The sequence below is a fragment of the Micromonospora sp. NPDC049102 genome, from assembly GCF_043197485.1.
Taxonomy (GTDB): Bacteria; Actinomycetota; Actinomycetes; order Mycobacteriales; family Micromonosporaceae; genus Micromonospora.
Window position 1 is genome coordinate 1 of the sequence record NZ_JBICTE010000044.1, and the last position, 53,629, is coordinate 53,629.

45 protein-coding genes and 1 pseudogene are annotated in these 53,629 nt (G+C 69.5%); 20 read left to right on the plus strand and 26 right to left on the minus strand.

Annotation, left to right across the window (positions count from 1 at the left end):
* Window positions 1–185: 185 nt before the first annotated feature.
* Both ACGFH9_RS28720 and ACGFH9_RS28725 read right to left on the minus strand, forming a co-directional pair.
* Window positions 186–1,526 (minus strand): hypothetical protein, encoded by a 1,341-nt coding sequence (locus ACGFH9_RS28720; protein ID WP_393225310.1) that lies wholly within the window; start codon window positions 1,524–1,526, stop codon window positions 186–188.
* Between the two features lie 24 nt (window positions 1,527–1,550).
* On the minus strand, window positions 1,551–1,961 hold the full coding sequence (locus tag ACGFH9_RS28725) for a hypothetical protein (protein WP_393225313.1): 411 nt from the start codon (window positions 1,959–1,961) through the stop codon (window positions 1,551–1,553).
* 240 nt (window positions 1,962–2,201) lie between these two features.
* Between ACGFH9_RS28725 and ACGFH9_RS28730 the strand changes: the two genes are divergently transcribed.
* The 4 genes from ACGFH9_RS28730 to ACGFH9_RS28745 all read left to right on the plus strand — a co-directional run bounded on the left by ACGFH9_RS28730 (window position 2,202) and on the right by ACGFH9_RS28745 (window position 4,947).
* Window positions 2,202–2,831 (plus strand): ATP-binding cassette domain-containing protein, encoded by a 630-nt coding sequence (locus ACGFH9_RS28730; RefSeq protein ID WP_393225316.1) that lies wholly within the window; start codon window positions 2,202–2,204, stop codon window positions 2,829–2,831.
* Window position 2,832: 1 nt separating this feature from the next.
* Window positions 2,833–3,681, plus strand: coding sequence for an ABC transporter permease (locus ACGFH9_RS28735; RefSeq protein ID WP_393225319.1), 849 nt, complete (start codon window positions 2,833–2,835; stop codon window positions 3,679–3,681).
* Between the two features lie 34 nt (window positions 3,682–3,715).
* The gene (locus ACGFH9_RS28740; protein WP_393225425.1) at window positions 3,716–4,408 is read left to right on the plus strand and encodes a thioesterase II family protein; all 693 of its coding nucleotides are present in this window, start codon (window positions 3,716–3,718) and stop codon (window positions 4,406–4,408) included.
* A 137-nt stretch (window positions 4,409–4,545) separates the two neighbouring features.
* Entirely contained in the window at window positions 4,546–4,947 is a 402-nt protein-coding gene (locus ACGFH9_RS28745) for a DDE-type integrase/transposase/recombinase (RefSeq protein ID WP_393225322.1), read from the plus strand.
* A 113-nt stretch (window positions 4,948–5,060) separates the two neighbouring features.
* Here ACGFH9_RS28745 and ACGFH9_RS28750 read toward each other — a convergent pair whose 3' ends face one another.
* Both ACGFH9_RS28750 and ACGFH9_RS28755 read right to left on the minus strand, forming a co-directional pair.
* Window positions 5,061–5,276 carry a hypothetical protein gene (locus ACGFH9_RS28750; RefSeq protein ID WP_393225324.1) on the minus strand — a complete coding sequence of 72 codons (216 nt, stop codon included), beginning with the start codon at window positions 5,274–5,276 and terminating at the stop codon, window positions 5,061–5,063.
* Window positions 5,277–5,512: 236 nt separating this feature from the next.
* Window positions 5,513–5,668, minus strand: a complete 156-nt coding sequence (locus tag ACGFH9_RS28755; RefSeq protein ID WP_393225327.1) for a hypothetical protein — start codon at window positions 5,666–5,668, stop codon at window positions 5,513–5,515.
* Window positions 5,669–5,696: 28 nt separating this feature from the next.
* Between ACGFH9_RS28755 and ACGFH9_RS28760 the strand changes: the two genes are divergently transcribed.
* Window positions 5,697–6,863, plus strand: coding sequence for an acyl-CoA dehydrogenase family protein (locus tag ACGFH9_RS28760; protein WP_393225330.1), 1,167 nt, complete (start codon window positions 5,697–5,699; stop codon window positions 6,861–6,863).
* Window positions 6,864–6,911: 48 nt separating this feature from the next.
* Here the strand turns inward: ACGFH9_RS28760 and ACGFH9_RS28765 are convergent, their stop codons facing one another.
* Window positions 6,912–7,463: a M1 family aminopeptidase gene (locus tag ACGFH9_RS28765; RefSeq protein ID WP_393225333.1), complete on the minus strand. Its 552-nt coding sequence runs from the start codon at window positions 7,461–7,463 to the stop codon at window positions 6,912–6,914.
* A gap of 103 nt (window positions 7,464–7,566) precedes the next feature.
* Between ACGFH9_RS28765 and ACGFH9_RS28770 the strand changes: the two genes are divergently transcribed.
* Complete coding sequence (locus tag ACGFH9_RS28770; RefSeq protein WP_393225336.1) at window positions 7,567–7,914, plus strand: hypothetical protein; 348 nt, start codon at window positions 7,567–7,569, stop codon at window positions 7,912–7,914.
* 15 nt (window positions 7,915–7,929) lie between these two features.
* Here ACGFH9_RS28770 and ACGFH9_RS28775 read toward each other — a convergent pair.
* A protein-coding gene (locus ACGFH9_RS28775) for an IS5 family transposase (protein ID WP_393225427.1) occupies window positions 7,930–8,798 on the minus strand; the annotation gives its coding sequence in 2 pieces (ribosomal slippage) (window positions 7,930–8,456 and window positions 8,456–8,798; 870 coding nt in all).
* A 575-nt stretch (window positions 8,799–9,373) separates the two neighbouring features.
* Here ACGFH9_RS28775 and ACGFH9_RS28780 point away from each other — a divergent pair.
* Window positions 9,374–11,248, plus strand: coding sequence for a S8 family serine peptidase (locus tag ACGFH9_RS28780; RefSeq protein ID WP_393225337.1), 1,875 nt, complete (start codon window positions 9,374–9,376; stop codon window positions 11,246–11,248).
* A gap of 62 nt (window positions 11,249–11,310) precedes the next feature.
* On the opposite strand, the gene ACGFH9_RS28785 is transcribed toward ACGFH9_RS28780, so the two are convergent.
* The 12 genes from ACGFH9_RS28785 to ACGFH9_RS28840 form a co-directional block, all read right to left on the minus strand.
* On the minus strand, window positions 11,311–12,618 hold the full coding sequence (locus ACGFH9_RS28785; protein WP_393225341.1) for a sulfate adenylyltransferase subunit 1: 1,308 nt from the start codon (window positions 12,616–12,618) through the stop codon (window positions 11,311–11,313).
* A complete protein-coding gene (gene cysD, locus ACGFH9_RS28790; protein ID WP_393225344.1) occupies window positions 12,618–13,544 on the minus strand; it encodes a sulfate adenylyltransferase subunit CysD in 927 nt (308 codons plus the stop codon). Before cysD ends, ACGFH9_RS28785 begins: the two co-directional genes overlap by 1 nt.
* A 7-nt stretch (window positions 13,545–13,551) precedes the next feature.
* On the minus strand, window positions 13,552–14,415 hold the full coding sequence (locus ACGFH9_RS28795; protein WP_393225347.1) for a 3'(2'),5'-bisphosphate nucleotidase CysQ: 864 nt from the start codon (window positions 14,413–14,415) through the stop codon (window positions 13,552–13,554).
* Between the two features lie 37 nt (window positions 14,416–14,452).
* Window positions 14,453–15,283 (minus strand): ABC transporter permease, encoded by an 831-nt coding sequence (locus ACGFH9_RS28800; RefSeq protein WP_393225350.1) that lies wholly within the window; start codon window positions 15,281–15,283, stop codon window positions 14,453–14,455.
* Window positions 15,280–16,407, minus strand: coding sequence for an ABC transporter ATP-binding protein (locus ACGFH9_RS28805; RefSeq protein WP_393225353.1), 1,128 nt, complete (start codon window positions 16,405–16,407; stop codon window positions 15,280–15,282). The genes ACGFH9_RS28800 and ACGFH9_RS28805 overlap by 4 nt, the downstream gene beginning before the upstream one ends.
* A gap of 47 nt (window positions 16,408–16,454) precedes the next feature.
* Complete coding sequence (locus ACGFH9_RS28810; RefSeq protein ID WP_393225356.1) at window positions 16,455–17,453, minus strand: alpha/beta hydrolase family esterase; 999 nt, start codon at window positions 17,451–17,453, stop codon at window positions 16,455–16,457.
* Between the two features lie 147 nt (window positions 17,454–17,600).
* Window positions 17,601–19,421, minus strand: a complete 1,821-nt coding sequence (locus ACGFH9_RS28815) for a hypothetical protein (protein WP_393225358.1) — start codon at window positions 19,419–19,421, stop codon at window positions 17,601–17,603.
* A gap of 55 nt (window positions 19,422–19,476) precedes the next feature.
* The gene (locus ACGFH9_RS28820) at window positions 19,477–20,439 is read right to left on the minus strand and encodes a sulfotransferase domain-containing protein (RefSeq protein ID WP_393225361.1); all 963 of its coding nucleotides are present in this window, start codon (window positions 20,437–20,439) and stop codon (window positions 19,477–19,479) included.
* A 26-nt stretch (window positions 20,440–20,465) separates the two neighbouring features.
* Window positions 20,466–21,305, minus strand: coding sequence for an alpha/beta fold hydrolase (locus ACGFH9_RS28825; RefSeq protein WP_393225429.1), 840 nt, complete (start codon window positions 21,303–21,305; stop codon window positions 20,466–20,468).
* 2 nt (window positions 21,306–21,307) lie between these two features.
* Complete coding sequence (locus tag ACGFH9_RS28830) at window positions 21,308–21,619, minus strand: acyl carrier protein (RefSeq protein ID WP_393225364.1); 312 nt, start codon at window positions 21,617–21,619, stop codon at window positions 21,308–21,310.
* Between the two features lie 38 nt (window positions 21,620–21,657).
* Entirely contained in the window at window positions 21,658–26,391 is a 4,734-nt protein-coding gene (locus ACGFH9_RS28835; protein WP_393225367.1) for a beta-ketoacyl synthase N-terminal-like domain-containing protein, read from the minus strand.
* 73 nt (window positions 26,392–26,464) lie between these two features.
* Window positions 26,465–33,820 (minus strand): SDR family NAD(P)-dependent oxidoreductase, encoded by a 7,356-nt coding sequence (locus tag ACGFH9_RS28840; protein WP_393225370.1) that lies wholly within the window; start codon window positions 33,818–33,820, stop codon window positions 26,465–26,467.
* 839 nt (window positions 33,821–34,659) lie between these two features.
* On the opposite strand from ACGFH9_RS28840, the gene ACGFH9_RS28845 reads away from it, so the two are divergent.
* From ACGFH9_RS28845 to ACGFH9_RS28855, 3 genes and pseudogenes are all read left to right on the plus strand, one after another.
* On the plus strand, window positions 34,660–35,571 hold the full coding sequence (locus tag ACGFH9_RS28845; protein ID WP_393225373.1) for a sulfite exporter TauE/SafE family protein: 912 nt from the start codon (window positions 34,660–34,662) through the stop codon (window positions 35,569–35,571).
* Window positions 35,572–35,596: 25 nt separating this feature from the next.
* Window positions 35,597–35,713 (plus strand): annotated as a pseudogene (locus ACGFH9_RS28850) (sporulation protein); the annotation flags it as partial.
* Window positions 35,714–35,786: 73 nt separating this feature from the next.
* Window positions 35,787–35,981 carry a hypothetical protein gene (locus ACGFH9_RS28855; protein ID WP_393225376.1) on the plus strand — a complete coding sequence of 65 codons (195 nt, stop codon included), beginning with the start codon at window positions 35,787–35,789 and terminating at the stop codon, window positions 35,979–35,981.
* Between the two features lie 149 nt (window positions 35,982–36,130).
* On the opposite strand, the gene ACGFH9_RS28860 is transcribed toward ACGFH9_RS28855, so the two are convergent.
* Window positions 36,131–36,340: a cupin domain-containing protein gene (locus ACGFH9_RS28860; RefSeq protein WP_393225378.1), complete on the minus strand. Its 210-nt coding sequence runs from the start codon at window positions 36,338–36,340 to the stop codon at window positions 36,131–36,133.
* On the opposite strand from ACGFH9_RS28860, the gene ACGFH9_RS28865 reads away from it, so the two are divergent.
* A complete protein-coding gene (locus ACGFH9_RS28865) occupies window positions 36,326–36,694 on the plus strand; it encodes a hypothetical protein (protein WP_393225381.1) in 369 nt (122 codons plus the stop codon). The genes ACGFH9_RS28860 and ACGFH9_RS28865 overlap by 15 nt on opposite strands.
* A gap of 42 nt (window positions 36,695–36,736) precedes the next feature.
* Here the strand turns inward: ACGFH9_RS28865 and ACGFH9_RS28870 are convergent, their stop codons facing one another.
* Window positions 36,737–37,798: an NAD(+)/NADH kinase gene (locus ACGFH9_RS28870; protein ID WP_393225384.1), complete on the minus strand. Its 1,062-nt coding sequence runs from the start codon at window positions 37,796–37,798 to the stop codon at window positions 36,737–36,739.
* A 40-nt stretch (window positions 37,799–37,838) separates the two neighbouring features.
* Here ACGFH9_RS28870 and ACGFH9_RS28875 point away from each other — a divergent pair, with 40 nt between their 5' ends.
* Genes ACGFH9_RS28875 through ACGFH9_RS28885 form a run of 3 tightly spaced genes read left to right on the plus strand, consistent with a single transcriptional unit; the run spans window position 37,839 to window position 38,686 of the window.
* Window positions 37,839–38,018: a hypothetical protein gene (locus ACGFH9_RS28875; protein ID WP_393225386.1), complete on the plus strand. Its 180-nt coding sequence runs from the start codon at window positions 37,839–37,841 to the stop codon at window positions 38,016–38,018.
* Window positions 38,019–38,033: 15 nt separating this feature from the next.
* A complete protein-coding gene (locus tag ACGFH9_RS28880) occupies window positions 38,034–38,456 on the plus strand; it encodes a hypothetical protein (protein WP_393225389.1) in 423 nt (140 codons plus the stop codon).
* On the plus strand, window positions 38,429–38,686 hold the full coding sequence (locus ACGFH9_RS28885) for a hypothetical protein (RefSeq protein ID WP_393225392.1): 258 nt from the start codon (window positions 38,429–38,431) through the stop codon (window positions 38,684–38,686). The genes ACGFH9_RS28880 and ACGFH9_RS28885 overlap by 28 nt, the downstream gene beginning before the upstream one ends.
* Before the next feature lie 129 nt (window positions 38,687–38,815).
* Here ACGFH9_RS28885 and zwf read toward each other — a convergent pair whose 3' ends face one another.
* The 5 genes from zwf to ACGFH9_RS28910 all read right to left on the minus strand — a co-directional run bounded on the left by zwf (window position 38,816) and on the right by ACGFH9_RS28910 (window position 46,912).
* Entirely contained in the window at window positions 38,816–40,309 is a 1,494-nt protein-coding gene (zwf, locus tag ACGFH9_RS28890) for a glucose-6-phosphate dehydrogenase (RefSeq protein ID WP_393225394.1), read from the minus strand.
* A gap of 211 nt (window positions 40,310–40,520) precedes the next feature.
* Window positions 40,521–41,858, minus strand: a complete 1,338-nt coding sequence (locus ACGFH9_RS28895) for a M1 family metallopeptidase (protein WP_393225396.1) — start codon at window positions 41,856–41,858, stop codon at window positions 40,521–40,523.
* Entirely contained in the window at window positions 41,855–45,766 is a 3,912-nt protein-coding gene (locus ACGFH9_RS28900) for a Pls/PosA family non-ribosomal peptide synthetase (RefSeq protein ID WP_393225399.1), read from the minus strand. The genes ACGFH9_RS28895 and ACGFH9_RS28900 overlap by 4 nt, the downstream gene beginning before the upstream one ends.
* A gap of 156 nt (window positions 45,767–45,922) precedes the next feature.
* Window positions 45,923–46,180 carry a three-helix bundle dimerization domain-containing protein gene (locus tag ACGFH9_RS28905; RefSeq protein WP_393225402.1) on the minus strand — a complete coding sequence of 86 codons (258 nt, stop codon included), beginning with the start codon at window positions 46,178–46,180 and terminating at the stop codon, window positions 45,923–45,925.
* Between the two features lie 144 nt (window positions 46,181–46,324).
* Window positions 46,325–46,912 (minus strand): GDSL-type esterase/lipase family protein, encoded by a 588-nt coding sequence (locus ACGFH9_RS28910; protein WP_393225431.1) that lies wholly within the window; start codon window positions 46,910–46,912, stop codon window positions 46,325–46,327.
* Window positions 46,913–47,017: 105 nt separating this feature from the next.
* Between ACGFH9_RS28910 and ACGFH9_RS28915 the strand changes: the two genes are divergently transcribed.
* The 4 genes from ACGFH9_RS28915 (at window position 47,018) to ACGFH9_RS28930 (ending at window position 52,009) form a co-directional block, all read left to right on the plus strand.
* Window positions 47,018–47,152: a hypothetical protein gene (locus ACGFH9_RS28915; RefSeq protein WP_393225405.1), complete on the plus strand. Its 135-nt coding sequence runs from the start codon at window positions 47,018–47,020 to the stop codon at window positions 47,150–47,152.
* 63 nt (window positions 47,153–47,215) lie between these two features.
* A complete protein-coding gene (locus ACGFH9_RS28920) occupies window positions 47,216–50,137 on the plus strand; it encodes a lantibiotic dehydratase (protein ID WP_393225408.1) in 2,922 nt (973 codons plus the stop codon).
* Window positions 50,134–51,372: a lanthionine synthetase C family protein gene (locus ACGFH9_RS28925; protein ID WP_393225411.1), complete on the plus strand. Its 1,239-nt coding sequence runs from the start codon at window positions 50,134–50,136 to the stop codon at window positions 51,370–51,372. The genes ACGFH9_RS28920 and ACGFH9_RS28925 overlap by 4 nt, the downstream gene beginning before the upstream one ends.
* Window positions 51,373–51,571: 199 nt before the next feature.
* Complete coding sequence (locus tag ACGFH9_RS28930; protein ID WP_393225414.1) at window positions 51,572–52,009, plus strand: nuclear transport factor 2 family protein; 438 nt, start codon at window positions 51,572–51,574, stop codon at window positions 52,007–52,009.
* Window positions 52,010–52,220: 211 nt separating this feature from the next.
* On the opposite strand, the gene ACGFH9_RS28935 is transcribed toward ACGFH9_RS28930, so the two are convergent.
* Window positions 52,221–52,697 (minus strand): hypothetical protein, encoded by a 477-nt coding sequence (locus ACGFH9_RS28935; protein WP_393225417.1) that lies wholly within the window; start codon window positions 52,695–52,697, stop codon window positions 52,221–52,223.
* Window positions 52,698–52,780: 83 nt separating this feature from the next.
* Between ACGFH9_RS28935 and ACGFH9_RS28940 the strand changes: the two genes are divergently transcribed.
* A complete protein-coding gene (locus tag ACGFH9_RS28940) occupies window positions 52,781–52,924 on the plus strand; it encodes a hypothetical protein (protein ID WP_393225419.1) in 144 nt (47 codons plus the stop codon).
* Window positions 52,921–53,445, plus strand: a complete 525-nt coding sequence (locus ACGFH9_RS28945; protein WP_393225422.1) for a response regulator transcription factor — start codon at window positions 52,921–52,923, stop codon at window positions 53,443–53,445. Before ACGFH9_RS28940 ends, ACGFH9_RS28945 begins: the two co-directional genes overlap by 4 nt.
* Window positions 53,446–53,629: the final 184 nt, after the last annotated feature.

The following is a 53,629-nucleotide window of genomic DNA, read 5'->3' on the forward strand; positions in this document are numbered from 1 at the left end:
TGCTCCGCCGTCTCACCCGAGGCGAACCCGCCACCCGCCAACAACGCCGCACCTTCAACACACCCGACTGACAGCAATGTGAAACGCGCTCTTAGAGTCGGCGCGTAAGTCACGCAGTGAATCTTTCACGCTTTCCTCACCGACTGCAGCAGTGGCAAGTTCGGCCCAAGAATTCGGTCGCATTCTCAAATTGCTCTCCACGTGTTTGCAGTTGAATCGACGTCGGTCCGGTTCTCCGGATTCTGCTCCTGCAAGGCGGGAAGCGGTGTCGACGACGCGATGCCGTTTCGAAGGACACGGCGTCGCCAGTCGGACGCGTCCAGAGGCAGCAATGAGTGACGCATGCGTCTGGCAGCATCGATTTGGGCGGGCACTCGGTCAGCGTCGATGCCGCTCCGTTCAGCGATTAACGCAATACGTTCTTTGCCGAAGTTGACGGGTGCCGCAGTTCGATATTCTTTCTCGCTTGCCTCCAGCCAGTTCAACGTGTCCTCCCGGATGCCGTCGGCGAGCGCCCGAAGAGCTTTCCCGGCATCTGCGCCGAGACTTCTGCTGCGCCAATACTGAAGGACACGAGCGCTGTGCCCGATCATTCCCGTCATGGCACCGCCGCTGGTAAGAAAATGGCCGTTGCCGAAGGAATCACCGGCGACCACCCCGTTGGCTGCCACCTGCGCGTCGTCGCCGACCCGTTCAATCAGGCTGAAGAGCTTTGGCCCGTACGTCATCTGGACTTTGCGCAGTTCCGCCACCGGCACGTCCAGCACGTCTGCTGCCTGGCCGATGTAAAAATCAAAGAGCAGGCGCTGGTACGCGCCAAAATACTCCGCCGAGTCACGCCGGGTGCCTTGCGGAACCAGGCCCTGGGCAATGGGATCGAAATCCAGGAAGTCGGGCACTTGAACCAGCACCCAGCCGATCGCGGGGTCATTCTCGTGGCCGACGGCGATTTGTCGTAGCCAGTACTCTCGGTTGTCATCGTCGAAGCAGGAAGATATCCGGCGGCGGAGGCGTCCGTCGACCAAGACCTCGACGAGCCCGGCGACGAAATCTGCCTGCCCGACCACGGGGCCTCGGCCGTCGCCGTGGTCGATGGAGACATCATGCTGTTCGAAACCTAGGCGCTGGGCATCATCGCTGCTGAAGCCTTCAGCGACCATGAGTAGTTCCGGAATGCCGAGATCGATGACCGGAGCGCCGGGCGTCGGCAGCCGGACGAACCGGGTCATGAGATCGACTTCTTGAAGCTCCTGGATCCGTACCTGAATTCGGCCGTCGGGACATCGCTGCAGGCCACCGCCGTCGGAAAAAGTGCGGTGGTGGGTGAACAAGCGGACGCGGGGGCGCGCGACCCCCGCCGCCAGATCCATCTCCTCGACGGCCTCGAGATAGCGCCGTAGCAGACGCAGGATCGAGGCCGCCCCGGCTTGGAACGTGGACGGGCCGTCCAAGACCTGCTGCATGTCGGTGCGGATCGCCTCGGGGTCGGGACGGTCCGGGACGCACGGAGGGTCCAGATGGGTCACCGTTCGTTGCGGGATTCCATCGCGTCAGCGATCGTCGATGAATTCGATGTGATCGATTCTTCCGACCAGGTGCAGGGCGTTGTTGTACTTGGTGATGACTTCATCCGGCACAACGTGGCCGGACTGTGTGGCTGGCCCGTAGAAGCGTTCCGCAAGGGAGAATCTGCTGCCGTCCGAGTGACGCGGCACCCCGTAATCGCCGTACTGGTCCAGCATCATACGGTCGATGAGGCCCAGTTGATGGAACAGGTCGACGCGAATGTTCCAATGCACGCCGACAAACGGATCACCGCGTTCTTCGACCCCGACGGCACGTCGGCCCGTCGCCACCGTCCACAACATAGCCATCATGTTCGTGCCGCCGAGGCCGAGCGCAAGGAAGTCGGGATCCGCAACACCCGGTAGCCGTCCATCGGCTCCCATATTCTGCTTCAAGTCTAAATCCTTCACTATCGGGCGGGCTGAAAGCGGGCGACTTGGGAACAGTGACAGCCGATCGTCACGACCAGCAGAACCAGCCCGAAGGCTGTTGACTCGGCGGCGGGCGCGAAGGCCCGGGGAACTAAATGTGTAGTCGATTGCCAAAGGTGCCATGAATATAGTGGGAGACTCTGAAGAAATACTTGACTCGCCTACAATTAGGCACTCGCTGCGATGGAGGACTCAATCATCTAGTTGGCCGTCACCCGTGCCCGGGCAAACCGGAACCGGCTCGCCGGAACGTATTCCGGCGGCATGCGATGCCGGCTCGACCTGGCCGCCGCTCTCGTCATGCGGCCACCGGTGATCTTCCTCGACGAGCCGACCACCGGCCTCGATCCGTACAACCGCATGGCGCTGTGGGAGCTGGTCGATGCGCTCGTCGAGCAGGGCACCACCATCCTGCTCACCACCCAGTATCTGGAGGAGGCGGACCGCTTGGCCGACGACATCGTCGTGGTGGACCACGGGAGGGTCATCGCCCACGGTTCCAGTGACGAGCTCAAAGCGCGGACCGGCGGCAGCCGAATCGAGATCGTGGCGCGCGATGCGGATCGGCTCACCGCCACGGTCGCGGTGGCCACTGGCTTCGCCGTCGGCAAGGTGGTCGCCGACCGGCACTCCCGCCGGATCGCTGTGCCGATCGATGGTGGCGCAGAGGTGCTGGCCGCGATGATCCACGAGCTGGATCGTCGCGGCCTCCTTCCCGATGACATCGGCCTGCGCCGGCCAACCCTCGACGATGTCTTCCTGTCGTTGACCGGGCTCACCGGCACAAGCGCCGATGATCCGGCGCTTCAACCCGTGGGTCGGAAGGGTGGCTGAGATGACGACGGATCGGGTGACCCTCGTCTGGACGACGCCGCGGTCGCGTCCGCGGCTCGTAAGGCTGCTGCGCGATTCGTGGACGGTGGCCAAACGCAATCTGCGGCGTACGGCCCGCACGCCGGAGAGCTTCGTGCTCGTGCTGGTGCAGGCCGTGATGCTCGTGTTGCTGTTCTCCTATTTGCTGGGCGGTGCGGTCACCGTCGCAGGCACAGGGTCGAACGGGTACCGGGAGTTCATCATGTCCGGCATCTTCACCCAGGCGGTGACCTTCGGCGTGGCCGGCGCGTCCACCGGGGTCGCCCAGGACCTGACGAAGGGAGTCATGGACCGCTTCCGAGCATTGCCCATGGCCCGTCCGGCGGTGCTGGTGGGCCGGACGCTGGCTGACGCGGTCCAGACGGCAGCCACCATGCTGGTACTGGTGCTTCTGGCCGCGCTCGTGGGTTGGCGAATCCACAACGGTTCGTTGCCCGCGTTGGGCGCCTTCGCGCTGCTGCTGCTGTTCGGCTACGCGTTCTCGTGCGTCGGCGTCTGGGTCGGTCTCACCGTCCGCACGACGGAAGCGGCCAGCTCGGCGGGCCTGATCTGGCTGTTCCCCATGACGTTCCTGTCCAATGCGTTCGTTCCCATCACCACGATGCCCAGTTGGCTGCAGCCAGTCGCGTACTGGAACCCGCTCAGCGCCGTCGTCCAGGCATGTCGGCGCATGTTCGCGAACCCCGGCGCCGATCCCTCCGAAGTCTGGCCCATGCAACATCCGGTCATGCTCTCGGTCGCCTGGTCGCTGGTGATCCTCGCGGTGTTCTCCTGGCTGTCGGTGCGTAAGTTCCGGCGCTCCGGCGGGTGAGTGGGCACGGTCCGTCTCGCCGGCCCTGCGGCTGATCTGTTTTTCGTACGCCGGCGGCGCGGCGTCGCTGTTCCGGCCCTGGCCCGCCTCCTTGACCGCTGACATCGAATTGGTGGCCGTTCAGTACCCGGGTCGAGAAGATCGTCGGCACGAAGACCTCATCACTGACTTCGAGGTTCTGATCGACCATCTGAATACGGCACTCGGCCCGGTATTCGATCGCCCCTATGCATTCTTCGGCCACAGCATGGGTGCCTTGGTCACGTACGAGTTGGCGAGCCGGATGGAACAGCGGGGTGAAGCCGGCCCGGTGCACCTGTTCGTGAGCGCCGCGATCGCCCCGGGCACCGGTCCGATGCCGACGGCTGCTCCGGCTGAGGAGTTGGCCGAGCACATCGACCGCTATTTCGGGGGCCTGCCACCGCAGGTCCGAGCGGACGAGGCCTGGGTGCGGCAGCTCACCCAGGTCCTCGCCGCGGACTTCGCCGCGTGCCGGTCGTTTCGTCTGGGCCCGGGGGCGCCACACCGGCTGGCCGCCCCGATCACCGGATTCGTCGGCGACCAGGATCTGGCGGTGTCGGCCGACCAGATGGTTGGCTGGTCGGCGCGGACCGACTCGGGCTTCGTCCTGCACCACGAGCGGGGTCCGCACCTGTTCATCCGCGAGGGTTGGGCGCCGGTGGTCGACATGATCAGCGCGACGCTGAGCCTGCATCTGCTCGGGTGAGCAGCAGGTCATCCGCCTCGGCCTGCAACACGTCCAGGTCCCGCGCCACCAGGCTGCCGGTCGGGAAGATCACGGGGCAGGCATGCCTGCCCCACCGTGCTACCGGCCGCATCGCCCTATGCCACGGCTTCACCGCAGTGCGGCCGAACCAGCTGTGGGTCGCTGACCTGACCTACGTGCGCACCAGCGTGGGCTGGGTATACGCCGCGTTCGTCCTCGACGTGTACTCCCGCATGATCGTCGACCGGCAGGTGTCCACGTCGCTCTACACGGATCTGGCGCTCGACGCGCTGAAGATGGCGATCTGGCGCCGTCAGAAGCAGGGCGCTGACCTGGGCGGACTCGTGCATCACTCGGACGGGGGTCCGGTTGGTTCATCAAGTAGATACAACGACACCGGAGCGGCAACCGGATCCGAACGTACCGGCAACCGGCCGCCGCCACCCCGAGTGGCCCGATACCCGGCGAGATCCCGGTCCGTCATCACCCACCCGCGAGTCAGCCGTCGGCGTCGACCACGACAAGCGCGTGGACGTTGACCGTCCGCCCGTGCTCGCGGACCTTCATCGTCACCGAGTCGTTCGATCGAACGGGTAACGGATGCCCGGGCGGCCACGGGAACTGGCAGCCCGGGCATCGCCGGGAGAGTGTGTTACTTGGCTAGGTCGACCAGGGCATTGGCCGTGCGGAAGTACGGGTTGCGGCCGAGGTCACCGATCGTGACGATGCCGAGCGCCTCTCTGAGCAACTTGGCACCACCGTCGCTGACTCCCGCAAGGGCGGACACCGGGGCGTCGACCAACTCGGCGAGGGTCTTGTCCTGATATGCCTTGTCGACCAGCTTGGTGAGATCGGCGGTAACGGGCATGAATACTCCTTTTCCACGTAGCCTGGATTCCGGCTACCTCGGGCGAATCGGGTTGAATTAGATCATCACCCGGGCGATGGAGTCCACAAAGGACAGGCCGTCATTCTTCGTCCTCGCCGCCCTCGTCGTCGCCGGACGAGTCGAAGATCTCGTCGGTGCCGCCGGCGAAGCCGAGCGTCGGACCGCCGACCAAGCCCACAGCCATGCCGCCAGAGGCGGTAAGCCGGCTGCTGCGGTCAGGCCGGGACGCGAGCCGTGACCTTCGGTGCGAAGAGCGCCGCCGGTGGATCCATGAGGTGGGTGACACGAAGGAACGCGGTGGCCAGCACCGGGTCTTCGGTGGCGGCCGTGCGCAGTCGGGCCAGGTAGGCCCCACGCTCCCGGTCGAGCATGGACCGGTCACGGTCTAAGCTGGTGGCCGTGTCTGTCGATACCGCGCCCTCTCTGCTGAAATCCGTGGCGGCGCTGGCGCCGCAGATCCGCACCGACGCCGCCGCCATCGAGGAGGCCGGACGGCTGCCAGACGCGCTTCTCGGCCACTTGGCCGAGCTGGGTGTCTTTCGGCTCGCGGCGCCCCGGGCGGCCGGCGGGTTGGAGGCCGATCCATTGACCCTCTACACCCTGGTTCATGACCTCGCGCGGGCCGACGGGTCGGTCGGCTGGTGTGCGATGATCGCCGCTGCTACCAGTGTGACGCTGGGCTACCTTGATGAGCGAGTGGCCGCCGAGCTGCTTGCCGCCCCCGAATTCCTGATCGCCGGTGTGGCCGCACCGCTGGGCGGCGCCAGGCCGACCGATGGTGGCTTTCGACTGACCGGCCGCTGGCCGTTCGCCAGCGCCAACCGGCACGCCAGCGCGCTGGTGCTGGGCGCCGTGTTGATCGAGAGCTCTGCTCCGGTCACCGACCAGCATGGACGGCCCGTTGTGCGGCACTTCGTCGTGCCGACCGCTGAACTGGTCGCGCACAACACCTGGCAGGTCGCCGGGTTGCGCGCGACCGGTAGCGACGACGTGGAGGCGGTGGACGTGTTCGTCCCGGCCAGCCGATCGTTCTCACTGTTCGGGCAGGTACCGCCCCGCCCGGGGGCGCTCTACGCCTTCCCGGTCTTCGGCTATCTGTCAATCGGGGTGGGTGCCGCCGCGCTGGGCATCGGCCGGGCCGCCGTTGACGAAATCGTCCGGCTGGCCCGGGAGAAGCAGGTGCCCGGCGGGGGCGGAACGATCGCGGGCAAGCCTGCCGTCCGGGCCGCCGTCGCCGAGGCGGAAGCGCTGCTCGGCGGCGGCGAGGAACTGCTGCGCGCGACGGTGGCCGAGTGCTGGCGGACGGCGCTCGGCAGTGACCCGATCACGGTGGAGCAACGCGCTCGGCTTCGACTGGCGGTCACGAACGCGGCCAACTCCGCCGCGGCTGCCGTGGACCTTGCCTACCGCAGCGGCGGTGGCACCTCGGTGTACGCGAGCAGCCCGTTGCAGCGGCACTTCCGTGACATACACGTCGCCACGCAGCACGCGATGGTCGGCTCGGACGTGGTGGAACTGGCCGGCGGCGTCCTGCTCGGAGAGAAGGTGGACCCGACGCGGCTGTGACCCCCTTGGCGAATCATGCAGGAATTAACGCCGGGCGGTGAACCCAGTTCAGGAACGAGGACGACGTCGAACCTCTCGACCGCCCGGAGCCCGTACGCACCGTGACGTAGGAACTCGCGACCTCACCGAATGGTGGTGAACGCCTCGACGGCGCTCTGGCCAATGGTCCAGACGATCAAGCACTCGGCCTGCGGCCAGCCTCGTGCCTTCGGAAGGAGCTGAACCGTCTCCGGTCTCCTGGTCGGAACGTGTCAGGGCTCGCGGGGCGAAGCGCTGGGCATGCAGCTGGAACTGCTCGATCGTCACCGTTGCGTGTGCGTGCTCGGCGACCCAGGCTCGCAGGAGCGCGATGATCGATTCGTCGCCGACGCTTTTGCGCAGGGTGTGCACGGTGAGCGCGCCACGCTTGTAGACCAGTGGGTCGAGCATCCGGTCGACGCCGGGGTCGGCGACGACGACGTTGCGCGGGCGGGCCGCGACCCACGTGTACCACTTTGCGACGAGGGGCGTCTGTCGACAGGTCACCGCAGACACCGACCACAGCCACTCGGCGTACGTGGCGAAACCTTCGTTGAGCCAGATATGCCGCCAGTCCTCCACGTGAGGCTGCTGGAAGGCCCCAACTCTACCCATCGCCTAGGCCGTGTCCTGCCGATCTTGAATCGGGCTGGTCAGGTGACGTCACATCGAGGGATCATGAGGCGTGACCGATGCTGGTGCGGTGCTGAGGATCGCGGATTTGCGCCGAGCGTGCTCGATGCTGTTGGACGCGGCGGAGAGCCGGTTCGGTCCTCAGATGCAGCTGTCACAGCTCGGCGTTGACTACTACTGGAACGTCGATCTTCGTGCGGCATTCGCGATGGTTCCGCGGCCGGAGCTGGAGATCGACTGCGGGCAGAGCAGCGACGATCTCGCAGAGCTGTCCAGCCTTCTTCAGCGAGATCCGAAGGACGTCATATCGCTGTGGCACGACATTCCGCACGTGAGCGGGCTCTGTCGGCTGCTGGCGTACCTCGACCTGCCTGACTCTGGCGAGGATCGCGGCAACTAGGGCCTCTCCTGTCAATCATGGAAGCCAGATGATGGCAGCGATGAGGACGAGGCTGGCCTGGTAGAGGGACGCTCGTTTGGCGTAGCGGGTGGCCAGGTCACGCCATTGCTTGAGCCGGTTGAAGCAGCGTTCCACGACGTTGCGTTTGCGGTAGACCTGCTTGTCGAAGGCTGGTGGTCGTCCGCCGGCGCTGCCTTTGGCGGCGCGGCGGGCGGCTTGGTCGCTGCGTTCGGGGATGACATGCCGGATGCCTCGCTGCCGCAGAGCTCGGCGGGTCGAGTCATGCGCGTAGCCCTTGTCGGCGATCAGCACATCGGGTCGCTTGCGGGGCCGTCCGGGTCCGGGCTCGTTGACCCGGATCGCATCGAGCAACGCCAGGAGCTGGGGGTTGTCGCCGGCCTGGCCGGGCGTGAGCAGGATCGACAACGGCCGGCCACGACCGTCAACGGCGAGGTGGATCGTCGTGCTCAACCCACCTCGGGACCGGCCGATGGCCTCGCCATCTTGCGCACCAGGCGTCGCCGGACTTGATGGGGAGCCCCTTTTTTGCGGGCGCCAGCGGAATGCTGGTGCGCCCGCACGATCGACGAGTCGATGCTGATCGTCCACTGCACGGGTGTGCCGTCGTCATGGACCTGCGCCGCGGCGAGGATCCGATCCCAGGTGCCATCCGCGGTCCACCGCCGCAGCCGTTCGTGGCAGGTTTTCCACGGTCCGAAGCGTTCCGGCAGGTCACGCCACGGCGCACCCGTGCGCAGCTTCCACAGGATCCCATTGATGACCTGACGGTGATCGCGCCACCGTCCCCGCGCACCGCCAGGCTCCGGTAGCAGCGGCGCGATCACCGCCCATGCCTCGTCAGTCAGTTCACCACGACGTACCACCGGCACATCGTCAACGCGGCCGTCCTGCACGGCATGTCCCAGCGCGCCCGGGATGGCACCACGGCGGTGGAGTTCACCGATGCGGCGGAACTGGCCATGGCCTCCTGGCCGGCGCACTGACCGCCGCGGGCTGCTGGCGAGCCAGACCCGCATGGTGTGGGCCCGGGTGTGCAGGCGTGCGGCGGGGAGGTCGCACCACGACTGGCCCGGTCCCGCTCGCATCGGCGGTTGCGGGTTGTCGTGGACGTCCGGAGCCACGGACGATGCCCTCGTGGAAGTGGTCAGGCGCGGCGGGCAGGAGGAATAGCCTGTCCTGGTCGCCGGCCTCTTTCTGGTGAAGTGCAGAGGTCGCCACGCATGGGCTGCCGACGAATCGACGGCGCGTCTCGGAATGACCACCAAGCCCGTGATCTGGAATGAATTGCCACACTTTGATCTTCATCTCGTGAGCGATATAGAGGACCTGGGATCTGTCTTCTGCCGCCATCATTGAGTAATCTCTTCTCTATCGGCCATCATCGATTCACCGTCGTGGACGGGCGGACGAACGTGTGCCGAATCGGAGGGAGGGGAGAATGATTCTCCCGAGAAGATCAATTGTGCTGGGCGCCGTCGTGATGCTGGCAATCACAGCCGCCACGCCGGCCATGGCGGCCGAACCGGAAGGTGCCATCCGTAATGCCGGCGGTGCCACGGCGGTCACCGACAGCTACATCGTGGTGTTCAAGGAGAGCGCGGTGAGCCGGGCGCAGGTCGGTGTCACGGCCAGCAGGCTGGCTGGTCAGCACGGCGGTGCGGTCGGTCGGACCTACTCCACGGCACTGCGCGGCTTCGAGATCACCGCCGGCGCCAAGGCGGCGGCCAGGATCGCCGCGCACCCCGATGTCGCGTACGTCGAGCAGAACCACACGGTCCGCATCTCCGGGACACAGCCGAACCCCCCGTCCTGGGGCCTGGACCGCGTCGACCAGCGCAACCTACCGCTCGACAGCTCGTACACCTATCCGAACACCGCGACCAACGTGCACGCGTACATCGTCGACACCGGCATCAACTTCTCCCACAACGACTTCGGCGGCCGAGCCGCCTCCGGCTACGACGCTGTCGACGGCGGGTCGGCGGACGACTGCAACGGGCACGGCACGCACGTCGCCGGCACCGTCGGTGGCTCGACGTACGGCCTGGCCAAGGGCGTCCAGTTGGTCGGCGTGCGGGTGCTGAACTGCTCGGGCAGTGGCACCAATGCCGGTGTGATCGGCGGCATCGACTGGGTCACCGCGAACGCGATCAAGCCGGCCGTGGCGAACATGAGCCTCGGTGGCAGCGCCAACAGCTCGCTCGACACGGCCATCAACAACTCGATCAGCTCCGGCGTCACGTACGCGGTCGCGGCCGGCAATGGCAACGCCCTCGGCGTCCGGCAGAACGCCTGCAACTACTCCCCGGCGCGGGTGGCCTCCGCGATCACCGTTGGCGCGACGCAGAACAACGACGCGGCCGCGAGCTTCTCCAACTTCGGCACCTGCGTCGACATCCTGGCACCGGGCGTCGACATCACCTCGGCCTGGTACAACAGCAACACCGCGACCAACACCATCAGCGGCACCTCGATGGCCTCGCCGCACGTCGCCGGCGCGGCGGCGCTGGCGCTGTCGGCGAACCCGTCCTGGACCCCGCAGCAGGTGCGGGACTACCTGGTCAACAACTCCACCCCGAACGTGGTGACCAACGTCGGCACCGGCACCCCGAACCAGTTGCTCTACGTGGGCAGCGGTGGCACTCCACCGGCCGACGACTTCTCCGTCGGGGTGTCACCGACGGCCGGTTCGACCGCGCCAGGCGGCTCGGTCAGCGCCACCGTGAGTACCACGACCACCAGCGGCTCGGCGCAGTCGGTGAGCCTGTCGGCGAGCGGGCTGCCGAGTGGCGCCACCGCCTCGTTCAGCCCAGCCACGGTGACCTCGGGCGGCGCGTCAACGCTCACCATCGCCACCTCGGCGAGCACCCCTGCCGGCACCTACGGCGTCAGTGTCACCGGTACCGGCACCGCGGGTACGCGCAGCGCCACGTACTCGTTGACGGTGACCGGCTCGGGTGGCGGCGGCTGCTCGGGCGCCAACGGCACCGATGTGGCGATACCCGACAGCAACACGGCGGTGACCAGCGGCATCGTCATCACCGGCTGTAGCCGTAACGCCTCCTCGGCGTCCACAGTGGCGGTCGATATCGTGCACACCTTCCGTGGCGACCTGATCATCGATCTGGTGGCACCGGACGGTACGGCCTACCGGCTGAAGAACCAGAGCTTCCTCGACGGTGCCGACAACGTCAACGCCACCTATACCGCGAATCTCTCCACGGAGCCGGCGAACGGCACCTGGCTGCTCCGGGTGCGAGACGTCTTTTCCGGTGACACCGGCTATATCAACAGCTGGACCCTAACTGTCTGAGACGTGACGACGGGCCCTTTCCGCTCCGATTTTCCGATAGCGGAAAGGGCCCTTGCCGTAGGTCAATTGGTCTCGACGATCATTCCGGCAGCGATGGTGCGGTTGGTGGTTTCGTCGATCAGGATGAAACCACCGGTGGTGCGGTTGCGCCGGTATTCGTCGACGAGGAGCGGGACGGTCGTACGTATGCGGACGCGGCCGATTTCGTTGAGTCCGAGTTCGGTGGCGGCCTTGTCACGATGCAGCGAGTTCACATCGAGTCGGTAGTGCAGTTCGCGGATCACGGCCCGGGCGGTACGGGTGGTGTGCTTGACGGCGTACGTCGCACCGGGACGCAGCGGGGTGGCCTCGTCCATCCAGCAGATCATCGCCTCGATGTCCTGCGCGACCGCCGGGCCGTTGTTCGGCCGGCAGATCAGGTCGCCCCGGGACACGTCCATCTCGTCGGTCAACCGGACCGTGACCGACATCGGCGGATACGCCTCGGCGACCGGCCCGTCCGCGGTCTCGATCCCCGCGATCTGGGAGGTGAGCCCGCAGGGGAGAACCAGAACGTCGTCTCCCGGCTTCAGCACACCTGAGGCGACCTGGCCGGCGTAACCCCGGTAGTCGGTGATCGTGGTGGACTGCGGGCGGATCACATATTGCACCGGGAACCGGACGTCGACCAGGTTCCGGTCGGAGGCGATGTGCACCTGCTCCAGGTGGTGCAGCAGTGACGGGCCCTCGTACCACGGGGTGTGCTCCGAGCGGGTCGCGATGTTGTCGCCGTGCAGCGCCGAGACCGGGACGACGGCGAGGTCCGGCACTTCCAACTTCGCCGCGAACGCGGTGAACTCGTCCGAGATCCGCTCGAACGCCTGCTGCGACCAGTCCACCAGGTCCATCTTGTTCACACACAACACCACGTGCGGCACCCGCAGCAGCGAACACAGGAAGGCGTGCCGGCGGGACTGCTCCACCAGACCCTTGCGGGCGTCGACCAGGATCAACGCCAGGTCGGCGGTGGAGGCGCCGGTGACCATGTTCCGGGTGTACTGGATGTGCCCCGGGGTGTCGGCGACGATGAACTTCCGCAGGGGTGTGGCGAAATACCGGTACGCCACATCGATCGTGATGCCCTGCTCCCGCTCCGCCCGCAGGCCATCGGTCAGCAACGCCAGATTCGTGTACTCGTCGCCCTTGGCCGCGCTGGCCGCCTCCACGGCTGCCAACTGGTCCGCGAACAACGACTTGGTGTCGTAGAGCAACCGACCGATCAGCGTCGACTTGCCGTCGTCGACGCTGCCCGCCGTCGAGAACCGCAACAGGTCCATCGCCCGCCCCTCGGACGCTGCGCCCTCGACCACCGAGACCCCGGTCGTGCCCATCAGAAGTAGCCTTCCCGTTTGCGGTCTTCCATCGCGGTCTCACTCACCCGGTCGTCACCCCGGGTCGCCCCCCGCTCGGTGATCCGGGTCGCCGCGACCTCCTCGATCACCAGGTCCACCGTGTCCGCCTCGGAGAGCACCGCCGCCGTGCAGGAGGCGTCGCCGACGGTCCGGTACCGCACCCGCGCCTTGAACGGCTCCTCCGAGCCTCGGGGCGCGACGAACTCGTTCACCGCATAGAGCATTCCGTCGCGTTCGATCACCGTACGTTCGTGCGCGTAGTAGATCGACGGCAACGCCAGCCGTTCCTGGGCGATGTAGTGCCAGACGTCCAGCTCGGTCCAGTTCGACAACGGGAACACCCGGATCGACTCGCCCGGATGATGCCGACCGTTGTACAACGACCACAGCTCCGGCCGTTGGTTCTTCGGATCCCACTGACCGAAGTCGTCCCGGAAGCTGAACATCCGCTCCTTGGCCCGGGCCTTCTCCTCGTCCCGCCGCGCCCCGCCGAACAACGCGTCGAACCGGTACTTCTCCACCGCCGCCAACAACACCGGGGTCTGGATCCGGTTCCGCGTCCCGTCGGCGGATTCGCGGACCAGACCTGCCTCCAACGCCTCGGGTACGCTCGCCACCACCAACTGCAGGCCGAGTTCGGCGACCCGCTGGTCCCGGTAGTCCAACACCTCGTCGAAGTTGTGCCCGGTGTCGACGTGCATCACCGGGAACGGGATACGGGCTGGCGCGAATGCCTTCTGGGCCAACCGGAGCATCACGATCGAATCCTTGCCGCCGGAGAAGAGCAGGACCGGGCGCTCCATCTCGGCCACCACCTCGCGCATGACGAAGATGCTCTCTGCCTCGATCGCGTCCAGGTGCGACACCCGGTACGCCGCCGCGGGCGTCGTGTCGTTTGTCGTCATCGCGGTATCAACCCGCTGCCGTGGCCGGTGCCGGCACGAGGGTCAGGTGTCGCCGCAGCGCGGCGATGAGTGGAGCGGCCAACTCCGGCCGGCAGACCACCAGGTCCGGCAGCCGAGGATCAGCCTCGTTGTAGCTCAACGCGGAACCATCGATGCGGGAAGCGTGCAGTCCCGTGGCCGTCGCCACCGCCACCGGCGCCGCCGAATCCCACTCGTACTGTCCACCAGCGTGCACGTACGCGTCGACCTCACCGGTGATCACCGCGGCGATCTTCGCCCCGGCCGACCCCATCGGCACCAACTCGGCACCGACCTCGTTCGCCAACTCCGTCAGGAACGCCGGCGGCCGGCTCCGACTCGCCGCCAACCGGATCGTCCGGCCGCTGGGCGTCGGCGGCCGGGGTGGGGGTGTCTCGGTGCCGAGGGTACGGAGCTGGGCCGGCAGGGCGATGGCACCCGCCACGAGGCGGTGCTCCGTCGGTGCGTTCCGTTGCCAGAGTGCGACATGCACCGCCCAGTCCGTCCGGCCCGGCTCGGAGAACTCGCGGGTCCCATCCAACGGGTCGACGATCCACACCCGGTCGGCGCCCAGCCGCTCCGGCGATGGGCCGGCCGTACCCGTTGTCCAGGCCTGCCGGGCGCTGTCGTCCTCCTCGGAGAGCACGGCGTCGGCGCTTCGGTGCCGTGCCAGTTCAAGGCGCAGCAGCTGGTGCGACGCCCGATCACCCGCGCGCTTCAACGCCGCCGGGCCGTGGTGACCGTGCTCCGCGCGGACGCGCAGCAGCAGCCGGCCGGCCCGACCGGCCAACCAGGCGGCGAACGCGCCATCCGACGCGGGAGCTGTTGACCTGGGGGGTTCCAACACGTTCATCGACGAGCACCTCCGATAGACGCGGTGACCGTGCCGTTCACTGGACGGCACGCCGACTGAAACTTCGGACGCTGGTAACCGTGACCATTGCGGCCACCCCGGTCAGGACCAGCAGACAGACCCAGGACGGCAGGTGCGCTACGTCGGGCAACATGGCCCCGCGCACACCCTCGGAGACGTAGGTCATCGGGTTGAGGGCGGTGACGGTTTGGAACCACGGCATCGAGGAGAGCCGCAACCACGGGTAGTGGATGCAACCGGTCCAGATGATTGGGGTCACGACCAGCGAGAACGTGATGTTGATCCGTTGGATGGGCAGGATCATCGCCAGGGTCATGCCGATGCCGCCGCCGATCCATCCGCCGAGCAGGATCGTCAGGAGGACCATCGGCAACCCTCCGGGCTGCCACGGAGCCGAGCCGACCATCAGTGCGCCCAGTGGGTAGATGAGGGCTGCGGCGACGAGCCCGCGCAGCATCGCGACCACGAGCTTGCCGACCGCTACCAGGTTCGTCGACAGCGGGGCGAGCAACCGGTCTTCGATCTCCCGGGTGAAGCCGAACTCCTTGACCAGTGGCAGCGCGACGCTCTGCAGCGCGGTGGTGAGCGCGGCGAGCGCGACGATGCCGGGCAGGAACAGGTCGGCGAAGTTCCCGGCGACGATGCCCTGCCCGCCGAGGACCTTGACGAAGACGAAGAGCATGAACAGCGGGGTGAGTCCGACCTGGACCAGGATGACCCAGAGTTCCTTGGCGGTGACCAGCAGGTCCCGGTGCAGAATGGCCAGGAAGACCCGGGCGGCGCTGGGTCTCGCTGGCGTGGCCGTGGTGCTCGTTGCGACAACTGGCGGGGTGTCGAGGTCGGTCACCGTGGGTCCCTTCCGGTCAGTCCGATGAAGACGTCCTCGAGGCTCGGCTCGGCGATGTGTACGTCGGTGAGGGTCGCCGACCGCGTGGTCAGAACGGTGAGCGCCGGCCCGAGCACGGTGGCGGGGTCGGTGGCGAGATGCAGCCGGATCCGGAGGCGCTCGCGCCCGCCCGGGTCGGGGGCGAGCGTGGCGACCGCCCTTTCCCTGGCCAGCGCTGCCAGTGCGGCGGGCGTGCCCGCGCCGAACCCGGAGCCGCCACCGAGGCCGAAACGGAGTCTGGCGGCCCCGGCGCCGGGTGGCGGCGCGGCGGCGAGCCGTTCACCCTTGCGGACGCCGGCGACCGCGGAAAGCGCGGCCAGTAGTTCGTCCGGTGCGTCGAGCGCGGTCGGGGTGACCGTCAGGTCGAGTATCGACCGTCCGGCGAGCCCTCTGACCAGGTTGCCCGGCGTGTCCAGGGTGAGCAGCCGACCGCGGTCGACGATGCCGACGCGGTCGACCAGGGCGGCGGCCGCGTTCATCTGGTGGGTGGTCAGTACGACTGTCACACCGCGCCCACGCATCTCGCGGATCCGGCTCCAGATCAGCCTGCGGGACTGCGGGTCCAGGCCGTTGGTGGGCTCGTCGAGGAAGAGCACCGCCGGTTCGTGGATCAGCGCACGCGCGATCATCAGCCGTTGCACCATGCCGCCCGAGTACGCCTCGATCCGCTTGTCGGCACCATCCGTCAGGCCGAAACGGTCCAGCAGCGCGTCGGCCCGGGCGTTCCGGACGGCGCGGCCGACGCCGTGGTACGCCGCGTGGTACAGGAGGTTCTGTCGTGGCGTCAGCGACCGGTCCAGGTTGTTGTGCTGGGGTACGACGGCCAACTGGGCGCGGGCCGCGACCGGGTCGCCGACCACGTCGACCCCGCCGACCAGCGCTCGGCCCGAGGACGCCCGCAGCCGGGTGGTGAGGATGCCGATGGTGGTCGACTTGCCGGCACCGTTCGGTCCCAGCAGCCCGAAGATCTCGCCGGAGGCCACTGCGAAGGACAGCCCGTCCACGGCTGCGGTCGTGCTCCCGGCATAGCGCTTGACGAGGTCGGTGACCTCGACCGCGGGCGGGCTGGCACCACTGCTGGGCATCTGCTGCTCCCTGTCCTGAACTGTCGGGTGGATGGGCGCCGGTCGGGTCAGCCGCCGGTTCGGGGGTGTGCTTCGAAGAAGCGCCAGATGGTCTCGGTCGCGTCCAGCGCGGTCGCGGGTGGATCCAGGTCGAGGAGGCGTTGCGCCTCCGGCCTGGGGCCGGTGGCGCCGGGCCACTGATGGCCGGCGTCGTCGATGGTGGCCAACTCGACCGCCCGTCCTTCGGGACAGGTGGCGACCGAGGTCCTGACCGGGCCCGAGGCGGTCGTCGCCGGCGCCCCGCAGCCGTCGGTGGTACGCCACCGGGCGAGCAGGTCGGGGATGGGCGGACCGTCGATCTTGACCGGATTGCGTCCTGTCCCGTCGTTGTCCCGTTTGCCCGGACCACCGTTCAACGGCACTGTCTGGTCCGCCATCCCGTGAACGTGGATCACGGAGATCGGTGCCGGGGACGAGCACGGGCCGAGTTGGGTCGCCGCCACCGGCCCGATCGCGGCGAAAAGCGTCGTGTCGCACGCCAGGCGGTATGCGAGCATCCCGCCGTTGGAGATCCCGGTGGCGTAGATCCGGGTGCGGTCGACCGGAAGTTGGTCGGCCACCGTGGCCACCAGTTTCTGGATGAAGGCCACGTCGTTCACGCCGTCGCGGGCCGGCGGGCCGCAGCACTCCGGGCTCACCGCCCAGGAGCGGCTCAACCCGTCCGGGTACGCGACGACAAAGCCCTTCCGGTCGGCCTGGGCGTTCCAGCCGTAGGAGCTTTCCGCCTGGCTGCCGGTGCCGAGCGCGCCGTGCAGCATGACCACGAGCGGCGCCGGGGTCGACTGGGCGAGGTTGGTCGGCCGGTAGAGGCGGAAGCCGCGTTCCTGCCCGTCTGCCACGAGAGTGTGCGCCGAGGAGCCGGTGGGCACGCCGGGCACGGTCGACACCGGTCCGGTCTCGTGCTGCTCCGGGTCGTCCCGGAACAGCCCGCAGCCGGCCGACAGGGTGAGCACTCCGACGAGCGACAGGGCCGTGAGCAGGTGTCGCCGCCGACGGCACGGTCCCACGAGCTGTGTCCGAGATATACCAATTGTCATCATAATCGCACCCTGACATATCAATGTTCAGGTTTTGTAAGGACCTGCGCAGATTTGTGTTTGGCGGGATGGCTCCGCCCTTTCCCGCGACGTGTCGCCTGAGCGGAGCCCGACCGGCTAACAGTGCTGCACGCTGAGCTGGATCAGTTCCCAGCCGCCCTCGGGAACGTCATCGTCGGGGTCCGTCCGCAAATTCATCGGATTGGCCATGCCCAGGTAGAGGGTCGACCCGTCGGCGATCATGTTGCGGATCCCGTAGTTCAGGTAATTGCCGAGCCCGCTGTTGTCCACCACCGTTGCCGGTCTGCTGGTCGAGTCGAAGACGAACAGGTCGCCGCCGTAGACCGGTGCTGGCGGGGGGTCGTCGGCCAACCCAGCGGCCGCGCCGAACTCGGCCGCGGCGGGGCCGGTGACACCCAACAGCCGGGCGGTGTCCTGGCCCAGGTCCTTGGAGATATAGCTCCAGTCCATGGTGCCCACGTACAGCTTCCCGCCCGCCACCGCCATCTTCCAGGTGTAGTTGTTGTAGGGGTTACCCATGCCCGACGGGCCGTACATCGGGGTGTAACCGGTCGAGACGGCGGCCCAGAGGCCCCGGCCGCCGTTGCCCGCCGGGTCGTAGGCGGGCAACTGGGGCGCGCCGTACAACAGGTCCACCCGCTGGTGCCGGTCGCCGAAGCTCTTACCTCGGAAGATGCTGATGGCCCGCTGCGTGCTGCGCACGGTGGCGCGCAGCGCGGCCTCGTCCGCCGGTGGATAGGTCGCGATGTGCACAGTGGTCGCCTTCATGGGCACGTGCATCGTGCCCCAGTAGAGATAGCCGTTGAAGGAGGCGAGCCCACCCAGGGCATAGGTGCGGGCCACCACCGGGTCGGGCTCGTACCCGTCGACCGACCAGACCTGGGTCCAGTTGTCGGCGTCGGCCGGCGTGAGGCCGCGTTCCCCCTGCGACAGCTTCGGGCTCATCCACACCCCGGCGACCCCGGACAGCGGCTCGTCGGTTGTGCCGGGCACACCGGCTGCCAGGGCGTCGTCACCGGAACCCGTCCAGGTCGTCACGAAGATCCGCCCGTCGTGCACGGTGAGATCCGCCGCCTGGGCCGGTAGGTTCGCGACCTCGACGAAACTGAACGGGTTGCTCCGGGAGCCGGTCCAGCGCAGCACGTGTCCCCGGTTGCCGCCGTTCGCGCCCACTCCTACGCCCGCGTAGAGCGCGCCGTCGGCCACCACGAAGTGGCGGATGTTGCCGTACGCCGGCAGGTTGACCGAGCCGAGGAAGGCGCCGGTGCCCGTGTCGAAGGCGAACAGGTTGATGCTCTCGCCCAGAGCGGGTCCGCCCAGGAACGCCACCCCCTGATGGGTGCCGGCGGCCCGGATCCCGGCGGTCGTGCTCAGCCGGTTGGCGTCGGTGGTGGAGGCGTTCTTCACCGCGTCGGTCTTCTCCGTCAACCGCCGCGACCGTTTGTCGTACGTGTACAGCCGAGGCGGGCGATGGTCGCCAAGGGTGGCGGGCAGGGTCGGGTTGCGTTTCGCGATCTGGCTCTCGCCGTACTCGCACACCCAGTCGTCGTTCAGGTTCGGTGTCGTGTTGCGCAGGTTGCGCCCGCTGGTCATGCAGTTGACGTTCGCTCCGGTGCCGAACCACAGGCTCTGCGCGGTCTGGGTCATGCCCCACAGATAGGACTGGTTCACCTTCGGCTGGCCGGTGGCGCACGGAGGACCGGGTGGATAGGCCACGCCGACACCGGCGAAGCACTCGTCCGGGGTGCCCTTCCCGATCAGCGTCCGCTCGTACCTCGGCTGATGTCCGGCCGTGGCCGGCGCATCTGTCCCGATTGCTGCGGCAGCCGTCGACGCCGGTGCCGCGAGCACGTACAGCAGTCCCAGTACGGCGGCCGCGGCGAGCGGCCGCCGGCCCGACATCCGGAATGGTTTCACCAATGGTTCCTCTCGTTCGACGGAGTCATGACGATCGGTGGGGCACGGTTGCGGGTCAGGCCGCGGCGACCTCGCGGGGCCGAGCGGGACCGACCACCCGTCCGGCGACCCGCCGCGCCCAGCCCGCCCCGTCCTCGAACTCCAGGAATTGGGCCAGCAGGTCGAGTTGCCCGACCGGGTCGGCGACCAGGTCCTCGTAGCTCATCCGGTGCAGATGTCGCGGGGGCAGGTCGGTGAGCGCCTGCTCGGCCTGGCTGGTCAGGAACGCGCTCAGACCGAGATAGCGGCGGAGGTCCTGGCTCCGATCTCGGAGCAGGTCGGCGGTGAGCCGGTCCGGCAGGTAACGCTCCAGATCCTCGGGCACCGACTGGCCCGGCTCGAGCCGGAAGGGATCCAGCCCGCACCGGCCGAGGAACTCCACCCGCAGCTGGATCAGCTGGAACGACGAGTGCCGGCTCATCGAGCGGGCGGTCGCCTCCCGGTCGCGGATCAGGTACACCACCTTCGCCTCGGGAAATGCCCGCAACAGGTACGGAGCGACGTGGCTCGATCCGCCGGAACGCTCGACCCAGCGCCGCTTGCCGGTCATCACGGCCAGCAGGTCGAGGAACATCCGGTGGTGGTCGCCGACCGACTGCGTCGGGAAGTCCGGCACCCGCGCGGTGAGCTGGTCGAAGAGGCGGTCCGGATCGGTGGTCAGCTTCGACAGGGTGATGGCGAGGATTCGCGGCAGCTCGGTCATCCGGTCCGCCCACCGGCCGGTCAGCGGATAGCGCACCTCCTTCGGCGGCAACCCGATCCGGAAGAGGGTGGCGAGTTCCGCCTTGGGGCTGCTCAGCACCTCCCAGTACGCGGCCCCGGTCAGTACCTCGGAACTGCGCGCCCAGGGTGCGACGGACATGAAGAACTCCTGCGCCGAGAGAGTCTCGGGCTGCTCCGCGATCAGGTCCGAGAGCAGCGTCGAGCCGCACCGGCCGTTGCTGATGATGATCGACCTGCCGGTGACCGGGGTGTCCATCCGAGGACCTCCTGCACGTTGGGTTGTCACGGGGCGGTGGCCACCTCGGCCACCTCGACGGAGCACTCCTCGCGGAGCCACGCCAGTACGAGCCGGCGGACCGCCTCCGGCCGGTCGACCAGGACTCTGTGTTTCTCGCCCGGTAGGACCACGGTTCGCGTCTGCGATAGCAGCCGGACCACGGCCGGTGCCAGCTCGACGACAGCCGAGTTCGCGCCGTAGAGGCAGAGCACCGGTGAGCCGATCGCGCTGATCTGCGCGGCACTGGGCAGGGCGCTGGCCGGCAGGTCCCGCGCCAGCGTGGTCGTCACGAGCATCTCGCCGGTGTCCCGGGCCCGGCGGGCCACCCGTGCCCCCCGACCGGCGACGATCTGCGCCAGCGCCTCCGGCCGGGGCAGGAGGTCGGCGGCCCGGTCCAGTCGGCGCGCGACCCGGGCCATCCATGCCGGGGTCGGCGGCGAGGATTCGATCGCCGCGACGGAGGCGACCCGGTCGGGGTGGCGGGCCGCGTAGGCGAATGCGATCGTGCCGCCGAAGGAGTTGCCGAGCAGGTGCACCGGGGCGGTGACGTCAAGTGTGGTCAGCAAAGCCGACAGGTCGTCGACGAAGTCGTCGAGGGTGTAACCGGTGGGCGGGCGCTCGCTGTGGCCGTGCCCCCGCAGGTCGTACATGAGCACCCGGAGCCCGGCGTCGGCGAAGGGCTTGGCCACTGTGAAATACCAGCTTGCGAGGCTGTCGGAGGCCATCCCGTGGATCATCACGAGGGTGGCCGGGTCAGCACCCCGCTCAGCGCCGACCTCGCCCGGCTCCCCGGCCGGTGGTTCGAGGCGTTCGACATGGACGTCGATCCCGTTGGCCCGGATCATCGTCACGAGCGGACCGCCTCGACGACGGCAGGCCTCGCGTCGAGGGAGCGTGCGATGTGCTCGACCAGTTGCCCGACCCGCAGCTCGCCCACGGTCTCCAAATCCAGTTTGGCGACGAAATGCGCGAAGTTGACGCTGTTGCCGTACCGGGCCTGTAGCCGGCCGGCGAGGGAGACCACATCGATGCTCTCCATGCCGAGGTCGTCACGGAAGGTGGTGTCCATGGTGATCGGTGCATCGGCGGCGAAGTCCCCGAGCACCGCCTGGATGATCCCGGTGAGCTCGGCGAGGATGTCGGCGTGCGAGGCGGCCATGGGTTGTACTCCTTCGGTTGGTCGGGAGTGGATGCCGGTCACGGCTGATCGGCCCCGGTCTGCGGGCCCCAGGTCCAGGCGACGACGTACCGTCGGGGCGGTAGGTCTTCGGGATTTCCGACCTCGCGGTGCTGGACCGGGTAGCTCCGGTTTTCGACGAGGACGGTGAGCGCCGTGTCCGTGGCGCTCTGCACGACGAACTGGCGCGGGCGCCCGTCGAGTCCGGTCCCCTCGGCCTTGCCGACGGCCTCCTTGGCGGCCCAGAACCGGGTGAACCACCGCCGTCGGTCCTGCGCGTCGTCGCTGAGCGAGTTCAGCAGGGCGGTCTCCCCGTCGGTCAGGGCGAAGCCCAGGGTGCTCTCCGGATGGTCGGTGATCTCGGCGACGTCGATGCCGATGCCGGGTGCGTCGGGTGGCGACGCCGGAGGACGGGGTTTCGCGATCGCGACGCCGATCTCCGCGCAGTGCGCCAGCGAGACATCGCAGTCGCGCAGGTCACGGCCCGGACGTCCGTACACCCGGGGTCGCCCGTTCGGATCGTTGCCGACCGTCAACTCGATGGGGTAGACGTCGCTGTGCCCGTCCTCCCACAACCGGAACCGGACGGCGTCCTTCACCGCGATCCGGCCCAACAGCCACTGTTTGCGGGATCTGGCGGGCTGCCGTTCGTAGTGCTCGTACGCGGCCGAGCCCAGGATGCCGCGGGCGGCCATGCCCTGGGTGACCAGGTCGGTCCAGCAGTCGAAGGCCATCGTCCAGCCCTCGGGTTGGATCAGGGACATCGGATGCCGCTCGGGGAACCGTTCCGCTGGCCGAGCCTGCGGGTGGCTGTCGAAGCGCCGGTCGACCGCGCCCTCGATTTGTGCCCACACCCGGTCGTCGACCACCAGTTGGGTGTCCGCGACGAGTTGTGCGTCGTCGATCGAGCGCACCCGGGCCACACACTCGAAGGCCGTACCGGGTGCCGGTGGGGGACCGAAGTAGCGGATGTGGCCCAGGCCCACGGGCAACGCCACGGTACGGAACGGCTGTGTGGTGATGAGCCAGTTGCCGATCAGCTGTAGCGCGTTGTCCAGCAGCGCGCCCGGCGGCACAGGTGCGGTGACCACTCCCCGAACGTGCATGTCGCCGAGGGCGTGTACGGCGGTGACACCCTGGAACTGGGGGCCGTGGAACATCAGTCGCTCGGCGTACATCTCCTCGGCGCTGATCCGTGGCGGTCGTTCGGTCGCGGGGTCGTGCCGCCACACCTCGGGCGGGTACGCCGGATAGTCGGCGGCGAGTTCCACTGTCGACCGGGCGTACGGGCCGAGGGTGACCGAGAACAGGCCGTCACCGGTCGGCTTCACTGTGATCTCGACGTCCTGACCTGGCTCGGCTATCAGCCAACGGTTGAACCGGGCGTCGCGTACGGCCACCGCCCGCATGCCCGGCATGGCCTGCTCCGCCGCGTCGACCATGTGCTGGACCAGGGTGGTGGCCGGCACCACTGGCCACCGGTCCTCCACGTTCGGCCAGTCCGGTGGCTGGACGAAGAAGCAGTGATCTCTCAGGTACGGCATGCTCTCGACGGAGACCCGCAACGTGAACCGCCGTACCGCACCGGGGTTGCCGTTGCCGGCGGTGTCGGTGCCCCGGCTCTCGGGCGCGGCGGTTCGGGAGGATCCGGCAGGCTGGGCGACCGGAGGTTGTCCGACACCCGGGCGCGGCGCTCCGGGCGGAGCCGGTCGGGCGGCCGCGTCCAGCACGTTCACCGCGTCCCGAGCCGTGTCCTGCAACAGCGCGGCGAGTTCCGCGGCAGCGCTGGACCGTCCGGTCAACCGGTGCAGGGCGGCAAGCGCCGCCGCCGGGTTGGTGCCGGTACCCGCCGGCTCCGGCTGGCGCCCCGCCCTGACCGCGCCGATCGGCACGGCCGCACCCTGCTCCGGCGGGCCCGCAGACAGGTGGCTCGGCGGGGTGCCGCCTGCTGACACGCCGAGCAGACCGGCTGCGCCGGCTCCGAGCCGGACCAGCGGCCCACCGAGGTCCAGCGGAATCGACGGGCCACGGCGTACCGGTTTCGCGGGTGCCTTCGCCAACGGTGGATCGAGCGCGGCCAGGTTCGGGCTGCCGCCCTCCACCCAGATCGCGGTGGCGACCCGGCGGAGCTGGTCCAGCCCGCTGCGGTGCTTCACGTTGACTGGCATCGCGAGATGCTCACGGCCGCGCAGGTTGTCGCTGATCAGCGAGGCGAGCTGTCCCGCACCAACCTGGAGGAAGACCCGTACCCCGGCGCCGTACATCGCCGCTACGGTCTGACGGAACCAGACCGGTTCCATCATGTGCCTGACGAACAGGGCATTGACCTGTGCCTCGTCAGCGGGGAACGGTGCCGCCAGGGTCGCCGACCAGACCGGTATCCGGGTCGGGTGTACCTCCCACCGGCGCAGTGCCGCGCCGATCGACTGCAGGCCGTCGACGAACACGGGAGTGTGGAAGGCCGACCGGAACGGCAGCTTCTGACACAGCACGTTCTCCGTACGCAGGGCCTCGACGAGCCGGTCCACCTGAGGTTCGGGGCCGTTCACCACCGACTGCGCCGGGGCGTTGTCGTGCGAGAGCAGAACCCCCGGGAAGTCACCCAGCATCGGGGTGACCCGGTCCGCGCCAGCTCCCACGGCGGCGAACACGTATCCGGAGACCTCGACCGAGTCGGCGTTGAACAGTTCCAGGAATTCATCCATCGCCGCCGTGCTGATCTGACCACTGGTCGCGGCGGCGGTCCACTCGCCAATGCTGTGTCCGGCGACCGCGTCCGGTAGCACGCCGATGTGGCGCAGCGCCTTGTCGAGGAGTTTGCCGACCTCGATCAGCCCGGCGCCGTGCTGGCCCAGGTCCGAGGCGGACCACTGCCGGTCGGGCAGTCCGAGGTGCGCGGCGATGTCTGCGGTACGGGGCGCGAACTCCGCCTCCAGGCCGGGGAAGACGAAGGCGAGGCGCCCGGTGCCGGAGGCCAGCAGCGGTGACGGGCTGAACCAGATGTCCCGTCCGCCCCGCCACGCCTGACCGCGGGCGACCGTCTTGCGGGCGACAGCCAGCAGCTTGTCGGTCGGGTTGACGATGCCGAGTCGGCACGTCTCGGCCCCGTTGGCGGGCCGGTTGCTCCGGGCCCGTTCGACGCCGAGGGCCCGCACCTCGTGGTCGTCACGGGACAGCAGGCCGGCCAACCGGACGGGGTCCGGGGCGGCGAGCCAGAGCACCTGGTCCGGCTCGGTCACCGCAACCGTCGAGCTGGCCACGGTCGACGCCGCGCCTCCTCCGACATCCGCTCCGATCGCCGCCGACGGCTGCCCGCCGGTCGGCCGGTTCCGTACACCGTTGGGCTCGGGCGCCTGCTCGATGATGACGTGTGCGTTGATGCCGCCGAAGCCGAAGGCGTTCACTCCGGCGCGACGCGGCCCGTCGCTCTCCCACGGGCGGGCGGTGGGGATCGGGGCGAACCGGGTCGCGGCCATCTCCGAGCGTGGGTCCTCGCAGTGCAGCGTGGGCGGCAGGACTCCCCGGTACACCGCCAGTGTGGCCTTGATCAGGCCGGCGATCCCGGCGGCTGGCATGGTGTGCCCGATCATCGACTTGACGGACCCGATCACCGGGCGCGGGCCGTCGCCCGAGTGCGGGCCGAAGACCTCGGCGACCGAGACCAGTTCGGCCGCGTCGCCGGTCGGCGTACCGGTGCCGTGCGCCTCCAGCAAGCCCACCGCGTCCGGCGCGGTCGGGTCCAGCCCCGCGGCCTGCCAGGCCCGCCGGATGGCCAGCACCTGTCCGGAGGAGGCGGGGTTGAACATGCTCGCCGAGCGGCCGTCGCTGGACATCCCGCTGCCCCGGATGACCGCGTACACCCGGTCGCCGTCCCGGACAGCGTCGGACCACCGCTTGAGTACGACCACACCGGTGCCCTCGCCGATCAGCAAGCCGTCGGACTCCCGGTGGAACGGCCGGCTCTCACCGCGCCTGGACAGCGCCCGCAACTGGTTGAACACCGACCAGAAGCTGATGTCGTGGACGTGGTGCACACCACCGGCCAGGACGGCGTCCAACCGTCCACTGGTCAGCTCATTGATCGCCTGGTCGACCGCGATCAGCGACGAGGCGCAGGCCGCGTCCAGGGTGTACGCCGGACCGCGCAGGTTCAGCCGGTTGGCCACCCGGGACGCGGCCAGGTTCGGCACCAGACCGATCGTCCCCTCCGGCTGGTACGGGCCGAGCCGTTCGTCGAACTTCTCGCGTACCAGGTCGAGCCGGCTCTGGTCCAGCTCCGGAATCAGCTCCCGCAGCACCTGGACGACCTGGCTCGACATCCGCACCCGTTGGGCGTAGCGGGCCTGAGCCGGACTGAGGATGCCGCCCCGCCCGAGGATCACACCGACCCGGTCGCCGCCGGGCAGTCGGTCCGCGCCGCCGGCATCGTCGATCGCGGCGGCGGCCACGTTCAGCGCGATGAGCTGGTCCGGTTCGATCTCCGCCACCGAGGCGGGCATGATGCCGAACCGCAGCGGCTCGAAGGTCGCGAACTCGTCGACGAACCCGCCGCGACGGCAGTACATCCGGTCCGGCCGGTGGGCCTGCTCCGGGTCGTAGAACTCCTCGTCCCACCGGTGCGCCGGCACGTCGGTGATCGCGTCCACCCCGTCGACCAGGTTCCGCCAGTAGCTCTCCAGGTTGCCGGCGCCGGGCATCACCGCCGCCATCCCGACGATCGCGATCGGGTCGCTCCGATCGGTACTCGTGTTCATTTTCGACCTCTCGCTCCACCGTCGACGGGCGTACCGGGTGTACGGCGCGGGTGCCACCGCATCCGCTGGACGATCACCAGCCGGAGGCGGTGTAGACCACAGAGTTGATCTTCGGGTCGCCCCAGGCCAACTCGCTGAGCAGGCTGAAGGCACCCGCTTCGGGGTCGATCAGCTCGATGCCGCGGCGCGCGTACTCCCGACTCAGCTCGTCGCTGACCATCCCGCCGTGCCCGGCACCAGGTGCCCACGGGCCCCAGTGCACGGTCAGACAGCGGTTGCCGGTGCTGGCCGCCCAGCGGGCGCCGATCGCGTCGATCGCGTCGTTCGCTGCGGCGTAGTCGCTCTGACCTCGATTGCCGTATGCCGCGGCGATGCTGCCGAACAGCACCACGAACCGAGGCGGCGAGTTCAGCTCGTCCAGGCCGGCCAGTACGGAACGGGCCCCGTCGACCTTGGTGCCGAACACCCGGGCGAACGATTGTGGGTCCTTCTGCGCGATCAGCTTGTCCTCGATCACGCCGGCCGCGTACACCACGCCGTCAACTCGACCGTACGTACGCTCGGTGTCCAGCAGTAGGCTGCGGATCGCCGACGCGTCCCGCACGTCGAGGGCGTGGTAGCGCACCTCGCTGCCCAGTTCCCGCAGTTCGGCGAGGGTCCTCTCGACCTCGCGGGCGGCCAGGATCGCCTGCGCGGTGTGTTCGATCTGCGCCGGTGACCGCAGACCCCGGCCGGCGAGCGCGGCACGCAACGACGCCTTGTCCCGCGCCGACACCAGGTCCGGATCCTCCGGCTCGGTCGGCAGCGGTGTGCGGCCGACCAGCTCGATCCGGCAGCGGCTCGCCATGGCCACCGCGCGGGCGAACCAGGGTGTGATCCCGCGAGCCCCGCCGACCAGCACCACCACCGAATCCTGGTCGAGGCCGATCGCCGTGGCCTCGGAGGCGCCGTCACCGGCCGGCCCGGCGCCGCTCGTCGCCACCGCACCCAGCGCCACCGGTGCGAGGTCGTCAGTTGTCCGCTCGGTCTCGCACCGCACGACGGCCGGGGTCTCCCCGGGGACCAGCAGCTCGTCGATCAGGTGTCGGGCGATCTGCTGCGGGTCGGCGGCACCGTCGACCTGGACGTACCTGGCCGTGACCTGTGGGTATTCCCTGGCGATGGTCCGGAACAGGCCGGCCAGGCCGTCGCTACGTTTCGTGCCGCCGACCGGTCCTGCCGCGAGCAGCCAGCGGGGACCGGCCGCGAGCGCCTGCTGGAGAAACGGGAAAATGTCGGGCAGTAGGGGTGCTCCGACGCCGTCCAGACCGTCCAGCAGGATCAGCCCGTCGAAGCCGGCGAGCTGGTCGGCCTGCCTCTCGTCCACCACACCCGTCTGCCCGGCCGCGCCCTGCTCCTGGAGCAGTTCGGCGAGGTACGCCAGCGCCGGGTTGGCGCCGGTGATGAGAAAACGTGTTCCGGCGAGCACGTCGGCCCGCTGCCCGGCCAGTGGGGCGCCGGCGTCCGGGCCGGGAGGTCCCGCGATCACCGTCGCCAGGGGCAGTAGCCGCTTCGGCGTGATCCCGGCCCGGCCGGTGGCGGTGACCGACACGGTGGGGACCGGCGCGGGTGCGATGACCGGGCTCATCGTGGCCAGGGCCGAGGGCGCTCCCGCGGGTGGTGCCACCTTCGGCGTGGGTGCGGTGAGGGCACGTGGCGCGGGCGTCGGGGCCAGCGCGCCGTTACGCGGCGACGGTGCCGCCGCGCTGACCCCCTGCGTCTTCTGGTTGAGCCAGTCGACCATGGTGCGTACGGTGCGGGCCTTGACGAGGTCTTCGAGTTCGGCTTGGTCGCCGTCGACGGCGAGGCCCAGTCGTGCCGCGACTTCGCCGGCGACTTCGGCGCGTTTGATGGAGTCGATGCTGAGGTCGGCTTCGAGGTCGAGGTCGAGTTCGATCAGGTCCACCGGGTAGCCGGTGCGCTCGCTGATCACATCGAGGATCGCGCTTCGGAAGTCGGGACGGGTCAAGACCGCGGTGCCGGTCGCGACCAGAGCGGTGGAGTGCGCCATCCCGTTCGCCGGGCCGAGTACGGCGGTCGCGTGGATCACGGTCGCACTCGTCGTCGACTGTATTTTCTGGTTGAGCCAGTCGACCATGGTGCGTACGGTGCGGGCCTTGACGAGGTCTTCGAGTTCGGCTTGGTCGCCGTCGACGGCGAGGCCCAGTCGTGCCGCGACTTCGCCGGCGACTTCGGCGCGTTTGATGGAGTCGATGCTGAGGTCGGCTTCGAGGTCGAGGTCGAGTTCGATCAGGTCCACCGGGTAGCCGGTGCGCTCGCTGATCACATCGAGGATCGCGCTCTGGAAATCAGGACCGGACGCGGCGACCGCCACGGCGGCCACGTCGATCCCGCCCGTCGGTGCGGCCGGGGGAGCGGCCACCACCGCCGTCGTCGTCGCGACCGGGGCGACCTCGCTCCCGTGACCCGGCAACACCATCGGCGGGTAGGCTTGCGAGGGCTGCCACACGAGCCGGCCACCCGCGCCGTCGCCGAAGTACGCGAGCATCACGTCCCGCTGCGAGGCGATCATGTCCCGGCTGGTGCGGAGGAACTCGCTCAGCAACTCGTCGCGGCTGTCCCGGCCACTGAAGGCGGTCCCGTTCGAAGCGGTCATCGACAACTCCTTGATCCGTCGTGGGGGCGTCATTCCACCGGGCAGGCTGTTCCCGGACTGATCTCGCACGAGCTGGCCGTCCACGGTCCAGAACGGACGCTGGCCCGTCTTGACCGTCCCGAGGTCCGCTGTGTCGCGGCCCTGGAACAACCAACCGGTCCGAACCGGGACGCCAGCACAGGCCAGTTGGGCGATAGTGACGAGGAAGCCACGCAGCCCCTCGTCGGGGCGGGGCTCGGTGGCGACCGCGAGGTGCGGCCGGTCGCCGAGGATGGCCCGGACCAGTTTGGTGAGAACCTGACCGGGGCCGGCCTCCACGAAGGTCCGAGCGCCGCTGGCGTACATCGCCTCGATCTGTTCGACGAACCGCACGGGCGCGCCGATCTGCGCGGCGAGCCGGTCACGTACCCGGTCGGCGTCCCCGTCGTACGGGGCGGCCGTGTGGTTCGACCAGACCTGGATGGCCGGCTCCCGTACCGTGCTGGACGCCAGCGCCTCGGCGAAACGTGTGGTGCCGTCGGCCACCACCGGGCTGTGGAACGCGCACGCGACGGAGAGCTGACGGGCCGACAGCCCGCCCTCGCGCAGCGCCGCCACCGCCGACCCGACCGCGGGAGTCGGCCCGGAGATCACGACCTGCGTCGGCGTGTTCCGGTTGGCCAGCACGACCTCGCCCGCCAGTCCCGATGCGGTGAGCACCTGGCTCACCTGCTCGGCGGTGCCGGTGACCGCCGCCATGGTGCCCGGATCGTCGCCGGTGGCGGCGAGGATCGCATCGGCCCGTTGCCGGCTCAGCGCGAGCAGGGTCTCGGGGTCGAACGCGTCGGCTACGCAGAGCGCGACGAGCTCCCCGTAGCTGTGTCCGCCGGTCAGGTCCGGCCGGACGCCCAGCCGACGTAACAGGTGGTCGACCGCGAGGCCGCCGATGCCCAGGACGGGTTGGGCGACCCGGGTGTCGCGTACCCGGTCCTCCTGCTCGCGCGCCGTCTCCGGGTCGAATGCCGACGGCGGGAAGAGCAGGTCCGCCCACTCGGCGCCGAGGCGCAGGTAGTGCCGCAGCTCGGGGAACGCGACGAACAGTTCGGCGAGCGCCCCCGGCCGCTGGCTGCCCTGACCGGGGAAGAGGAAGGCGACCTTGCCCGGCTCCGGGTCGTCCGACGGTTGGACCAGCCCGCGCGCCGGGTCGTGCTCGCCGGCGACGGCCCGGCCCAACAGCTCGGCGAGTTCGTCCCGGTCACGGGCGACGATGGCAATCCGGACCGCGCCGGCCCGGTGGTCGGCCTCGTCGGACAGCGACGCGGCCAGGTCCCGCAACGACCACGGTCGGCCCAGCTCGTCGCGGTTCGACAGCATCTCCAGCAGCCGCCGTACCCGCAGCTGTGCGGCGGGCCGATCGGCGCCGCGGAAGCAGAACAGCTCCGCCGGCCAGGACTGCCGGGTGTGCCGTGGCTCCGGGCTGTTCGGGTACGCGCTGAGCACGGTGTGGAAGTTCGTCCCGCCGAACCCGAACGCGCTCACCCCGGCCAGCCGCTCGGCCGCCGGCGCGATCCACGGGCGAACGCCGGTGTAGAACGCGAAGGGGCTGCTCTCCGGATTCCACGCCGGGTTGGGGCGGGTCAGGTGGATCGTGGGTGGCTTCACTCCGGTGTGGAGAGCGAGGCTCGCCTTGATCACACCCGCCAGGCCCGCCGCGCACTTGGTGTGCCCGATCTGCGACTTCACCGAGCCCAGGGCGCAACTACCGGGCTCCGCGCCGGCCTCGTCGAAGAACCGGGTCAGCGTCTCCAGTTCGGTACGGTCGCCCACCACCGTGCCGGTGCCGTGCGCCTCGACCAGACCGACCTGTCGGGGCGAGATCCCGGTGCGGTGGTACGCCCGGTCGAGGGCGCGTCGCTGCCCGCTCGCTCTCGGCGCGGTGAGCCCGAGCGCCCGTCCGTCGCTGGAGCTTCCGATGCCCTTGATCACGGCGTAGATCCGGTCGCCGTCGCGTTCGGCGTCGGCCAACCGCTTCAGGACGACGCACGCCACCCCCTCGCCGAGGGCGATGCCGTCGCCGGTGCTGTCGAACGTGCGGCATCGTCCGGTGGGGGAGAGGGCGTGCGCGGAGGTGAACATCAGGTAGTCGTTGATGCCGTTGTGCAGGTCGGCGCCGCCGCAGATCATCAGGTCGCTGCTGCCGGCGCTGAGTTCCTTGCAGGCGGCGTCCATGGCGGCGAGCGACGAGGCGCAGGCGGCGTCGATGGTGTAGTTGGGACCGCCGAGGTCGAGGCGGTTGGCGATCCGACCGGCGATGACGTTGGCCAACACGCCGGGGAAGCTGTCCTCGGTGACGGTGGGGAGTTGGTCCTCCAACTCGGCCGGCACGTCCCCGAGGTAGGCCGGGAGCATGGTCCGCAGCGTCTGGGCGTGACCCATGTCGCTGCCAGCCTCGGCCCCGAACACCACCCCGGTCTGCCGGTGGTCCGCGCCGGCCGCGTCGTACGGGTATCCGGCGTCGACGAGCGCCCGATGTGCCACCTCGAGCGCGAGCAACTGGGTCGGGTCGATGCTGCTCAGCGCCGCCGGGGGAATCCCGTACCGGATCGCGTCGAACGGAACCGGCTCGATGAACCCGCCCCACCGGGAGACACTGATCCGACCCGCCATTCCCGGGTCCACCTGGGGCGCGTAGTACGTGTCGACGTCCCACCGGTCGGTCGGCACCTCGGTGACCGCATCGGTACCACCGAGGACGGTCTGCCAGAAGCTGTGCAGGTCGGGGGAGCCGGGAAGGATGCAGGACATGCCGACGATGGCGATGTCCAGCGGCGTGGGTGACTCGTCCTCCGGCACGGTCGGCGCGATGAGTTCCGCGCGCAGGGCGGCGGCCCGTCCCGCCAGGAACTCGCGTGCCTCGGTGGTGACCTGTGCGTGCAGCTCTGCGACAGTGGTCGGTGCGTGGCGCAGCACGGCGACCTGGCCGGCCATGAACATCCCCTCGACGGCCTGCACCGCCTCGTCGACCTCCACCAGGCCGTCGTTCTCCCGGCGTACGCCCTTGCTGGCGATCCTCAGCCGGCCGACGTTCAGCAGTTCCAGTTGCTCCCAGACCTGGCGGTTCTCCACCCCGGCCGACTCCAGCTCCTCCCGTACGCCGTGGAAGTCGTCCACGAACGGACTGGGCAGGCAGCGGGTCGCGTGTCCGGGGGCGGTCTCCAGCAGCGACGTGCCGGTGGCGGCGATGGCCGCACGGTGGAACAGGGGTTGAATCGCGCCCTCCTGCACCGCTTCGCTGGTGAAGAGGTAGGCGGTCCCCATCAGCAGCCCGATCCGCGCTCCGCGTCCGGTCAGCGGGGCCGCCATCGCGGCGACCATAGCCGCCGAGCGGGCGTCGTGGATGCCGCCCGCGAACAGCAGTTGCAGCCGCCCGGCGTCGTCCGGCTTGTCCGCCAGGAACTCTTCGAGCACCAGCAACTGCGCCTCCCACAGGGGAAAGCTCGCCCGTGGTCCGACATGCCCGCCGCATTCGGCGCCCTCGAAGACGAACTTGCGCGCCCCCGCCCGCAGGAACTGCCGCAGCAACCCCGGTGACGGCACGTGCAGGAAGGTATTGATCCCGTCCTGCTCCAACGCCGTGGCCTGGGACGGCCGCCCGCCCGCGATGATGGCGCACGCGGGTCTGATCTCCCGGATCGCCGCAAGTTGTGCCGCGCGCAGCTCGTTGGGCGCGAAGCCCAGCACCCCGACGCCCCAGGGCCGGTCGCCCAGCCGATCAGCGGTCTCCCGGAGCACCCGGCGGGACTGTTCCGCACCGGACAGTGCGAGCGCGATGAAGGGCAGCGCGCCGTCGGCGGCAACCGCGGCCGCGAACGGGGCCTCGTCGCTGACCCTGGTCATCGGGCCCTGCACCACGGGTACCCGTATGTTGAGGGCGTCGGCGAGAGCGGAGCCCGGCGCCAGGGCGTCCCCAGCAGCCGTCTCGGCGATCGCTTCGAGCACTGTGGCGCGGATTCCGCGTACGGCGGTGGCGGTGTCGGGCCAGCGCCGGGCGAAGACGGCGGCGAGCCAGCCGTCCTGGCCGATCGGCAGCAGTTGTGAGGCGCTGTCGTGCGGACCGCCTCGCCGGATTCCGCGAACACCGTCGATGAGGACCGTCTCGGACCCGTCCATTCGACGGATCGTGCCCCGCACGTCCGTCGGGAGCTCCGACTCCGGCATGAGGGTGAGCTGGCTGTCCAGGACGACGCCGGCCGCGCCGCCGATGACACAGGCGACGGCGGTGCGGGGGCCGACGCCGCCGGCGACCCAGATCGGCAGGTCGATGTCGTCGGCTGCGGCCAGTTGCTGGAGCAGGACGAACGAGCTGAGCTCACTGACTGTGCCGCCACCCTCCATGCCCTGCGCGATGAGCCCGTGCGCTCCGGCGGCGGCGGCGTACCGGGCGTCGTCGAGGCTGGTCACCTCGACGAGCACGCGGTACCTGTCGACCACGTCGGCCAGTGGCCAGGGCGCATCCGGCGGTAGGACCAGGAGATCGACCCGGCCGTGGCCCGCCCGTTCCACGTCGGCCGGCGTGGCGGTGCAGCCGGCCGGTACGCGTACGCCGATCGGTCCGCTCGACCCGGCTGCCGCCTGGGCCAGGGCGGTGAGTGTCCAGCTGTCGCCGGAGGCGAGATCCAGGACGCCGTGACCGCCGCCGCGGCGGGCGGCGGTGACGATCCCGGGACTGGGTTCGAGGAGACTACCGGCGCTGATCACGATTACGAGATCGCGCGTGTTCGGTGCAGGGCTCATCGGACTCCCACTTCATTGGGCGCCGGGTCTCGGACGCGACCGAATGAATCAGATGATCAATCGGGGCTGCTGCCCGCAGAGAATTGTCGTCTGTCGATCTCGGGCTCCGCTTAAGTTAGGCCAGCTTAGTTACGGCTCAGTTAACTTTCTCAAAGTAACCCGCTGGCCTGCGGTTCTTCCGATCGCATCGATGAGACGCGGGACGCCTTCCGTCCGTCGCGGCGTGACAGCCCGACCTGGGGTGGCTGGCCGGCGGCCGGGCTCCGGTCACCAGGCGTGGTGTTAACTATCGACGTACTTTGAATTCAGAGATGTTACTAGCCCGGCATAAAAGTGACATCCATCACTATCATCTTGCAGATCCGGCTTATAAAAGCACTCTTATCTGGTCGGTTTGATGGGGCCGGAACCATTCCTACTTCCTGAGTATGGAATTGGTCCCCGGTTGGCCCTCGTTGAATGGGCCGAATGCCTATCGGAGAGGAGGGGAATCGACCGACAAAATGCCATGTCATCGAGCGGGGCGACCGGGGCCCGTCGCTTGACCGACCACCGCCGGGCGGCCCCGGTCGGCGCCACCGGTCCGCGCCGGTTCGAGCCGGGCGCGGCGTGCTTGGCGAGCCCTCCATGGCGGTGGCTCCACGCCATCCCTCCGTACGTCCGTTCCTCGACACCCTCGGGGTCGATGTCGCCACGCCCGCGTGCCCGGCGGCCCCGCCGGATGCCCCGTCGGCCCTCACCAGACCGGCAGGACCTCGCCGACGGGCCGCCCACCCGCCCGTCCAACCCGAGCGGTCTGCTTCCCCTTCCACCTGCCCCCAACGAACTGGTGGTCCCTCATGCGCAAAATTCTCCTGCTGGCCCTGGTCGGTCTCGGCGCCCAACTGGTCGACGGCAGTCTCGGCATGGCCTACGGCGTGACCTCGACAACCCTGCTGCTCGCCGTCGGCGTCCATGCGGCCGCCGCCTCCGCCACCGTGCACCTCGCCGAGATCGGCACGACCCTCGCCTCGGGTGCCGCCCACTGGCGATTCGGCAACGTCGACGCGAAGGTCGTCGCGCGGATCGGCATTCCGGGTGCGGTCGGCGCCTTCGCCGGCGCGACCTTCCTGTCCAGCCTCTCCACCGATGCGGCGGCACCGATCGTATCGCTGATACTGCTCACTCTCGGTAGCTACCTCCTGGTCCGCTTCACCGCTTTCGGTTTGGCGAAGGGCAACGTGGGCAAGCCGCTGCGCAGGCGATTCCTCGGTCCACTGGGCCTGCTCGCCGGCTTCGTCGACGCCACCGGTGGCGGCGGTTGGGGGCCTATCGGCACCCCGGCGATCCTGGCTAGCGGCAGGCTCGAACCACGCAAGGTCATTGGATCGATCGACACCAGCGAGTTCCTGGTCGCCGTCGCGGCGAGCCTCGGCTTCCTCCTCGGTATCGGTGCGGAGAACGTCAACTTCGGCTGGGTTGCCGGGCTGCTCGTCGGCGGGGTGGTCGCCGCGCCGGTGGCGGCCTGGCTCGTCCGCATGGTCCCGCCCCGGGTGCTCGGCTCCGCGGTCGGCGGCGTGATCGTGCTGACCAACAGCCGAACCCTGCTACGCAGTGACTGGTTCGATGCCCCGGCCACCGTTCGTTATGGCTGCTACGTGGTCGTCTGCGCGATCTGGGCGGCCGCCGTGACGTACTCGATCCGTCAACACCAGAGGGAGCAGCAGCAACCGTCACGATCAGTAACGGCTGACAGGCCTCGATCCAAGTGATCAAACGTGCCGGCGCGGCAGCCCGGAGGCGTTCGGGCGGCTCGGCTTCCCGTTCCAGGGCGCCGACCTGGAACGTGGGCACATCGTCGGCCTGCACCAGAGCCTGCCGTTCCATCAGGAGGTCGAGTACTACGCCGCACCCGGTACGCCCGCGACTCGTGCGGCCGCTACCACGCCGCGCGCGCTGACGCCGACAGCGTCGACCGGGCCGCCAGGTGGACACCGGACGCGATGAAGGTTCAGCCTCCGAGCTGGTCGACGCCCCGGTCGCGGCCCTCGCGGGGGCCAGCGACGGCGACGCCAAGCTCCTCAAGGACGCCTTCAACATCACCACCGTCGGCGACCTCGGACGCAACCCGTACTTCCGCACCGCCAGCGCACTGGTCGCGCTGACCGGCGGCACCAAGTAACACCCGTCACACCAGATGCCCGGTGGCCACGGCAACTCCTGGCCGCCGGGCATCTGCGCCCTCAGCACAGCCCCCGGACAGGTGCACCGCCACGCTGGTCTGCCGTAGTAGGCAATGTTGACCGGCACCGACGACGCGAGTGCTGGTGCTCACAGCATGTGGAAGTCGGCGAACTCGAAGCCCGGACTCACCACGCAGCTGACGAGAACGTGCTCGTCGCCCGCCGGTCTCGCGGACTGCCACTGGCCCGCCGGCACCAGGATCTGCGGACACTCGGCACTCAGGATCGCCGTCGCGGCGGCCAGCCCCGATTCGCCGACCTCACCCAGGGCAGCACCACGTCGGTGGTGACGCTGCACTCCTACGACCCGGCGAACGCATCCGCCGTCGTGGAACCGATCCTCTTCATGGCCAGCGACGCGTACTGCCGGGCATTCAAGATCGAACGATCGGACGGCCGGTGTACGCACCTGGCATACATCACGGAGGAGAGCGAAACCAAGGTCACCGTACCGCTCGCCGACGACGTCGACTACTTCACGTGGGAGGACGCCCAGGGGGACGTGTGTATGGACGCCCGGGAGAAGGGGGACACGTGTCCCATGACGGGCAAACAGTTCGCCGCGTGGTTCGCGTCCAACAAGCAGGCCATGGTCGCGGTCGCCACCGAGCTCGGCGTCATCACCCGCATGGCGATCGTCTACACGCCCTGACTGCTTCCCCGCTCCGGCGTTCGGAGGCGTGGGACGTGCGGCTCAGCCGGGATCGGACCCCTCAGCCGGCAGGTGCAGGTGTTGCAGGTCCTCCGGTATCGGTAGGTCCGGTCGGTAGATCAGCAGTGGGGGCTGGCTGTCGGTGTCGGCGCGGGCGGCGGGAGCGTCGGCGAGCGAGAACTGGTCCCGGAGTCGGCCGAAGAAGTCGTCGACATCGTTGACGATGAGCTTCGCGCGGCGTCGGGCGGGGTAGACGGCGACCCAGTCGCCGGGGTCGAGGATCCCGTGTACGCGTCCGTCGACGACGACTGTGACCTGGCCCGAGCGAGGGAGCACCTGGACACCCACGGGTTCGTCCGGGGCGGTGACCATGCTTCGGTTGAACGCCATGTGCGGGGCGACCGGGGTGAAGACGAGGGCGTTGAGGCGCGGCGACAGGACCGGTCCGCCTGCGGCGAAGGAGTAGGCGGTGGAGCCGGTCGGTGAGGCGACCATGACGCCGTCGGCGGAGTAGGTGGCGAACAGCCGCCCGGACAGGTACACCGCCACGCTGGTCTGCCGGTCCCGGCCGAGCTTCTCGAACACGACGTCGTTGAGGCCGCTGAGGCCCAGTGGGACGCCCCAGCCCACCTGGTCGGGCGTACCCCGTCGAGGGATGGGCGGGGCGGGCGCGGGACCGCGGCCGTAGCGCAGCAGGGTCCGAAGCTCCGGTGGGACCTGTAGCGGGCGCGACGCCCGCAGGGTGAGCAGCATGCGTTGCTGGATGGTCGCACGGCCGGTCAGGGCGGCGCCCAGCACCCTCGGCAGGTCCGTCGCGGCAAACGGGGTGAGGAAGCCGACCCGGCCGGCCTTCACGCCGAGAACGGGTGCGTCGGCCTCGACCGCGACGGCCAGTCCGCGCAGGAGAGTGCCATCGCCGCCGATGGTGACGACGAGCTGCGGCCGCTGCGGCAGGTCGGCCAGCACGTCGGCGGGGCTCTGCTCGTCCCGCCAGACGTCCAGGGTCCGCGCCGTGGCGCCGTGCTCGGCGCAGATCCGCGACACCAGGTCCGCCGTCTCGGCGGCCTGCGGCCTGGTCGGGTGTACGACGACGCCAACGAGCATCCGAATCACCACGTCCTCTCGGCTCCCTACGTCATCCGACGTGACCACTGCGGAAACACTCTACGGAGCGGTGGGGTGCCGGCGGCGGCGTGCGCTGAGCGTCGAAGAGTACAGCGTCGCCGTCCGAGCCGCGTTCGACCTGTCGTACCGGGCGCTGTCGGCACCGGCGGCCCGGCTGTTCCGTCTGCTCGGTCTCTTTCCCGGGCCAGCTCCGTCCTGAGCCGCCTGCGCCGCGTTGGTCGGGTCGTCGCCCGGGGAGACCCGGGCGCTGCTCGACGAGCTCGTCGACACGCACCTGGTCGTGGCCACGGGACCGGACCGGTACGCGCTGCACGACCTGTTGCTGCTCTTCGCCCGGGACGTGTCCGCCGACGATCCGCCACAGCTGCACGCCGCTGCCGAGCGACGGCTGGTCACCTGGTATCTGGCTGCGGCGGACGCCGGTGAGGCGCTGCTGCGGCCGGCGGCGAAGCGGATCTCGCCCGAGCCGGAGGCCGTCCGCGACCCGGTGCGCTTCGCCGACGCCGACGCCGCCCTCGACTGGTTCGACGGGGAGAGCGCCAACCTCGTCGCGCTGATCCGCCGCCCACCTACCACGGCGGCGACCGGCTGCTCGTCCGTCGTCAACAGGTGCTGCGACTGCGACCGGGCGCGCTGATCGTGTTCCGCAGCCCGGATCGGGCCGATCCGGACCTCGTCGCGGAATTCGAACCGGAGCGCGTCCGGTACGTCATGCCGGACACCCGCCTGCTCATCAAGCGCGTCGTCGCCGCGCCGGGCGACCCGGTGCCCGTCGAACGGGTACCGGTGCTCGCCGGACTCGGCCACGACACCGTGCCGGTGGAGCTGATAGTCGGCGTGGCGACGCGCCGGTTGGCCGCGGCGTGACCGACCACCCATCCGGGCGGGCTGATCTCGTGGCGGCGACGCACCGGAGCCTGCGGACCGCGCTGTCCGTCGCTGCTTGAGCCCAAGTGATCGGGCTCAAGCAGCGCGGTCGTACGTGTAGTGGCTGGGTCACGCCGAGTTGCGCCACTTGCGGCCGTGTCGGCCGATGAGCCGGTCGGCGTCGGTCGGGCCCCAGGAGGCGGCCTCGTAGGTGGGGATCGGCGAGTTGTCCTTCTCCCAGTGGTCGATGATCGGGTCGACGATCCGCCAGCACTGCTGCACCTCGTCGCTGCGGATGAACAGCGACGCGTCACCGATCAGCGCGTCCAGGAGCAGACGCTCGTACGCCTCCGGGGACTCCTCGACGAACGTCTGGTCGTAGGAGAATTCCATCGTGGCGGTGCGGACCCGGAAGGAGTGGCCCGGCACCTTGGCACCGAAGCGCAGCGAGATGCCCTCGTTCGGCTGGATCCGCAGGATCAGCGCGTCGGCGTCGAGGCCGGTGAGCTGATCGGTCGGGATCGGCAGGTGCGGCGGTCGCTGGAACTGCAGTGCCACCTCGGTGAGCCGGGCCGGCAGGCGCTTGCCGGTGCGTACGTAGAACGGCACCCCGGCCCAGCGCCAGTTGTCCACGTTGAGCCGCATGGCCGCGTAGGTCTCGGTCCGCGACAGGGGGTCGACGCCGGCCTCCTCGCGGTAGCCGGCCATCAGCTCCTCACGGGTGCCGCCCCGGGTGTACTGGCCCCGGACCGCGGCCTCGGCGATGTCCCGGTCGGTGGGGAGGCGGATCGCCTGTAGCAGCTTCACCTTCTCGTTGCGCAGGCCCTCGGCCTCGAAGGAGGCCGGTGGCTCCATCAGTGCCAGCGCGAGGACCTGGAGCACGTGGTTCTGCACGATGTCGCGCATCGCGCCGGCCTCCTCGTAGAAGCCGCCGCGGCTGCCGACACCGAGGGTCTCGGCGACGGTGATCTGCACGTGGTCGACCCAGGAGCGATCCCAGATGGGCTGGAAGATCGAGTTCGCGAAGCGTAGCGCCAGCACGTTCTGGACGGTGTCCTTGCCCAGGTAGTGATCGATACGAAAGACCTGGTGCTCGTCGAAGGCGCTGTGCACGACGCCGTCGAGTTCGCGGGCCGTGACCACGTCGCGCCCGTACGGCTTCTCGATGACCAGGCGGGAGAACGAGCCTTCGCGTGGCTGGTTGAGCCCGACTCGGGCCAGTCCGTTGATCACCGGCTCGAAGGCGCCGGCCGGGGTGGACAGGTAGAAGAGCCGGTTGCCGGACGTGCCCCGCTGTGCGTCGAGCTCGTCGAGGGTCTCCACGAGCCGTTTGTAGGTCTCCGGGTCGTCGTAGCCGCCGGCCACGTACCGCACGCCGCCCTGAAGTTGACGCTTGCTGGCGAGGGCGTTCTCGCCGAGGGCGCTCTCGACGAACTGCTCGTCGGTCATCGACGTGCGCGCGACACCGACGAGCGCGAACTGGTCCGGGAGCCGCTCGTGCCGAGCCAGGCTCTCCACTGCGGGCAGCAGCTTGCGCCGGGTCAGGTCACCGGAGGCACCGAAGATCACCAGCGTGGCCGGTGGGGCACTCCGCTCCTGGACGAGCTGGGATGCGTGGTCCATCGTCTGCGTTCCTCCGGGCACAAGGGGTGTGAGGTCGGGGGGTCATGCCAGGGATGGTGCGGCTGTGGCGGTAGTGGGCGGCGTGGCTCCGTTGGTTGCGGAGCTTGAGCCTCGCATGCCGGCTGACGGACAGGCGACCCGGTGACGATTCGGTGCGGCCTGTCGACGGAGGAATGTGCCATCTGAGGTGCCGGTGCCGGTGGCGTCCTGGTCAGCGAGGTAGTGGAGGCAGCGACCGACGGTCGATCCAGGCGTCGAACAGATCGTCCAGCGGATCGCGGGAGAATCGCTGGGCGTGCAGCCGAAACTGCTCGGTCGTCACCGTCGCGTGGCGGTGCTCGGCGGCCCAGGCTCGCAGGAGCGCGAAGAAGGACTCGTCGCCGATCCTCTTTCGCAGGGCGTGCACGGTGAGCGCGCCGCGCTTGTAGACCAGCGGGTCGAACATGCGGTCGACGCCGGGATCCGCGACGACGACGTTTCGCGGGCGAGCCGTGACCCACGCGTACCACTGCGCGGCCAGGGCGTCGGTTGGCAGGTCGCCGCAGACGCCGGACCACAGCCACTCGGCGTAGGTGGCGAAGCCCTCGTTGAGCCAGATGTGTCGCCAGTCCGCCACCGTGAGGCTGTTGCCGAACCACTGGTGGGCCAGCTCGTGCACGATGAGCCGCTCGTGCGTACGCCGCCCGTCGACGTGGTTCCGTCCGAAGACGGCCATGCCCTGCGCCTCGACGGGATCGTCGAGTACGTCGTCGGCGACCACGACCACGTACTCCCGGAAGGGGTACGGTCCGAAGAGCCGCTGCAGCACCGACATGATCTCGCCGTGCCTGCCGAAGTCGTGTGCCACGTTCCTGCGTAGTGCGGGCGGGATCGCCGCCCGCTGTACCACCTCACCGACAGTCAGATCCACCATGTCGTAGCGTCCGACCTGCACGCTCATCAAGTACGGCGAGGTAGGTTCGCGCCGCTCGTACACCCAGCTCGTGCCGTGTGGGCCTCGCCGCCGCAGCACGGGGTCACCGGTCACCAGGACCGTGTACGGAGAGGGTGCCGTGACAGCCACCCGGAAGGTGGCCTTTGCGGCGGGCTGGTCGTCGCACGGAAACCACGACGGCGATCCGTTCGGCTGGCTGGCCACGAGCGCCCCGTCGGTGAGTTCCTCCCAGCCGAGTTCACCCCACCGGCCGGGGATGGGCACCGGCTTACCCGCGTACCGAATCTCCACCCGGAAGGTGTCCCCGGCGCCGATCGGCCGCTCGGGTTTGATCTGCAGTTTGTCCGGACGGTGCAGGTACTTCGCCGGGCGCCCGTTCACCCGGACGTCCTGCACGCGGAATCGACCGAGGTCGAGGGTGAACCGCGAGAGCGGCTGGACGGCGACCGCGGTGATGTCGGCCTGGCCCGCAAGCCGGTTCGACGCGACCCGGTAGTCGAGGTCGAGGTCGTAGTGCCGCACCTGGTAGCCGCCGTTGCCGTGCTCGGGCAGGTAGGAGTCGCCGGAGCGGGCGGCGCCAGGTGATGCGCCGCCCGACGCCGCCTCTGGATTCATTGCGACCGTGCCGCTGGAGCCGGCCAGGCGGTGATCGGGTTACCCAACCATCGGCTGTCGCTCGGCACGGCGTCGCCGCGGGTCACCAGTGAACCGGGCCCGACGGTGGTCCGCGCCCCGATGCTCGCACCCGGCAGGACGATGCCGTGCGGGCCCAGTACGGCCCCCGCGTCCAGTGTCACCTCGTCCATGCTCATCACACGATCATGGAACAGGTGGGTCTGCACCACACAACCGCGGTTCACCGTCGCGCCGTCGCCGAGGCGGACCAGGTCGTACTCGGGCAGCCAGTAGGTCTCCAACCAGACGCCCCGGCCGATCTTCGCACCGAGCGTGCGCAGCCACGCCGTGAGCAGCGGTGTGCCGGTCGCGAAACGGACCAGCCACGGCGCGGCCAGAACCTCGACGAACGTGTCGGCGAGTTCGTTGCGCCACACGAAGGAGGTCCACAGCGCGCGCTCGGCGACCCGGAAGCGTCCGACCAGCAGCCACTTCGCGGCCGTCGCGACGGCGGCGGCGGCGATCGCCGCACCCAGCAGCACCGGCCCGGCGGCGGCCGCCGCAGCCCACCAACCGGCAGCCCGCCAGATCAACGCGAGCACGGCCAGGACACCGACCGCCAGGGCGCCGGCGCACATCACCGGAACGATCCGGCACAGCTCGATCGCAGCCCGGGCCGCCCTCAGCCGAACCGGCGGGTCGAAGGTGCGGCTGGTGTCGGCCGCCTCGACGGTCCGCCGCAGCGGCATCGGCGGCGCGCCGAGCCACGAGGAGCCCTTCTTCGCCTTGAACGGCGCCGACGACAACACCCCGACAAGCCCACGCTTGGGCACCGAACGCCCGGGAGCCGCCATTCCGGAGTTGCCGAGGAATGCCTGCTTACCGATGCGGGCCGGGGCGACCCGCAGCCATCCATGGCTCAGCTCGTAGGTGGCGACCATGGTGTCGTCGGCCAGGAAGGCCCCGTCGGCGACGGTGGTCATCGCCGGCACCGCGAGGACGGTGGACGCCTCCACCCCGCGCCCCACCTTCGCGCCCAGCAGCCGCAACCACACAGGTGTGAAGAGGCTGGCGTAGAGCGGGAACAACCCGACCCGGGCCATCCCCATCAGCCGCTCGGTTGCCCACACCTGCCACGCCACCCGCCCCTGCACAGGGTGGTACCCGGCTCGCAAACCGATGCTGAGCGCCCGGACGGCCCCGAGCACCAGTAGCGCGTAGCCCACGACGTAGGCGACAGCCGCTACCGCGACGGCGGCCAGCGCAGCGCCGAACGTCGGTCGGACGGCAAGCGTCCAGCCGAGCGGGGCGAGCGCCCCCAGCGCGGCGACGACCGGAACCAGCACCAGCAGTTGGGCGGTCACACCGTACGCGAGCGGCCAGAGGCGAGCCCCCATCCGTGATCGGAGGGGGCGCTGCCCCGGCCACTCGCTCGAGTCCTTGGCGGCGGCACCGGCTGCGGCCGGTGAGCCGGCCCAGTGTTGGTTCGCCGGTACGGCTCCGGTCACCGTCGAGCCCGCGGCGACGCGGGCGCCCTTGCCGATCCGAGCGCCCGGCATCAGGGTGCTGCGGGATCCGACCCGGGCGTCGGCACCGACACGAACCCTGCCGATGCGGACAACATCGCCGTCGACCCAGTGGCCGGACAGGTCGACCTCCGGTTCGATGGCCGCACCGCGCCCGAGCTTCAGCAGACCCGTCACCGGGGGTGCCGAGTGCAGGTCGACGTCCGCCCCGACCTGCGCGCCGAGGGCCCTGGCGTACGTGATCATCCAGGACGCTCCGGCGACGCTGGTGGCGCCGGTCAGGTCGGCGAGGCGTTCGGCGGCCCACAGCCGCAGGTGAACGCCGCCACCGCGCGGGTAGCTGCCCGGGCGTACGCCGCGCAGCAGCAGTCGCGCTCCACCGGCGGCGACGGCGATCCGACCCAGTGGGCTGAACAGCACAAGCCAGCCCAGCACCACCCACCACCAGGACACAGTCGGTGCCCACGGTGCCGCAGCGAGTAGGGCAAAGACGTTGCCCAGGGCGGCCACGACGGTCAACCAGCGGAGCCCGACCAACGCGAGCATCGGCACCAGCATCGCGGCCTGGATCAGTCCGGAGCGCCTCGGCGTCGGGCGAACCTCCCGGCGCGTCGTCGCCGTCGTGTCGAGCGCGTCGAGCACCGCCGCGAGCCGCGACAGTTGTGGGTGGAGGTAGATGTCGGCCACCGAGACCCCGGGGTGCCGGCGCCGGATCCACGCGACCAGTTGCGCCGCGTTCAGGCTGCCACCGCCGTGGGTGAAGAAGTCCGCGTCCGCCTCGGCGGGGCGTACGCCCAGGATCTCCGCCCAACCGTCGGCGAGCCATTCTTCCGTCGCGGTCAGCTGACCCGCGGCCTCCTCGACGGTGGCCAGTGGCCAGGGCAGCGCGGCGCGGTCCACCTTGCCGGACGTCCGGGTCGGCAGCGCGTCCACCACGGCCAGCAGCGGCACGAGCGCGGCCGGCAACTGCTCACGGATCAGCAGCGCCGCCGTCGCGGCATCGAAGGTCACGCCGTCGTGCGGAACCACGTAACCCACGAGCAGTTGGTTACCGGCGGGAGTGCGCTGCACCGCCGCGGCGGCACCGGCGACGTCGGGCAACGCCTGCAGCGCGGCGTCGATCTCGCCCAGCTCGATCCGGCGTCCGCCGAGCTTCACCTGTTCGTCGCCGCGGCCGACAAACAGCAGACCTTCCGGCTCCGCCCGGACGATGTCACCGCTGCGGTACGCCCGCTGCCAGCCGAGCGCCGGCAGCGGCGCGAACTTCTCGGCGTCCTTTCCCAGGTCCAGATAGCGGGCGAGTCCCACCCCGCCGATCACCAGTTCCCCGGTCTCACCCATCGCCACCGGAGCGCCGGAGACGTCGACCACGGCGAGTTCCCAGCCAGCCAGCGGCAACCCGATGCGTACGGGTTCCTCGCCGGTCAATCGTGCGGCGCAGGCGACCACGGTCGCCTCGGTGGGTCCGTACGTGTTCCAGACCTCCCGGCCCTCGACGGCCAGGCGCTGTGCGAGCTCCGGCGGGCAGGCCTCCCCGCCAAAGATCAGCAGCCGGACCTCCTCCAGCGCCTCGACCGGCCACAGCGCAGCGAGCGTCGGCACCGTCGACACCACCGAGATCCGCTGCTCGGCCAACCACGGACCCAGGTCGACGCCACTGCGCACGAGCGACCGCGCCGCCGGCACCAGACATGCGCCGTGCCGCCACGCCAGCCACATCTCCTCGCACGACGCGTCGAACGCCACCGACAGGCCCGCCAGGACCCGATCCTGCGGACCGATCGACTCGCTGGCCTCGTCGACGAGGAACAACTGCGCCTCGGCATCCACGAAAGCCGCCGCAGCACCGTGGCTGACCGCGACACCCTTCGGGGTGCCCGTCGAGCCGGAGGTGAAGATGATCCAGGCGTCGTCGTCCGGGCCGGGCCGACCGGTCCGACCGGTGGGCGTACGGCGCAGCGACACCGCCAGCCCGTCGCCCAGGACCGCGACGACCCCCGCCTCGGCGAACACGAGCTCGATGCGTTCCTCAGGATCGTCCGCGTCGACCGGCACGTAGGCGGCCCCCGCGGCGAGAACGCCGAGGATCGCCAGGTACAGCTCGGCAGTGCCGGATGAAATCCGGACGCCAACGCGGTCGCCGACACCGATCCCGTGCCCAGCAAGCGACATCCGTACGACCTCGACCGCGTTGGCCAGTTCGCGGTACGTCATCGTCGTGGCACCGTTGTCGAGAGCTGCGGCTTCGCCGTGCACGCGCACGGACTCGTCGAGAATGTCGATCAGCGTGCGGCGGGACGGGGCCGACGAGGAGTGGAACACCGCAGGGGCGACCGCCCCCGGCGATATCGCATCCAGCTGTGGGTCAGTCAGCACAGGCACCGAGCGTTCACCATCTTCACCTAGCGGATCAGCGTCAACCAGGCATGCGGCATGCGGATCCGCCCTGGGCGGCCCTCAACGCTACGTCGCGCCGGGCCGAAAGTGCGGGCGCAGCAAGGAATTCGTGTGCGCCGCCACAGCCATCGGGGCTCGTGGTTATGGGGCCGTGTCGTCACTGCGGATCTGAACCTCCCCACCGTTGTCGCGCAGATCCTCCGTGACGCGCTTTTCGGTCAGGGCGACGAGGTGCGAGACGACGGTGGCCTCCTTCTTGAGGCTCTCGTACGCCGCGTGTACGCGCCTGGCGAGTTCGGCGCGGTCGACATCCGGAAAACGTTGTTTCAGCGTCTCGACCTGGCGTTGCAGGGCGATCTCCGGATCAACGAGACCGCCGGTGGCGGTGGGTTCGGTCATCAGTCACCTCGCGGATCGTCCTATGTGTGGCGTACGTGATGCCCCGGACATCCGCGTCACATTCATTCGTTTCCGCAAAGTTCACCTTCGCCCGCCAGCCTTGCAGTGCCGTCGGTGGACCGCCGCGCGGCGCGCGACAGGCCGTCAGCCGGCCTTGGTGGCGAAGGGGCCGCCGTCGCCGAACGCGAGCCGCGCGAAGTTCTCGGCGATACGGCGATGCCCGGCAGGGTCGGGGTGCACCTCGTCGGGAAGGGGGAATTCGGCGCAGTCCGCCTCGCCGTACAGGTCACGTCCGTCGAGGTAGTGCAGGTTCGGGTCATCGGCCGAACGCTGTTCGACGATCCGGGCGAGTTCGTCGCGGATGACGTTGAGGGTCAGCCGCCCAGCGCTGCGCTCGGCCGGATCGCCGGTGGCCTTGAACCGCAGAGTCCCGCCCTCGAAGTCCGGCGCGAGGGGACCGGGCGTGTCCTCCTGAACCGGGCACGGGATGGCGGACACGACGAGCAGTGGTGTGGTCGGGTGCCCTTCGCGGACAGTGTCGAGGAAGCCGTCGACCGCAGGGGTGAAGGCACGTAGACGCATCACGTCGCTGTCGACGATGTTGATGCCGATCTTGACACTGATCAGGTCCGTGGGAATGTCCCGCATGGCGCGGGCGGTGAACGGGTCGAGCAGCGCGCTTCCGCCGAACCCCAGGTTGACCAGCTCTACGCCGCCCTCGGCCGCGGCCAGTCATGCCGAGCTGTCGACCCACCCGCAATCCAGACTCTGTCCAGAGGTGTTCGGGAAAATGTCGCCGGCGGGTAACACCTTCCGCCCGAGCAGAGGAGGTTGACTATGTCGGTTCACGAGATGAACGAACTGTTTGACATCGAAATCGAGGAAGCAGACGTCACCACCGACACGGTGGAGAGCGGCGCTGCGGTGGTCCCGACGATCGACCGGACGATCACGACCTGCGCCTTCTGCTGAACCCCTCGGCTGGCCGGACGGCACAACGCCGTCCGGCCAGCCGTTCCAGCCTCGGGAACCCATGTGGACATCGTCTTCAGCTGCGCCGCGCAGTTCGTGGTGAGAGCCGCCGTGCTGCCGCGACGCGCGGCTGAGAGAACCCGTGTGGCGCAGGTGGACGCGCGGGACCTGCTCGTCGACCCGGCGGCCACGCCGATCGTGGAGGCTGTCACGCTCGCGAGCCGTTCCATGGCCGAGACCTTCGCGAAGGTCGGCGACGGGCGGGACCTCGGGCAGCGCCGCACGGACCGGGCCGCCGAGTCGTTGACCCGGTATCTGCTGCGGATGGCGGGCCGGGCCACGCCGTTCGGACTCATGGCGGGGGTGGCCCTCGGCTCGTTCGGCGACGCGGTGTCGGCCTCGATCGGCCGTGACCATCGCCGGCACGTGCGTCCCGACCACGGCTGGCTGGCCGCCCTCGTCGGCGATCTCGAACGAGATCCAGCCATCGTCGAGCGGTGCGTGCTCGTGGTGGACGACCTGGTGCGGGTTGATGGCGATCTGGTCGTACAGCCGTTCGGCGCCGGCCGGTCGGGCGTCGTGCGCCGCACCTTACGTCGTACACGCCTGGTCGCGGCCATCCTGAAGCACGCCGCTTCCCCGGTCCTGGCGTCGACCATGGTCGATTGCCTGGTCGTAGAGTTTCCCGGCGCACCACGTGACCGTGTCCTGGCGCTGGTCACCGACATGGTTGGTGCCGGCGTGCTGTTGACGCCGCTGGGGCGGACGCGTTCCCTGGACATGCTGGAAGCGGCACTGCCCGGTCACAAGACGGTCGAATCAGCCCGCCAGGCGATCACCGCCTACTCCGACGCGCCCGCGGCGGGCCGACCGGCGGCGCTCGCCGAGACGCGGCGCCTGGCCGGCGAAGATGAGGCGATCCAGGTCGATCTCGGCTTGGACCTCGACGTGACACTGCCCCGCTCGGTCGCAGTCGAGGCCGAGCGCGCTGCCAGCGCTCTGCACCGTCTGGCGATTCCCGACACGCCTCGCTCTCGGGCCATGCAGGACTACCACGCCCGCTTCCTCGACCGGTACGGCCTCGGCCGTGCGGTGCCCCTGACCGACGTGATCGACCCGGACCTTGGGATCGGCCTCCCCGACGGCCACAAGGACGACCCGCGGCTCCGTCGCCTCGACTTCGACGATGTCGCCCGGACCACCGTGCTCACCCGACTGCTCGTCGAGTCCACCCTGCACGGCGGTCGCGACGTGGTCCTCGACGATGACACCATCGACCAGCTGCACCGCCCGGGCGGGAGCCCACCCGCATCGATCGACCTGATCTGCGCTCTGGTCTCTCGCGACGCTGCGGCCCTGCAGGCCGGCGACTTCGAGCTGATCATCTCCCCGCTCACCGGCACGCAGCAGGCCGGCGCCTCGCTCGGGCGCTTCGGTCATCTGTCCGGTCTCGGGACCACCCTGACCGAGCTGGTACGCCCCGTCGGGGACCCGGACGCGACACTGCCCGTCGAACTCGTCCATTCGGTAGTACCGCCCCGCTACGGCAACGTGCTGCCCTCGTCTCGCACGCTACCGACCGCCCTCGTCGTCGGGGTGGCGCCGATGTCGGACGACGACCTGCGCCTGACTGACGTGGCGATCGTCGCCGACGCCGAACGGCTGCGGTTGTACTCGTTGAGCCGGGGCCGCGAACTCGACGTGATCATCCCGCACGTGCTCGACACCGACACCTTCGCGCCGCAGGTCGTCCGGCTCCTGCGGGGCGTGACGTTCATGGGAGTGCGCACCTTCAAGGGGTGGAGCTGGGGTCCGCTCGTGAACGCGCCGTTCCTGCCGACCGTCCGCTACGGCCGCACGGTCCTCAGTCCCGCCCGGTGGCGGGCAACTCCCGAGGACCTCTCAGACGACGAAGCGTTGGCCGCGTGGCGTTCGCGGATCGGTGTGCCACGACACGTACGGCTGGCGTATGCCGACCATCGCATCGGGCTCGACCTCGAATCGCCAGTGCATCGGCGCCTGCTCCGTGCGGCCGCACGGTCATCGGCCGTGGACGTCTGCGCCGAACCACTTCCCGACCTGGACCATGGTTGGCTGCGGGGAGCCGACGGCGCGTACGAAAGCGAATTGGTGTTGTCGCTGCGCTCGCGCACCGCGTCCCGCGCGGCGGCCCTTCCTGGCCGTCCCGTCGTCGCCGACGTGCCCTCAGCTCTGCCCGGCGGCGAGTGGCTGTACGCGCGAATCCCCTGTGATACTCCGCGCCAACACCAATTGCTCACCCGTCATCTGCTGCCCTGGATCACCGCGGTGGCCGACCGGATCGACAGGTGGTTCTTCCTCCGGTACGTCGACGATCGTGACGCACCCGAGTTGCGGATCCGACTGCACGGCGAGCCCGGGGTGGTGCGCGGCGAGGTACTGCCCGCGCTGTACGGGTTGGCGACCGAGGTGGCCGCATCCGGGTTGGCTGGGGCGATGACGCTGGCGCCCTACCACCCGGAGGTCGGCCGTTACGGTGGCACCCTGCTGATGCCGCTCGCGGAGCGGGTCTTCGCCGCGGACAGCATGTTCGTACTGAACCGGTTGCAGGGTGCCGACGACCCGGTGCTGATCGCGCGGGACCTGGTCGCGCTCGTCCGGTCATTCCACGGGTCCAGCACCATTGGCGACCAGTGGTTGCTGTCGCGATTCGCCGATGGTTACCCCGAGCGCCGCCTCTTCGCTCCGCATCGAGTCGCCGCGTTGAACGCCATCGGTCTCGACTGGCCCACACCCACGGACCCGATCGAACGGGAGTGGGCCGATCGCCTCGCCGCGTACGGCAGACATCTCGCGGCTGATCGTCGCGACACCGCGCTCGCCGCGCTGGCGCACATGCACTGCAACCGCAGGCTGGGAACCGAGCCGGACAGCGAGCACCTGGTGTACGCGCTCGCCAGCGGCGCCCTGCGTGCTCACCAGGCCCGCGCGAAGTCCCGACGATGAGCTGGCTCCAGGACATCACCTCGCGGTTGGCTGCCGCAGCGGCGGACCCCGAACCGCTCGCCGACGGCGGTCGGCGGTGGCATCCGATGTCGATCGCCGACGGCTACGTCGGGCTCGCGCTGGTCTTCGCCGGGAGCGACAACCCGGCCGATCGCGCGACCGCGCACCGGTTGCTCCTGCGCGGCGTGCGCTCCGCGCATCCCGCCCACGAGAGTGTGTTCGATGGTCTGCCCGCGGTGGCGCTCGCCGGGCGAATGCTCGCCCGAACTCCCGGTGACTACGCGAAACTCCTCAGCTCGGCGGACAACGCAACCATCCGGATCGCCGAACGCCTGCTTGCGACCGAGGAGGAACGTCTCGCTTCGGGCCGTTCGGGCGTCCGAATGCAGCACTACGACGTCAGCTTCGGCCTGGCGGGGTTGGGCCGGGTGTTGTTGGCGGACGTGGAACAGCACCGCGCCGTGCTGGAACGGACGCTGCGCTACCTGGTACGGCTCATCGAACCCGTCACTCCTGGTCGCCGGCCGGTGCCCGGCTGGTGGACACCCGACCCGGCCGTTCTCAACGATCCCGTCGCCGCCGCGCGGGGACACCTCAATCCGGGACTGGCACACGGAATCGCCGGGCCTCTGGCGCTGCTGGCCCTCGCGGCGACGGCTGGCGTCGAGGTGACGGGGCAGCGCGCGGCGGTGGCCCGGATCGCCGAATGGCTGTTGGCCCGACGCGGCTACGACGAGTACGGCCCGTACTGGCCGGCGGTGGTGCCGCTGGAGTACGAGGAGCGTGGCTCGGTGCGCGGATTGCCACCGAGCCGAGTGGCCTGGTGCTACGGAGCACCGGGGATCGCGCGCGCCCTGCAACTGGCGGCGCGCGCCTATGCGGAACCGGCCTGGGAGCGGGCTGCGTTGACCACCCTCACGGCGGCATTGGCCCGCCCCTGGTCCACGACCGGCATTCGCGACGCCTCCCTCTGCCACGGCTCTGCCGGAGTCCTGCACGTCCTGAGTCTCGTGGCCCGCGACGCCGCCTCGCCCACAGCCATCGAGCCGCTGACCAGGCGAGTCCGTGCCCACCTGAACACCTTCGTCGACCCGGAGAGCAGATTCGACGTACGAACGACTCCAGCGCACTGGGCCGGCGTGCTCGACGGCGCGGCCGGCGTCGCGCTCGTGCTGCGCGGTACACCTCCGGCGGCCACCACGCTCACCTGGGATGCGGCACTGCTGCTCGCGTGATCGAAACGCTGGTGCTCGGCTTCTCGGCCCGAGGAGTCGGCACGTCCTCTGGCCACGATGGCCAGGCGCACCTGGTACGGCACACGAAAGTCCATCGGGACAGTCAGATCGGGGCCGAGGTGGGTAGGGTACCGGCCGTCCCCGACCGTACTCCACGGCATGGCGTGAGTGACATCTACCGATACGAAGGATGCCCGGTATGAGTAGTCCACGCGAGACCTTCCTCCGACTCGTGAACGGTGTCTGCGACGGTCCGTACGAAGACCTGGCCGATCTGTACGGCGAACAGACCCATGTCACGCATCCGTTCCACCCGCTCGACCCGCCGCCGTTGCGGAGCCGTAGCGAACTGCACGAGCACTTCACCGCGGCGCCTCCGGCCGACCGGACGTTGAACCGTAAGCCGGTCGACGTGCGGATTCACGAAACCGCAGACCCGGAGGTCATTGTCGCCGAGTTTTCCTATCAGGGGCATGTCGCCGAGACGGGGGAGGAATTCACGGTGCCGTGCGTCTTCGTGATGCGTATCCGCGATGGGCTCATCATCGAGTCCCGGGACTACATTGACCACCTCGCCAGCGCGCGCGCCTGGGGTCAACTCGACAGCCTTCTGACCGCACTACGTCCGCAGAAGTAGCAGCACGATCGAGGGCGCAGGCCGACCCTGACGGAGAGCATGTGCGGCTTGCCGGGCCTGGTTCGCCGCTCGTCGCGGTAGCTCGCTGGACGTCACGCAGGCTGACCGTGGCTCGCTCAACGGCCGCTGGCCCAGGCCGCGGGACCGACTGACATACGAATCGGCGGTGACCCCCGGGTGAGGGTCACCGCCGATTGCGAGGTCGAACCGGTCAGGCGGTCGAGCAGGCCGTGTCCAGCTCCTTGATGGCAGCTTCCAGGGCCTTCTTGCTGGGCTTGGCGTCGGCGGACTTGTTGTACGCGTCGCTCAGGCTCGTCATCTCGTTCTGGATCTTCTCGGAGGCGGCGGTGACCGCCTGGTTGGCGCCAATCGCGTGCGCCAGGATCGCGACCGAGCCGGCGGCCCACTGGGCACTGACCGCGAAGTGTCCGGCCGGCGGGCCGATCTTCTCGGCCTTGGCGATCTTAGCCGCGTTGTCCTTGATGTCCTTCCTGATGTCGGCGCAGGCCTTCACCGTGGCCGCGTTGTCGGCCGCGGCGCTGGCCGCACCGACGGTTGGGGTGGCGCTGGAGACCGCCGGTGACGGCGAGGTCGCGGCGTCCTGAGATTCCGGCTGCGGATCGCAGCCGGACGTCGCGATCATCGCCGCTACGGCCAAGCCGGTCAGGACGAGTCGTGTTCGGTTCATCGATGTTTCCCCCATGATCTTCGTGTTCGGCGCACGCTACCAGCCTCGGTCGAGCAGGTGGGGTCAGTTGTTCACCGTCGAGCATGCGCCTCGGGTTCGCGTCGGACCGCCTCGATGGGTTCGGGCTCGTCGGCATGCGTTCGCGCGCCGAGCAGGTCGACGGCATCCTCACCGTCCACGGAGGACCGGGGGGCGGCACGATCGTCGAGCTGGAAGTGCCCGCGTGATCCGCATCGTGCTCGTCGACGATCACCCGGTCGTACGGATGGGGTTGCGCGGCATGCTCGACGCCGAGGAGGACCTGACGGTGGTCGGCGAGGCGTCGTCGGGGCCGAAGGGAGTGCAGCTCGCCGCCGAGCAGCAGCCTGACATCGTGCTCATGGACCTGCGCATGCCGGGCGGTGACGGGGTCGAGGCCACCGGCCAGATCCCGCCGTCGGCATGGCGGCAGTCGTCTGCATGCTCCCCGATGGGCTCCTTCAATCTGCTACCGCGTCGTCACCGTCAGGGGGCCGAAGAGGCGAATCGGTCTCGCATCACGTGCGCGGGCAGCGACGCGTTCGCCGCTGCGGACTCGGCCAGCTCGGCGTGGTCGAGCAGCTCGATGATTCGGTCCACCGGTAGTCACGCCACCGGGCTCCAGCACCAGCTGGCGTGCCGGAGTCCATGTACAAGTACGACAGTTCGCATGACGTCGACGATACGAACGATGTCCCTCGGCAACCTCGTATTCTTTGTACGGGGATAACCGACCGCCCTCGCTCCACCGGGTCGGGATGTCGCGATGCTGGGGACGGAACGAGTCGCGATCAACGCCACCACCCGGACAGGAGCGTCCGCCTAGACGAGTAGTTCCGATGTCAGGGGTCGATGTCTGGGCATGAAGGGAGGGTGCCGATGATCATGTTGTGACGCAAGACCTCGACACCCTC

Coding starts and splice junctions, on each gene's coding strand:
- ACGFH9_RS28735 (WP_393225319.1), top strand. CDS start 2,833: ATGACGACGGATCGGGTGACCCTCGTCTGGACGACGCCGCGGTCGCGT.
- ACGFH9_RS28750 (WP_393225324.1), bottom strand. CDS start 5,276: ATGCCCGTTACCGCCGATCTCACCAAGCTGGTCGACAAGGCATATCAG.
- ACGFH9_RS28755 (WP_393225327.1), bottom strand. CDS start 5,668: ATGCTCGACCGGGAGCGTGGGGCCTACCTGGCCCGACTGCGCACGGCC.
- ACGFH9_RS28780 (WP_393225337.1), top strand. CDS start 9,374: ATGATTCTCCCGAGAAGATCAATTGTGCTGGGCGCCGTCGTGATGCTG.
- ACGFH9_RS28785 (WP_393225341.1), bottom strand. CDS start 12,618: ATGGGCACGACCGGGGTCTCGGTGGTCGAGGGCGCAGCGTCCGAGGGG.
- cysD (WP_393225344.1), bottom strand. CDS start 13,544: ATGACGACAAACGACACGACGCCCGCGGCGGCGTACCGGGTGTCGCAC.
- ACGFH9_RS28795 (WP_393225347.1), bottom strand. CDS start 14,415: ATGAACGTGTTGGAACCCCCCAGGTCAACAGCTCCCGCGTCGGATGGC.
- ACGFH9_RS28805 (WP_393225353.1), bottom strand. CDS start 16,407: ATGCCCAGCAGTGGTGCCAGCCCGCCCGCGGTCGAGGTCACCGACCTC.
- ACGFH9_RS28820 (WP_393225361.1), bottom strand. CDS start 20,439: ATGGACACCCCGGTCACCGGCAGGTCGATCATCATCAGCAACGGCCGG.
- ACGFH9_RS28825 (WP_393225429.1), bottom strand. CDS start 21,305: ATGATCCGGGCCAACGGGATCGACGTCCATGTCGAACGCCTCGAACCA.
- ACGFH9_RS28830 (WP_393225364.1), bottom strand. CDS start 21,619: ATGGCCGCCTCGCACGCCGACATCCTCGCCGAGCTCACCGGGATCATC.
- ACGFH9_RS28835 (WP_393225367.1), bottom strand. CDS start 26,391: ATGAACACGAGTACCGATCGGAGCGACCCGATCGCGATCGTCGGGATG.
- ACGFH9_RS28840 (WP_393225370.1), bottom strand. CDS start 33,820: ATGAGCCCTGCACCGAACACGCGCGATCTCGTAATCGTGATCAGCGCC.
- ACGFH9_RS28845 (WP_393225373.1), top strand. CDS start 34,660: ATGCGCAAAATTCTCCTGCTGGCCCTGGTCGGTCTCGGCGCCCAACTG.
- ACGFH9_RS28870 (WP_393225384.1), bottom strand. CDS start 37,798: ATGCTCGTTGGCGTCGTCGTACACCCGACCAGGCCGCAGGCCGCCGAG.
- zwf (WP_393225394.1), bottom strand. CDS start 40,309: ATGGACCACGCATCCCAGCTCGTCCAGGAGCGGAGTGCCCCACCGGCC.
- ACGFH9_RS28895 (WP_393225396.1), bottom strand. CDS start 41,858: ATGAATCCAGAGGCGGCGTCGGGCGGCGCATCACCTGGCGCCGCCCGC.
- ACGFH9_RS28905 (WP_393225402.1), bottom strand. CDS start 46,180: ATGACCGAACCCACCGCCACCGGCGGTCTCGTTGATCCGGAGATCGCC.
- ACGFH9_RS28915 (WP_393225405.1), top strand. CDS start 47,018: ATGTCGGTTCACGAGATGAACGAACTGTTTGACATCGAAATCGAGGAA.
- ACGFH9_RS28925 (WP_393225411.1), top strand. CDS start 50,134: ATGAGCTGGCTCCAGGACATCACCTCGCGGTTGGCTGCCGCAGCGGCG.
- ACGFH9_RS28930 (WP_393225414.1), top strand. CDS start 51,572: ATGAGTAGTCCACGCGAGACCTTCCTCCGACTCGTGAACGGTGTCTGC.
- ACGFH9_RS28935 (WP_393225417.1), bottom strand. CDS start 52,697: ATGAACCGAACACGACTCGTCCTGACCGGCTTGGCCGTAGCGGCGATG.
- ACGFH9_RS28940 (WP_393225419.1), top strand. CDS start 52,781: ATGCGCCTCGGGTTCGCGTCGGACCGCCTCGATGGGTTCGGGCTCGTC.